This is a genomic window from Planctomycetota bacterium (assembly GCA_016872555.1).
Lineage (GTDB): Bacteria > Planctomycetota > Planctomycetia > Pirellulales > UBA1268 > F1-20-MAGs016.
Window position 1 is genome coordinate 1 of record VGZO01000018.1, and the last position, 57,671, is coordinate 57,671.

At 73.2% G+C, this 57,671-nt stretch carries 41 protein-coding genes and 2 pseudogenes (1 of these 43 running past the window's edge); 19 read left to right on the top strand and 24 right to left on the bottom strand.

Features of this window, described 5'->3' with window-relative positions; translation table 11 throughout:
• Positions 1-2 precede the first annotated feature (2 nt).
• From FJ309_07975 to FJ309_07985, 3 genes are all read left to right on the top strand, one after another.
• Positions 3-641, top strand: a complete 639-nt coding sequence (locus tag FJ309_07975; GenBank protein ID MBM3954537.1) for a sulfite exporter TauE/SafE family protein — start codon at positions 3-5, stop codon at positions 639-641.
• A gap of 109 nt (positions 642-750) precedes the next feature.
• Positions 751-1,887, top strand: a complete 1,137-nt coding sequence (locus tag FJ309_07980; GenBank protein ID MBM3954538.1) for a DUF1559 domain-containing protein — start codon at positions 751-753, stop codon at positions 1,885-1,887.
• Positions 1,888-1,896: 9 nt separating this feature from the next.
• Positions 1,897-3,522 (top strand): hypothetical protein, encoded by a 1,626-nt coding sequence (locus FJ309_07985; GenBank protein ID MBM3954539.1) that lies wholly within the window; start codon positions 1,897-1,899, stop codon positions 3,520-3,522.
• A gap of 28 nt (positions 3,523-3,550) precedes the next feature.
• Here the strand turns inward: FJ309_07985 and FJ309_07990 are convergent, their stop codons facing one another.
• The 4 genes from FJ309_07990 to FJ309_08005 all read right to left on the bottom strand — a co-directional run bounded on the left by FJ309_07990 (position 3,551) and on the right by FJ309_08005 (position 10,198).
• A complete protein-coding gene (locus tag FJ309_07990) occupies positions 3,551-4,855 on the bottom strand; it encodes a tetratricopeptide repeat protein (GenBank protein ID MBM3954540.1) in 1,305 nt (434 codons plus the stop codon).
• Positions 4,852-6,780, bottom strand: a complete 1,929-nt coding sequence (locus FJ309_07995; GenBank protein MBM3954541.1) for a CRTAC1 family protein — start codon at positions 6,778-6,780, stop codon at positions 4,852-4,854. The genes FJ309_07990 and FJ309_07995 overlap by 4 nt, the downstream gene beginning before the upstream one ends.
• Positions 6,777-8,585, bottom strand: a complete 1,809-nt coding sequence (locus FJ309_08000; GenBank protein ID MBM3954542.1) for a CRTAC1 family protein — start codon at positions 8,583-8,585, stop codon at positions 6,777-6,779. Before FJ309_08000 ends, FJ309_07995 begins: the two co-directional genes overlap by 4 nt.
• A gap of 212 nt (positions 8,586-8,797) precedes the next feature.
• A complete protein-coding gene (locus FJ309_08005) occupies positions 8,798-10,198 on the bottom strand; it encodes a Gfo/Idh/MocA family oxidoreductase (GenBank protein MBM3954543.1) in 1,401 nt (466 codons plus the stop codon).
• 121 nt (positions 10,199-10,319) lie between these two features.
• Here FJ309_08005 and FJ309_08010 point away from each other — a divergent pair, with 121 nt between their 5' ends.
• Positions 10,320-11,774, top strand: a complete 1,455-nt coding sequence (locus FJ309_08010; protein MBM3954544.1) for an RtcB family protein — start codon at positions 10,320-10,322, stop codon at positions 11,772-11,774.
• Between the two features lie 22 nt (positions 11,775-11,796).
• On the opposite strand, the gene FJ309_08015 is transcribed toward FJ309_08010, so the two are convergent.
• Positions 11,797-12,162 carry a VOC family protein gene (locus FJ309_08015; protein MBM3954545.1) on the bottom strand — a complete coding sequence of 122 codons (366 nt, stop codon included), beginning with the start codon at positions 12,160-12,162 and terminating at the stop codon, positions 11,797-11,799.
• A gap of 155 nt (positions 12,163-12,317) precedes the next feature.
• Here FJ309_08015 and FJ309_08020 point away from each other — a divergent pair, with 155 nt between their 5' ends.
• The 3 genes and pseudogenes from FJ309_08020 (at position 12,318) to FJ309_08030 (ending at position 15,139) form a co-directional block, all read left to right on the top strand.
• Positions 12,318-13,163, top strand: coding sequence for a phytanoyl-CoA dioxygenase family protein (locus tag FJ309_08020; protein MBM3954546.1), 846 nt, complete (start codon positions 12,318-12,320; stop codon positions 13,161-13,163).
• 14 nt (positions 13,164-13,177) lie between these two features.
• A pseudogene (locus tag FJ309_08025) lies at positions 13,178-14,245 on the top strand (Gfo/Idh/MocA family oxidoreductase).
• 69 nt (positions 14,246-14,314) lie between these two features.
• Positions 14,315-15,139 carry a sugar phosphate isomerase/epimerase gene (locus tag FJ309_08030; protein MBM3954547.1) on the top strand — a complete coding sequence of 275 codons (825 nt, stop codon included), beginning with the start codon at positions 14,315-14,317 and terminating at the stop codon, positions 15,137-15,139.
• A gap of 11 nt (positions 15,140-15,150) precedes the next feature.
• Here FJ309_08030 and FJ309_08035 read toward each other — a convergent pair whose 3' ends face one another.
• Positions 15,151-15,384 carry a hypothetical protein gene (locus FJ309_08035; protein MBM3954548.1) on the bottom strand — a complete coding sequence of 78 codons (234 nt, stop codon included), beginning with the start codon at positions 15,382-15,384 and terminating at the stop codon, positions 15,151-15,153.
• 113 nt (positions 15,385-15,497) lie between these two features.
• Here FJ309_08035 and rbsK point away from each other — a divergent pair, with 113 nt between their 5' ends.
• A complete protein-coding gene (gene rbsK / locus FJ309_08040) occupies positions 15,498-16,463 on the top strand; it encodes a ribokinase (protein MBM3954549.1) in 966 nt (321 codons plus the stop codon).
• Positions 16,464-16,702: 239 nt separating this feature from the next.
• On the opposite strand, the gene FJ309_08045 is transcribed toward rbsK, so the two are convergent.
• From FJ309_08045 to FJ309_08055, 3 genes are all read right to left on the bottom strand, one after another.
• Entirely contained in the window at positions 16,703-17,398 is a 696-nt protein-coding gene (locus FJ309_08045; GenBank protein ID MBM3954550.1) for a penicillin-binding protein activator LpoB, read from the bottom strand.
• 103 nt (positions 17,399-17,501) lie between these two features.
• On the bottom strand, positions 17,502-18,830 hold the full coding sequence (gene solA, locus FJ309_08050; protein ID MBM3954551.1) for an N-methyl-L-tryptophan oxidase: 1,329 nt from the start codon (positions 18,828-18,830) through the stop codon (positions 17,502-17,504).
• The gene (locus FJ309_08055) at positions 18,700-20,880 is read right to left on the bottom strand and encodes a ThuA domain-containing protein (protein MBM3954552.1); all 2,181 of its coding nucleotides are present in this window, start codon (positions 20,878-20,880) and stop codon (positions 18,700-18,702) included. The genes solA and FJ309_08055 overlap by 131 nt, the downstream gene beginning before the upstream one ends.
• Before the next feature lie 202 nt (positions 20,881-21,082).
• Here FJ309_08055 and FJ309_08060 point away from each other — a divergent pair, with 202 nt between their 5' ends.
• Entirely contained in the window at positions 21,083-22,447 is a 1,365-nt protein-coding gene (locus tag FJ309_08060) for a Gfo/Idh/MocA family oxidoreductase (GenBank protein ID MBM3954553.1), read from the top strand.
• Between the two features lie 20 nt (positions 22,448-22,467).
• On the opposite strand, the gene FJ309_08065 is transcribed toward FJ309_08060, so the two are convergent.
• From FJ309_08065 to FJ309_08090, 6 genes are all read right to left on the bottom strand, one after another.
• Positions 22,468-23,388, bottom strand: a complete 921-nt coding sequence (locus tag FJ309_08065) for a dihydrodipicolinate synthase family protein (GenBank protein MBM3954554.1) — start codon at positions 23,386-23,388, stop codon at positions 22,468-22,470.
• A gap of 103 nt (positions 23,389-23,491) precedes the next feature.
• Positions 23,492-25,234: a dihydroxy-acid dehydratase gene (locus FJ309_08070; protein MBM3954555.1), complete on the bottom strand. Its 1,743-nt coding sequence runs from the start codon at positions 25,232-25,234 to the stop codon at positions 23,492-23,494.
• An 88-nt stretch (positions 25,235-25,322) separates the two neighbouring features.
• Positions 25,323-26,708: a DUF1501 domain-containing protein gene (locus tag FJ309_08075; protein ID MBM3954556.1), complete on the bottom strand. Its 1,386-nt coding sequence runs from the start codon at positions 26,706-26,708 to the stop codon at positions 25,323-25,325.
• Between the two features lie 78 nt (positions 26,709-26,786).
• Positions 26,787-29,462: a DUF1549 domain-containing protein gene (locus FJ309_08080; GenBank protein ID MBM3954557.1), complete on the bottom strand. Its 2,676-nt coding sequence runs from the start codon at positions 29,460-29,462 to the stop codon at positions 26,787-26,789.
• 21 nt (positions 29,463-29,483) lie between these two features.
• Complete coding sequence (locus tag FJ309_08085) at positions 29,484-30,752, bottom strand: DUF1501 domain-containing protein (GenBank protein ID MBM3954558.1); 1,269 nt, start codon at positions 30,750-30,752, stop codon at positions 29,484-29,486.
• Between the two features lie 34 nt (positions 30,753-30,786).
• Positions 30,787-32,442: a DUF1549 domain-containing protein gene (locus FJ309_08090; protein MBM3954559.1), complete on the bottom strand. Its 1,656-nt coding sequence runs from the start codon at positions 32,440-32,442 to the stop codon at positions 30,787-30,789.
• Positions 32,443-32,646: 204 nt separating this feature from the next.
• On the opposite strand from FJ309_08090, the gene FJ309_08095 reads away from it, so the two are divergent.
• Positions 32,647-33,846 (top strand): hypothetical protein, encoded by a 1,200-nt coding sequence (locus FJ309_08095; protein MBM3954560.1) that lies wholly within the window; start codon positions 32,647-32,649, stop codon positions 33,844-33,846.
• 57 nt (positions 33,847-33,903) lie between these two features.
• On the opposite strand, the gene FJ309_08100 is transcribed toward FJ309_08095, so the two are convergent.
• Genes FJ309_08100 through FJ309_08115 form a run of 4 tightly spaced genes read right to left on the bottom strand, consistent with a single transcriptional unit; the run spans position 33,904 to position 40,562 of the window.
• Entirely contained in the window at positions 33,904-36,102 is a 2,199-nt protein-coding gene (locus FJ309_08100) for a terpene cyclase/mutase family protein (protein ID MBM3954561.1), read from the bottom strand.
• 10 nt (positions 36,103-36,112) lie between these two features.
• Positions 36,113-36,544 (bottom strand): biopolymer transporter ExbD, encoded by a 432-nt coding sequence (locus FJ309_08105; protein ID MBM3954562.1) that lies wholly within the window; start codon positions 36,542-36,544, stop codon positions 36,113-36,115.
• Positions 36,541-37,248, bottom strand: coding sequence for a MotA/TolQ/ExbB proton channel family protein (locus FJ309_08110; protein ID MBM3954563.1), 708 nt, complete (start codon positions 37,246-37,248; stop codon positions 36,541-36,543). The genes FJ309_08105 and FJ309_08110 overlap by 4 nt, the downstream gene beginning before the upstream one ends.
• The gene (locus tag FJ309_08115; protein MBM3954564.1) at positions 37,245-40,562 is read right to left on the bottom strand and encodes a tetratricopeptide repeat protein; all 3,318 of its coding nucleotides are present in this window, start codon (positions 40,560-40,562) and stop codon (positions 37,245-37,247) included. The genes FJ309_08110 and FJ309_08115 overlap by 4 nt, the downstream gene beginning before the upstream one ends.
• Between FJ309_08115 and FJ309_08120 the strand changes: the two genes are divergently transcribed.
• The 8 genes from FJ309_08120 to FJ309_08155 all read left to right on the top strand — a co-directional run bounded on the left by FJ309_08120 (position 40,403) and on the right by FJ309_08155 (position 50,212).
• Positions 40,403-42,601 carry a gluconolactonase gene (locus FJ309_08120; GenBank protein ID MBM3954565.1) on the top strand — a complete coding sequence of 733 codons (2,199 nt, stop codon included), beginning with the start codon at positions 40,403-40,405 and terminating at the stop codon, positions 42,599-42,601. The genes FJ309_08115 and FJ309_08120 overlap by 160 nt on opposite strands.
• Positions 42,602-42,623: 22 nt before the next feature.
• On the top strand, positions 42,624-45,170 hold the full coding sequence (hrpB, locus tag FJ309_08125) for an ATP-dependent helicase HrpB (GenBank protein MBM3954566.1): 2,547 nt from the start codon (positions 42,624-42,626) through the stop codon (positions 45,168-45,170).
• Between the two features lie 269 nt (positions 45,171-45,439).
• Positions 45,440-45,622 (top strand): hypothetical protein, encoded by a 183-nt coding sequence (locus FJ309_08130; protein ID MBM3954567.1) that lies wholly within the window; start codon positions 45,440-45,442, stop codon positions 45,620-45,622.
• Positions 45,623-45,662: 40 nt separating this feature from the next.
• Complete coding sequence (locus FJ309_08135; GenBank protein MBM3954568.1) at positions 45,663-46,256, top strand: hypothetical protein; 594 nt, start codon at positions 45,663-45,665, stop codon at positions 46,254-46,256.
• A gap of 118 nt (positions 46,257-46,374) precedes the next feature.
• A complete protein-coding gene (locus FJ309_08140; GenBank protein ID MBM3954569.1) occupies positions 46,375-47,361 on the top strand; it encodes a 3-phosphoglycerate dehydrogenase in 987 nt (328 codons plus the stop codon).
• A gap of 38 nt (positions 47,362-47,399) precedes the next feature.
• On the top strand, positions 47,400-48,497 hold the full coding sequence (locus FJ309_08145) for an Ldh family oxidoreductase (GenBank protein ID MBM3954570.1): 1,098 nt from the start codon (positions 47,400-47,402) through the stop codon (positions 48,495-48,497).
• A gap of 33 nt (positions 48,498-48,530) precedes the next feature.
• On the top strand, positions 48,531-49,628 hold the full coding sequence (locus FJ309_08150) for a sugar kinase (protein ID MBM3954571.1): 1,098 nt from the start codon (positions 48,531-48,533) through the stop codon (positions 49,626-49,628).
• Between the two features lie 38 nt (positions 49,629-49,666).
• The gene (locus tag FJ309_08155) at positions 49,667-50,212 is read left to right on the top strand and encodes a hypothetical protein (GenBank protein ID MBM3954572.1); all 546 of its coding nucleotides are present in this window, start codon (positions 49,667-49,669) and stop codon (positions 50,210-50,212) included.
• 34 nt (positions 50,213-50,246) lie between these two features.
• On the opposite strand, the gene FJ309_08160 is transcribed toward FJ309_08155, so the two are convergent.
• From FJ309_08160 to glgX, 3 genes and pseudogenes are all read right to left on the bottom strand, one after another.
• The gene (locus FJ309_08160) at positions 50,247-50,840 is read right to left on the bottom strand and encodes a hypothetical protein (protein ID MBM3954573.1); all 594 of its coding nucleotides are present in this window, start codon (positions 50,838-50,840) and stop codon (positions 50,247-50,249) included.
• Between the two features lie 340 nt (positions 50,841-51,180).
• Positions 51,181-51,258: pseudogene (gene znuC, locus FJ309_08165) on the bottom strand (zinc ABC transporter ATP-binding protein ZnuC).
• 212 nt (positions 51,259-51,470) lie between these two features.
• Positions 51,471-53,660, bottom strand: coding sequence for a glycogen debranching protein GlgX (glgX, locus tag FJ309_08170; protein ID MBM3954574.1), 2,190 nt, complete (start codon positions 53,658-53,660; stop codon positions 51,471-51,473).
• Between the two features lie 74 nt (positions 53,661-53,734).
• Here glgX and FJ309_08175 point away from each other — a divergent pair, with 74 nt between their 5' ends.
• On the top strand, positions 53,735-54,805 hold the full coding sequence (locus tag FJ309_08175) for a phosphoribosylformylglycinamidine cyclo-ligase (GenBank protein MBM3954575.1): 1,071 nt from the start codon (positions 53,735-53,737) through the stop codon (positions 54,803-54,805).
• Positions 54,806-54,813: 8 nt separating this feature from the next.
• Here FJ309_08175 and FJ309_08180 read toward each other — a convergent pair whose 3' ends face one another.
• Both FJ309_08180 and FJ309_08185 read right to left on the bottom strand, forming a co-directional pair.
• Positions 54,814-57,513, bottom strand: coding sequence for a hypothetical protein (locus FJ309_08180; protein MBM3954576.1), 2,700 nt, complete (start codon positions 57,511-57,513; stop codon positions 54,814-54,816).
• A gap of 33 nt (positions 57,514-57,546) precedes the next feature.
• On the bottom strand, positions 57,547-57,671 hold the final stretch of the coding sequence (locus tag FJ309_08185) for a hypothetical protein (protein MBM3954577.1). It continues 1,063 nt past the right edge of the window; 125 of the gene's 1,188 nt are visible here — the last part of the coding sequence; its start codon lies beyond the right edge, outside the window; its stop codon occupies positions 57,547-57,549.

The following is a 57,671-nucleotide window of genomic DNA, read 5'->3' on the forward strand; positions in this document are numbered from 1 at the left end:
ACGTGGTCGTCGCCGCGATCGCGACGGTTCAGTTTGCCCGGGCCGGCCACCTGCGGCTCGGATTCCTCGTGCCGCTGGCGCTGGCGAGCGCTCCTTGCGCGTGGCTCGGTGGGCGAACGACGCTCCCGGTCCACTGGCTCGAGGCGCTGCTCGGGGCGGTGCTGGCCTGGTCGGCAGTGCAGCAGGCGATCGCCAGTGTCCCGAAACCCAGCGCGCCGGCCGCCCCGCCGCTTCCGAGGGCGTTGCCGACATGGCAACTGACATTCCTCGGGGGAGCGATCGGGCTGCTCTCCGGCCTGACCGGCGTGGGCGGGGGTATTTTCCTGACGCCAGCCCTGTTGGCGGCACGGGCGGCACCCCTCAAGACGGTCGCCGGGGTCACGGCGCCCTTCATCCTGGTCAATTCGATCGCGGGCCTCGTGGCGCTCGGTATGTCGGCGTCGACCCCACAGATCGCCGGGAAAACCGTGGTCGCAGCCGCTGCGATCGGCGGCTTGCTCGGCTCCCAGGCGGGGGCCTTTCAGCTCCCGGTCCGGTCGCTGCGCGTGCTCCTGGCGATCGTCTTGGCGATCGCCAGTCTCAAAATGCTCGGCGCGAGCATCGGGCCACTCCTGGCCACACCCCTCGCAGGAGGTGCCTGACGGTCGACCTCGAACCGTTTCGCGACGGCAAAAAACCGCTGCAACCCCTTGCCAGGAATTGCCGATTGTGACGCCGATCGCTATCCTTCGCCAGAGTCGATTTAGGGGGATGGACGCTCGAGGCCGATTGATCCGTAGCGGATCGCTGGCGGTTGTTTCATTCATTTTTGCCACTTGGAGCCTTCTCATGAGTACCCAGGTCTACACCCGCAGTCGACGGGCATTCACGCTCGTCGAACTGCTCGTCGTCATCGCGATCATCGGCACGCTCGTCGGCCTGTTGCTGCCGGCCGTGCAGGCCGCCCGTGAAGCCGCACGGCGGTCGCAGTGCACCAACAACCTCAAGCAGATCCTGCTCGGCCTGCAAAATCATCACGACGCCAAGAAGCAGTTCCCGCTGACCGTCGGCTGGGGCGACAACTGGGGCGGCGCGTACTACTTCTCCGACAAGGTCTACCTCCTGCCTTACATCGAGCAGGCGACCACCTGGAACGCCCTCTCGGGTGCGAAGGACGGCGGCAGCTATTACGAAGGTTGGAGCGGCAACAACCAGGTCGCTCTCAACACGAAGATCTCCGTGTTCAACTGCCCGTCGAATCCCAATCGGATCGGCAACAACAACGCCAACCACACCTACTCGATCAACATGGGCACGGCGTTCGACCCGCCGCATGCGACGATAGGTGCCCGGCAGGCCAACGACGGTCGTCATAACGGCCTGATGGCGGGGGGCCACGCCAGCCCGCAAACCTGGAACGATCCGCCGCGGACGTTCGCGAGCATCCCCGACGGCTCGAGCAAGACTGCCGCCTACTCGGAATTCGTGATCGAGAGCTGGGCCGGCAACATCACCAATGACCCGTCCCTCCACCGGCAGCAGGTCTACAACTGGGCGAATGGCAACTCGACGGCGGAGGTCCGCAACAGCTGCCTCTCGCTCACGAGCCTCAACGACGCCGGCGGTGGCCGCGTGATGCGTGGCGGCAGCTGGTCGTGGGGCATGGCGGCGGTCGGTGCTGCCTACTCCCACACGATGATGCCCAACGAGAAGAGTTGCCACTCGTGGAACGACGCCGGCGACTGGGGTGGTTCAAACGCCCTTGCCGCGACGAGCGAGCACTCCGGCCTCGTCAACGTCGGCATGGTGGACGGGTCGGTCCGTTCCGTCTCCAACAACGTCGCCAACGACGTGTGGTGGGCGATGGGCACGCGGGCCGGTCGCGAAAACACCGCAAATTCGGAGTGATCTCCGAGCATGCCAAAGAGCCATGTCGTGGGCCGCGGGGTTTCCGGTCGCTACCGGGGCCTCGCGGCCCTCGTCGTTTGTGGACTCGTGGCGGGAGCCGTCGGCCTCGCCGCATGGTGTCAGGCCGGCCTGTCGATGGCCCAGGGCCTGGCCAAGCACGGCCTGTGGTCCGACGTCCACGCGCCGCTCGAGCGCTACCTCAGGCTCCACCCGCGCGATCCCTCGGCCAACATGCTGCGGGCCGAGGCGTTGGTGAAAGACGATGGCCTGCCGCTCCTGCAGCGGATCACCGAGTCGATCGAGCGACTCGAGCAGATCCCCGACGACGCCCCCGAAGCCGCGGCCGCACGGATCGCCGCGGCGCGTGTCCACCTCTTCCTGCGCTACGAGCCGGTCGCCGCGTGGCGGAGCCTCGAGCGCGCGATGAAGCTCGATCCGGAGTCGCTCGAGGCCCATCTGCTCGCCTGGCGGCTGTTCGAGTTGATCGGACGGATCGACGACGTCGAGGAGCTGTTTTGGAAGGCGTACGAACTGAGCCCGGAAGCCGAGCGGCCCCTGCGCCTGCGCGAGTGGTATGCCAGCCAGTTCTTTCCGCAGACCACGCTGGCCGAATTCGACACGCTGATGGGGTTTCGGCAGGCGATCTCCGACCCGGTCGATATCGTCGAGGGTCGGCGCCTGCAGCGGTTCGTCCGCGCCGAGCCGACCGAGCCCTGGGGCCATGCGGCGCTGGCCCGATGGTTCCTGTCGCGCGGTGAACCGGAGGTCGCCGTCGAGGTTCTCGATCGTGCGGCGACGGTGGTGCCGCCCGAGGGGCGCGGCGATCCCTATTGGCTGTCGACCGAAATCGACGTCCTGTGCGACGTCGGGGAAGCGGAGAAGGCCGCCGAGGCATTCGCCCGCTGGCCCGCCTCGGACCGTAGCCGCCGGTATGCCTTGGCACGCGGCCGGGTGCTGGCCGATGCGGACGGGGACGCGGCCGGCGCCGTGACCGCCTACGATGAAGCGCTGGCAATCTGGCCCGGACCTGTCGATTGGCAGACCGTCAATCGTTCGGCGACGTGCCTCGCCCGGGCCGGCGACGAGCAGGGGGCCAACGCCCGGCGCGAGGAAGCGCGGCGGATCGAACGGCTCATGAAGGAAGAGGTCCATCAGCGGCTCTTCAAGCGGCTGGCCGACCTGTCGGACCCGGCGCTCCTCGCGGAGATGGAGGCGTTTTATCGCGACCTGAATCGCCCCCGGGAGGCGGCTGGCTGGGCGGCGGCCCGCGCGGCGCTCGCGTCCCCGGTCAGTGCGGCTCCCGGACGCGTGGCGTGGGAGATCAACGCCCGGTTCGGCGGCTGCCCTTTGCCCGACGGGCGGGAATCGATGACAATACGACAGGTGGTGGGGGGTGACGAGCGCGTCCACGCGGACGCGGCACCTCGCAAGGCGTGCGACGGAGACGTGGCGATGACACGCGGACTGGTTGCCGTGGCGATGGTGGCGGCGGTGATGGCGGCGAGTGGCTGCACGAAGGCGCCTCCGCCGGAGAAGCCCTCGACGGTCGACACGGGAATCAGCCCCCGCGAGCGCGCGATGCAGAACATGCCCGCCAACATGCAGCCCAAGTACCAGCAGCAGCAGAACAAGTGAGCCGGTCGGACGGCGGGCGTCTCGATGCTCAATGGGCCTCGATCGGTACGCCTTCCAGCGATGGCAGCTTTCCGCGCGACCGGATCGCCGCGCGCAGGTCGCGGATGAAGGGCTCGTCGTCATAGGTCCCGGTGACGGCGAGCAGGAGGTCCTGCGCCTCGGCCCAGTTGCCCGCCGACGCGAAGCGGTGGGCGCGGAGGGCGATCGCCCAGGGGGACGCCGGAGTCGAGACCATCAGGCTCTCGAGCGACTGGATCCGCCGGCCGTGACTCCGCAATCGGTCGGCCAGGGCTTTCCAGCGCTCGAATGCCTCGGTGTCGCGGCGGGCGGCGGCGAGCCGCTGGAACAGATACGCCGTCTCCGTCCGTTCAGCCGCGACGGCCTCGAGCGGCGCGAGCCACTCGGCCGCCTCGTCGATCCGTCCGGCGGTGAGTGATTCCTCGGCGAGCGCCTCGCGCGGCGACACGCCGCGCGGGTCGAGCTCGACGGCCTGCTTCCACGCCGCGACGGCTGCGGCGGCTTCGCCGGTTTGGTTCTTCGCCCGCCCCAGCTCGTAGAGCGTGGCTGCCGACGGGCGGATCGCCTGGCTCTTCTCCAACCAGCCGATGGCCGCCGGCGCGTCGCCCTCGGCGAGGAGCAGGCTGCCGTACAGGAACCAGACCTCCGCCGGCGGTAGCTGGAGCCCCTCGGCCGTGGGCGCCATCTCGGTCACACGCGAAAATGCCGCGAGGGCGGCGTCGTCGTCCTGGATGTCGTGGTGAAGGATCGCCTGAAGGAGCGTGCCGCGGGCTTCCTGACCCGGGCAGGCGGTGTAGCGGCCGGCAGCGGCCAGGGCGTCTTCGAACAGCCCGATCCGCGCCTCGCTCATCGCCAATTCGTACAGGGCGTCGGGGTCGTCGGGACGCAGCCGCAGGTACTGCTTGAGGAACTGGACCCCCCGGGACCACGACTCCTGCACCAGATAGGCCCGCGCCCAGGCGTGCATGTCGTCGGGAGTCGCCGCCCCGACACGGTCATAGAGCCCGGCCGCCGCGCGGGCATCCTCGACGGCCCCGCGGGTGTCGCCTTGGCCCACGCGGGCCTCGCCGCGGGCCATCAGCGACCGCGCCTTGAGGGCCGACGCCTCGCCATGGTCGGGGTGGGCGTCGAGGAAGTAGTCGGTCAGCGCCACCGCCCGCGCCGCGTCGCCGGCGGCCAGCGCCGTCCGCGCCTTGCGGAGCGGCCACTCCTGCCACCACTCGGCACCGAGCGCGACTGCCAGCGCCCCGGCGACCGACACGACGACGAGCGCCACCAGCCGACCGAACCGGTACCACGACGAGGGACGGCTCATGACCGGCCTCCGCTCGGGCGCCCCGAGTCGTCGAGCGGGACCGGCTCCTGCCCCTCGGTCACGCGCCAATGGCGGTCGCCGCCGAGCGAGACCCGATCGACGCGCCCCGACGGCCAGTGGATCGTGACGGCGGCCGGTTCGCTTCCCGGCGGCAGCGTGAACAGGAGCCGCGGGTCGTGGCTGGCCATGTAGCTGCCCCCGGCGACGACCGGCCGCACCATCCGGATCGGCCCGCACACCATCTCGACGCGGCCGCCGACCGGCGGGACTCGGCCGGCCGTCTCGAGCTCGAGGCCGAGGAACCGCCCCGGTGCCGCGGTGTCGTTGCGCAACAGCGCGAACGGGGAATCGTTGTGGGCGACGGCGATGTCGAGGTCGCCGTCGTTGTCATAGTCGCCCCCGGCGACGCCACGGCCGAGGTAGGTGCCGTGGAAGTAGTCACCGACGACGTCGGCGGAGACGTCGGCGAACCGCTCCTTGTCGATCCGCCGCAGGAGCTGCGGGGTCATCCGCTCGGGGATGTAGTTCGGGCCGAGGACGTGGCCGGTGGCGTTGAACATCTCGAGCTTTCCGTCGCGGTCCCAGTCGAGTGCGACGGTCCCGAAGCCGAGATTGTCGAAGCTCGTGGCAGCGATCCGCGTCCGCCGGCTCTCGTCGGCGAATTGGAGCCGGCCGAGGTTGTGGTAGAGCGTGTTCTTCGCCTTGTAGAAGTGGCACAGGAAGATGTCGGGGCGGGCGTCGTCGTTGAGGTCGTCGATCACGATCCCCATCGTGGCCTCGTTCTCCCCGCGGTCGCTCACCGCACAGCCGCGGTCGAACGCCACTTCCTCGTAGCGGACGCGCGGCACCGATCCGGTCGGCGTCGGCTCGGTGCTGGTGCCGGCGACATACAGGTAGTTCGGGGTCATGTCGTTGCCGACGTAGATCTCGGGCTTGAGGTCGTCGTCGAGATCGGCGACGGCGACACACAACCCCTTGCCCGCCCCCTCGCTCTCCACGAATCCCAGCTCGGCCGCCGCAGGGGCGAAGGTCCCGTCGCCGCGGCCGCGGTACACGGCGTCCTGCTCGCCGCGGTAATTGCCCGGACCGCAGTAGCCCTCGCGCGAGGCATATTCGGTCGCGCCGACGACTTCGGCGCCGACGAAGCAGGGGCGCGCGTTGGCCGGCACGTTGTCGAGGAAATTGGTGACGTAGATGTCGAGGATGCCGTCGAAGTCGAGGTCGGTGAACACGGCGCCGGTGCCCCAGTTGTCGTCGCCGACGCCGGCCGGGCCGGTCACGGCGGTGAACGTCCCGTCGCCGTTGTTGCGCAGCAGGGCGTTGGGGCCGTAGTTGGCCAGGTACAGGTCGGGGAACCCGTCGGCGTCGTAATCCCCGACCGCCACACCCTGGCTGTAGGTCGGATCGACGACCGCCGCCGGCGCGGTGACGTCGGTGAAGCTCACGCTGCCGTCGGCCCCACGGCCACGGCTGCGGAACAGCCGATCGGGCGCGTCGCGCTCGGGCCCCTTCGAATACTCGATCCGGCCACCGTTGGTGAGAAACAGGTCGAGCCAGCCGTCGCGGTCGAAGTCGATCCAGGCCACGCCCCCGCCCATGATCTCGACGACCAACCAGCGCCCGGGCACCGCGTCGCGGTCGAACGTGAAGTCGACCCCCGCGGCGCGGGCCACGTCGGTGAACACCGGCGTGACGGCGCCCCGTTGGCTGGCGGTGGAGCGGCCCGGCGACCGCTCGGGCGCCACGACCGGCTCGGCGGCCCGCGGCGCCGCCGCCGCGCCTGCGGCAGGCCGCGCTCCTGCCGCCGGGGCGGGCGGAGAACGGCTGCAGCCGCCGACAATCGCGAGCGCCGCCAAGCTCCCGACACCGACAATCGCCACCAGCCGCCACTGGCGCGTCGCGCAGGTTCGCTGGACCACGCTCATCGGACCTCCCCCAGGTCGACGACGGTCGGATCCCCGTCGGCGGTGGTCGGCTCGATCACGACATACTCGCGCCCAGCGGCGAGACCCGCGACCGACGAACGGCCGCCGTGGGGCCAGCGGATCTCGAGCCCTGCCGACGGCTCGGTCCGCAACACGGCGAACGCCAGGCGCGGATCACGCGACGACAGATAGCCCCCGCCTCCCTTGACGGGGCGGTGCTGCGTCGGCCCGGTGGAGCCGCGCAGGGTGACGCTCGAGCCGATCGCGTCGCGGTTGCCGCGCGTGCCCACGAGGCGGACGACGAGCGCCTGCGTCGCGGTCGCCGCCGAGGCGGCATCGTTGCGGAGCAGGGCGGCCGGCTCGTCGCGGTGGTTGAAGGCGAGGTCGGCGTCGCCGTCGCCGTCGAGATCGGCGGCGACCACCGCCCGCCCCTGGTGGAGATCGACGAATGGCGTGCCGAGCGTGGCGGCGGGCACGGGGGCGAACCGGGTGCCCCGATTGGCGAGCACGAGCAGCGGCTGCCGCAGGCTCTCGGCCCCGCGGACCTCGCGCCGTTCGTCCCCCACGTGGCCGTTGGCGATGACCACGTCCTCGCGGCCGTCGCCGTCGAAGTCGGCGAACTGCACCCCCCAGCCGACCAGCGGCAGCCCCGGGGGGCCGATCCCGCTGCGCTCGCTGGCATCGTGAAACGTGCCCCCGCCCGCGTTGGCGAAGAACAGGTCGTACTCCCCCTCGAAGTCCGTGACGATCAGGTCGCAGCGTCCCGACCCGGTGGTGTCGGCGGCGTCGACCCCCATGCTCGACTTCACGCGCCCCAGCGAATCGAACGCCGTGCCCGACAGGTCGCTGGCATCGCGGAACCGTCCGTCCGGACCGCCCAGAAACAATTGATTGGGATTGAGGTCGTTGGCGACGTACAGGTCGATCCATTCGTCGTCGTCGAGCCGCGTGGCCACCACGCCGAGCCCGCGCACCGGGCGGCCGTCGAGACCGGCATCGGCCGTGACGTCGCGGAAGCTCCCGTCGCCGTCGTTGTGCCACAGCGAATCGGCCTCCGGCTCGACCGTTATCGGACTGCAGAACACGCGCCGGCCACGGGCCCGGTCGCCGCAGAACGGGTTGTCCTCCGGGGTCCATTTGCCGTAGCGGCAGACGAACAGGTCGAGCAGGCCGTCGGCGTCGGCGTCAAAAAACACCCCCGTCGAGCTCCAGCGCGGGTCCTCGACGCCGGAAGTCACGACCGCGAAGGTCCCGTCACCGTTGTTGCGGTACAGCACGTCGGCCCCGTAACAGGCGAGGAACAGGTCGGGAAACCCGTCGGCATCGACATCACCGACGGCGATCCCGTGGGTGTACCCGCGGTGCCCCAGGCCGGTGGCGACGGTGACGTCGTCGAACCGCCACGCTCCCCGGTTGCGGTAGCAGCGATTGGCCTGCCGCGCCGTCGCCGGATCGACCGGAAACGGATTGCCGGCGGCGAACAGCAGGTCGGGGCGGCGGTCGAGGTCGAAGTCGAACGTCGCCAGCCCGCTGCCGTTGGCCGACGGAAACGGCTTCTCCGGTGAGTCGCCGGAGTGATGGACGAAATCCACTCCCGACTCGGCCGACATGTCGGTGAACCACGCCGGACCCGTCGGAGGCTGGGGAGCCGGCTGCGGCTGCGGGGACGCGGCCCGGGGCTCCGCCGCGATCGGCGGCACGGCCGGCGGGGGAGGCTCGACGGGCCGGGAAGACGACCGCAGCACGAGCCAGCCGCCCATCAGGGCGCCTGCCACGAGGAGGGGAATGACGATCGCCCGCCTCATGCTCGCACCCGCAGGCTCGCCGACGACTTACCGTAGTCCCGGCCGCCACGCGCCGATCGGGCCGTCACCGGGCTCGTTTCAGCATACGCAGCGGCACCCGCCGGGCGACGGTGCTCTCCCTCCGGCAGGATAAAACCGCCCTCCACCCCGCTCAAGCGGCCGGTCGGTGGCCGGCTGCCAGCCTCACTCGGTCTGCCAGCCCCACTCGGTTCTCACACCCAGGCCGGCTGCCAGCCATCGCGATACCCCTTGGTGACACAGGCGCTCGCTCCGGCATGGCCGGCAAGCGTCAGGGCCGCGGAGTCCCAGGTGAGCAGGGCCCCCGGGTGGCGGGCGGCGATCGTCCCGAGCAACACCGCCTCGGTGAGGGGTCCGGAGTAGGCAAAGGCGCTGGTCGTATGGTCGGTGCCCCGGATCGCGTCGATCCAACTCGTGTAGTGGTCGCGGGCCGCCTCGGGCTCAATCGTGACCTCGGTGAACTTCGCCACCGGCACGAAATAGGGCATCGCGAAGTGGGGCACGACGAGGCTCGCAGCCGTGCCGATGATCACCGAGCCCGAGCCGGGCAGTGCCCCCTCCGCGCCATCCTTTCCCGGCGGCAGGTCTCCGGCGACGAGGCCGAGGGTGTCGAGCGAAGGCTTGTGCCCCGGCCCGTCGTACCACGTCACGTCGACCGTCGGGCCGGCGGTGCGCGGCGTGCCGGGAAACGTCCAGCGGACGGCCGACTTGGTGTACCAGACCTCGTCGTTCATCGGCGTCGCCTCGGCGCGGACCGAGAGCGGCGCCGTCAGGCCCAGCGCCATGAACACCGGATCGAGGATGTGGCAGCCGAAGTCGCCGAGTTGGCCGTTGGAAAATGCCTGCCACCCGCGCCAATTGAACGGATGGTAGATCTCCGGCTGGAACGGGCGCTGCTCGGCGACCCCGAGCCATTCGTCCCAGTGCACTCCGGCCGGCACGTCGGCACCGCCCGCAGGGCGATCGTCGAGCTTCCGCCACGGCATCCCCCCCGACTGCCACGAATGGACCGCCGTGACCTTCCCCAGCTTGCCGTCGTGGACGAGTTTCACCGCGGTGCGGTACGAGGGGTGCGACTGGATCTGGTTGCCCATCTGGGTCACCAGGCCGAAGCGCTCCGCGGCCTGCCGCAATTGCCGGGCCTCGAACACGGTGTGGGTCAGCGGCTTCTGGCACTGGACGTGCTTCCCGAGGTGCATCGCCGCCAGCGCCGGCGCGGCGTGCATGTGGTCGGGGGTCGAGACGATCACGGCGTCGAGCGCGCCCGGGTCGTCGAGCAGCTTCCGCCAGTCGGTGTAGGTCTTGGCCATCGGGAACTTCTCGGCGGCGTTGCCGAGGTGGCCCTTCGACTCGTCGATGTCGCATAGCGCGACGACGTCGGCGTGGGGGCTCTTGGCGGTGTCGAGCAGGTCGGAGAAGCCCTTGCCGCCGCAGCCGATCGACGCGATCCGTACCCGCTCGTTGGCACCGTAGGCCCGCGCCCAGCCCCGGGCCGACAGACCGGCGGCGATTCCGCCGGCGAGCACCTTCCGGCGCGAAACGGCGTTGGCCGCCGGCCCCGATCGTGAAAACCCACGAGTCTTCCGCGCTGTCATCGGACCGCCTCCCGGGGGATTCGAAGCCTGGCACCGTGCCTGTCGGCCGGCATGGGCGACAGTGTGCCGTTCCCGGACCGCCGCCGGCAACAGCGACCGGCTCGCGCGGTAGGCTCCGGGCATGAACTCCAAGTCGCTCGTCCGGATGGGGATTCCCGCGTCGCTCGTCGACCGTGCCGGATGGCTCGTCGGCGAGGCCCGGCGCACGGGGATGGATCCGGGGGAGATCCGCCGGATCCTCGCCGGGCTCGTCGCCACGCCGCAGGAATTCGTCGCCGATCCGCTGTTCGGCCCCCTCGCGGCGGCGGTCGGCGGGCACCAGGCGGCCACGGCGGCCGACGCCGCGGCGTTCGCGCCGCGCGACGAACCGCTCGCCTGGCGTCAGTGGGGCGAGGGACTCGAGCCGGACGCGGTCGGCCAGATGAACGCGGCGATGCGCCTCCCGGTGGCGGCGGCCGGCGCGCTGATGGCCGACGCCCACGTCGGCTACGGCCTGCCGATCGGCGGCGTCCTCGCGACCGACGGCGCCGTCGTCCCCTACGCCGTCGGCGTCGACATCGCCTGCCGGATGAAGCTCTCGGTTCTCGACCTGCCGCCGGAGTGGCTCGACGAGCGCCCCGACCGGCTGACGACCGCGCTCGAGACCGAGACGCGGTTCGGCGTCGGTGCCGAGTTCGGCCGGCGCGGCGACCCGCAGCGCACGCGGCCGCGCGAGCACGCGGTCCTCGACGACGACTGGAGCGTGTCTCCGGTCACCGCCCGCCTCCGCGACAAGGCCCGGCTGCAACTGGGCACCAGCGGCAGCGGCAACCACTTCGTCGAATTCGGCACGTTCACCGTCGCGGGCGACGAGGCGGGGCGGCTCGGCCTCGCCTCGGGGGGGACGTTTCTGGCGCTCCTCTCCCACTCCGGATCGCGCGGCACCGGTGCGGCGGTCTGCGACCACTATTCGCGGCTGGCGATGAACCGCTGCCGTGACCTTCCCGGTGCGATGCGGCACCTCGGCTGGCTGGACCTCGACTCCGAGCCGGGGCAGGAGTACTGGGCGGCGATGAACCTGATGGGGCGCTACGCCGCCGCCAACCACGCCTGCATCCACCGGCACGTCGTCGAGCACCTCGGCGCGCGGGTGATCCTCGACGTCGAGAACCACCACAACTTCGCCTGGGAGGAGGACCACGAGATCGACGGCGTCCGCCGCCGCGTGATCGTCCACCGCAAGGGGGCGACGCCGGCGGGCGCGGGGGTCCTGGGGATCATCCCGGGATCGATGGCCGCCCCCGGCTTTCTCGTGCGCGGGCGCGGCGTGGCCTCGTCGCTCGCCTCGGCGAGCCACGGGGCCGGGCGGCGGATGAGCCGGACGAAAGCGCGGGAGACCTACCGCTGGAAGGAGATCAAGCCGCTCCTCGAACAGCGCGGCGTGCGCCTGCTCAGCGCCGGGATCGACGAGGTGCCCCACGCCTACAAGGACATCCACGCCGTGATGGCCGCCCAGGCCGACCTCGTCGAGACGGTTGCCCGGTTCGACCCGCGGCTGGTGAAGATGGCGCCGGAGGGGGAGAAACCCGAAGACTGACGGGCCCGCGGCCGTGCCCCCGTCAGGTCGCCGCGGCGGGCCGCTCGCGGCGCCGCGTGAGCATGAACTCGTTGCCCTCGGGATCGACGCACATCGCCAGGTGGGGCGGCTCGCCCTCCTCGGGCTCCGGCTCGCGCGCCAGCGCCCCGCCGGCGGCCGCCACTTCACCGGCGGCGGCGACGACGTCGGCCACCTGGAGATTGATGCCCGTCCAGGTGCGCTTGCCCTCGCCGCCGGAATGGATGCCGATCACCGCGCCGGCGATCTCGATCTCGGCGATGACGGGGTTGCGCTTCAGCAACCGGCCGCCGAACGTGTCGCACCAGAACCGGATGGCGCGGTCGAAATCGGCCGCCCAGATGACGTACTTCAGCCGCTCGACGTGCATGCGATCGCTCCGGGGAAGAGCCGCCCAGGATAGCCGGTGGCCAGCGCGCCGGGCGCGGGGCCGGACGAGCGCCGTCGCGGACAGGCCCCGACGACGGCCCGCCCCGAGGCTGGTAGGCTCTCGGAAAACGCTGCCGGGCCACCGCGTTTCGGAGGATCTCACCGATGCTCACCACCGACCAGATCGCCGAGTACCAGCGCGAGGGCTACTGCATCGCCCGCGGGTTCTTCGACCGCGACGAGATCGATCTCCTCCGCCGCGCCGCCAAGGAAGACCGCGAGCTCGACCGCCACTCGTTCGGCCGCGCCGACGGCGAAGGGGGCACGGTCCGGCTGTCGCTGTGGAACCATCCGGGCGACGGGATCTACGGGATGTTCGCCCGCTGCCAGCGCGTCGTCCGATCCGCCGAGGCGCTCCTCGGCGGCGAGGTCTACCACTACCACTCGAAGATGATCATGAAGGATCCGCGCGTCGGCGGAGCCTGGACCTGGCACCAGGACTACGGCTACTGGTATCGCAACGGCGTCCTCTGGCCGCTCCTCACCAGCGTCTCGATCGCCGTCGACGGCGCCACCAAGGCCAACGGCTGCCTCCAGGTGATTCCCCGGTCGCACGAGGTCGGGCGCATCGACCACGTCCAATCGGGTGAGCAGGCCGGTGCCGACATGGAGCGCGTCACCGCGCTGCTCGAGCGCCTGCCGCTGGTCCACTGCGAGATGGACCCCGGCGATGCGATCTTCTTCCACGCCAACCTCCTCCACCGCTCCGACATGAACCGCTCCGACGAGCCGCGCTGGTCGATGATCTGCTGCTACAACGCCGCCCGGAACGATCCCTACAAGGAGTCGCATCACCCGCGCTACACGCCGCTCGACGTCGTCCCCGACGCGCGCATCCGCGAGGTGGGGATCCGCCGGTTCGCCGATTCGTCGGCCGACGTCGCCTGGCTCGACGTCGCGCGCGACGCCTCGGCGCGCGGCGAAGGTGCAGGCCGCGCGTGACACCCGCCCCGCCGATGGCGTTTCCCGACCACCTTCCACCGTTGCCCCGCGACCGCAGCCCGGGGATCGGCTGCATCGGCGCCGGGTTCATCATGGCCGACTGCCACCTGCCGGCCTACCGGGCGGCGGGGTTCAACGTGGTCGCGATCGCGGCCCGGCGGCGCGAGGCGGTGGCCGACGTGGCGGCGCGATACGGCATCGCCACGGTCCACGACTCGGCCGAGCGGCTGCTCGACGACCCCGCCGTGGCGGTCGTCGACATCGCCGTGCCGCCGGACGTGCAGCCGGCGCTGATCCGTGCCGCCGCCGCGCGGCCGCACGTGCGCGGGATCCTCGCGCAGAAGCCGCTCGCCGGATCGCACGCCGAGGCCGCGGAGGCGGTCCGTGCCTGCGCCGCCACCGGCACGGCCCTGGTCGTCAACCAGAACATGCGCCACGACCACGCCGTCGCCACCTGCCGGCGGCTCCTCGAGCGCGGCGATCTCGGCGCCCCGGTGCTGGCGACGATCGAGATGCGCGCCATCCCCCACTGGATGCCGTGGCAGGAGCGCCAGGGTTGGATGACGCTGCGGATCATGTCGATCCACCACCTCGACTGCCTGCGGGGCTGGTTCGGCGACCCGCGGACGATCTTCACCGCCGTCCGGTCCGACCCGCGGACCGCCGCACGGTTCGCCCACGTCGACGGGATCTGCACGTCGGTGCTCCAGTACGACTCGGGGCTGGTGTGCACGTCGCTGGAAGATGTCTGGGCAGGGCCGGCCCGCGAGGGAGCGGAGGGGGACGCCTTCGTGCGGTTTCGCGTCGAGGGCACGCGCGGCACGGCGCTGGGCACGATCGGCTGGCCGCGGTGGCCGGACCACGCGCCCTCGACGCTCGACTGGACGACGACGGCCGGTGGCTGGCACCGCCCGCGCTGGCCCGAGGCCTGGTTTCCCGACGCCTTCGTGGGGCCGATGGCCGAACTGCTCCGCGACCTCGAGGGGACCGCACCGGCCACCTGCACTGGCGCCGACAACCTGATGACGATGGCGCTGGTCGACGCCGCCTACCGATCGGCCCGTGAGGGACGGGCGGTGGACCCGCGCGAGATCGTCGGCGAAGATGACGCCCGCGGGCACTCTCGCCCCGCGGCCACGAGGAGGAAAGCGATGCGACTGGGACTGATCAATTCGGCGTTCGCCCAGGCAGGGAAGGGGACCCGGTTCGGCCTCGAGCAGACGAAGCGGCTCGGCTTCGACTCGGTCGACCTGCTCGCCGATCCCCTGGTGATGTCGGCGGAGGAGCGCCGGCTGATCCCCGCCGTCTGCCGTGAGCTCGACCTGCCGATCGTCAGCCTGTGTTGCGTGTCGCTCGGGCTGATCGACTGGAATCCGCCGATCCGCGACTGCCATCTCGCGCGAACGAAAGCCCACGTCGATCTGTGCGCGGAGTACGGCTGCACCAACCTCCTGCTCGTCCTCGGCGAGTACGTCTGGCAGAAGGAGTGCGTGCCGCCGCAGGAGCAGTGGGACCTCGCCGTCGATGCCTGCCGCCGGCTCGGCGCCTACGCCGCGGACCGTGGCGTGCGGATCGCGATCGAGCTCGAGCCGTTCCATATGTCGCTGGTCAATTCGATCGACAGCATGCTCCGCCTCCTCGACGAGGTCGGCCTCCCCGACACCGTCCGTGCCAACTGCGACATCTCCCACCTCCACATCGTCCGCACCCCGCCGGCCGAGATCGCCCGGCTCGCCGGCCGGATCGAGCACGTCCATCTGTCCGACTGCGACGGCACGCGCCACGGCGACCTGCCGCCGGGGCGCGGCGTGACGCCGATCGCCGACTACCTGGCGGCGATCCGCGACACCGGCTACGACGGCACGGTGAGCGTCGAGCTGGAATTCGCCCCCGACCCGGCGGGGATCGTGGACTGGGTCGCCGAGGCCCACGACGCCACGGCGAAGATCATGGCCGACCTCGGCTGCCGCCGATGAGCCCTGCTCCGTCACGCGGCGGCGGGCGAGTCGATCGGCTCGATGGCCGTGACATGCAGCAATGCCACCGAGCGATAGCGGGTCGGCACACCCTGTCGCTCCGCGAGACCGATGAGCAGCTCGACGCGCGTCAGCAGCGCCATTTCCGCGTGGCGGATCTCGAACCTCTCCCCGGCGCTGGTAGCGACCTGAAACGGGGCGAAGGGCTGCTTGCGCAACCAGGCGTTGACCGAGTCGGCGTTCATGGTCGTCGCCCCACTGCGGGGGCAGCCCTGGCCGTCGCTCGAGAACGGATGTTCACTCCCGGAATTGTCGCCGTGAAAACCGGCTCCTGTCAACTCCGCCACACCTTCGAGCAATGACCCCACGCCGTCCCCGGATCGTCGTCGTCGGCAGTGCCAATACCGACCTCGTCGTTCGCTGCGGTCACATTCCGCGCCCCGGTGAGACGGTGCTCGGCGGCGAGCTGCTCCAGGCTCCGGGGGGCAAGGGGGCCAATCAGGCGGTCGCCGCCGCGCGGCTCGGTGCGGCGGTGACGTTCGTCGCCCGGCTCGGCGACGATCCCTTCGGCGCGGCTGCCCGAGCCGGCTACGCCCGCGACGGCATCGACACCACCCACTGCCTCGCCGATCCCTCCGCACCGTCGGGCGTGGCGCTGATCCTCGTCGACGGCGCCGGGGAAAACGCGATCGCCGTCGCCTCCGGTGCCAATGCCCGGCTGTCGGTCGCCGATGTCGACCGGGCCGCGGCGGCGATCCGTGGCGCCGATCTGCTCCTGCTCCAGCTCGAGGTGCCCCTGGCCACGGTCACGCACGCGGCGCGCATCGCCCGGGCCGCCGGCGTGCCGGTGCTCCTTGACCCGGCGCCAGTGCCTGACGGCGGCATTCCCGACGAGCTCGCCGCGCTGGTCACGGTCCTCAAGCCCAATGAGTCCGAAGCCGCCCGGCTCACCAGTGCCGCGACGGGCGACGTCACCTCGGCTGCCGGGGCAGCCCGTCAGCTGCTCGCCCGCGGCCCTCACCTCGTGGTGGTGACGCGCGGCGCCGCCGGCGCCGTCGTCGCCAACCGCGACGGGGTCGTCGCGCTGCCGGCGTTTTCGGTCACCGCGGTCGACACGACCGCCGCGGGCGATGCCTTCACTGCCGCCCTCGCGGTGGGGCTGGCCGAGCGGCTGCCCCCGGCCGAGGCCGCGCGCCGCGCCGCAGCCGCCGGCGCGCTGGCCGCGACCCGCCGCGGTGCCCAACCCTCGCTGCCGACGCGTGCCGAACAGGAGGCGTTTCTCGCCGCGCACGTCACGGCGCCCCGGCCAGCGGCCGACCGATGATCCCGGCATCGGTCGCGTGGACGACGACGTAGGTCGTGCGCCCATCGGCCACGGTCACCGGCAGCGGGCCGCGCGCACCGAACGGGTGCCCCGCGCCGTCCACGGCGGCGAGGTCGAGCCGGTGGCTCCCGGCCGGGAGCTCGAGGCGGGCGACCGGGATCGAATCGGGGAGCAGCCCCCAGCAGCGCGTGTCAGGCCGTTCGGTCGCCTGCCATGCCAGCCCGGCGACGCCGAGGCGATCACGGCCGGCTGCGGGGCCGGGTGGCCCACCACCGTGACAGCCGGCTGTGGTGGTAGCCCTTGGAAAGTTCGGCCGACTGCTTGTCGTAGGTGCCGGTGCGGACATCGACCAGTTCGAGCGTCAGCAGGTAGTCGCGCTGCTCATCGCGGTTGGATCGCGTGGTGCCGCTGGTGAGGCGGGCGTAGAGGAGGAAGTCGATCGGCTGCCCTTGGCTCTCCATCGTCGCGGCGAAGGCACGCATCCGCTCGGGGACGAGCAGCTCGTCGGGGCGCGAACGCGTCTCGCGGAGGGCGGCGTCGACCGCGCGGCGGTTGATCGACTCGAACGACTGGCTGTCGAGGATCCGCTGGTCGATGATCTCGAACACCTGCTCCTTGAAGTCGCCGATGTCCTCGGCGCTCGCGTTCTCGACGCCGACAAAGCAGATCCGGCGCCGCGGCGGCGGCACCACCTCGACGCCGTCGAACGACACCTGCCGGACCGGGTCGCCGCAGTGCCGGGCCAGGAGCTTGGCCACCGACTCGTTGACCAGCGGGCGAAACGTTTCCTGGCCGGCCTGGTGGCTTCCGGTCATCAGCCGGTCTCCCGGCTCGATGATCCGGGAGAACCGGGTCGCCCGGCAGCCGGCGGCCGAGGCGGCAGCGACCAGCGGAACGACCAGCGTCGAGACGAACGCGCGCCGTGGTGACGGCATGGGGTTGGGCTCCGGAGCGGGGGCGGGATCCTAGCGGGTCCCCTGCCGTGGCGGAGAGCCCATTTCCCCCCGGGATTTCCCCACGTCCGGTACGCGCCCGGCGTCAGAACCGCGTGGGCGACAGGAAGCCGATCGGCAGTGCCGTGGCGCCGGCGAGGGCGAGGTCGGCGAGCACCTCGCCGACGACGGCGGCGAACTTGAAGCCGTGGCCGGAGAAACCGGCGGCGATCGCCACCCGCGGATCGGCCGGATGGAGGCCGAGGAGGAAGTGGCCGTCGGGGGACATCGTGTAGAGGCAGGCCGCGGACCGGACCGGCGGCCCGTCCGCCGCGGGGACGTGCGCGGCGAGGAACCGACGGACCCGCGCCACTTCCTGTTCGTCGATCCCGCGGTCGACGGCCAGCGGATCGGCGATGGGCGTGCCGCCGGTGTGCTCGGCGACCTTGACGCCGCTTCCGTCGATCTCGGGGAACCCGTAGAAGAATCCCTCGGGCAGGTCGAAGGCGAAGCAGGGGAGCGTGCCAGGCGCGAACTCCGCCCGGCGCCGGGCGCGCGGGCGAAACCAGAACAGCCCCTTGCGAAGGACGCGGAACGTCACCTTCGGCAGCTGGAGAAGGTCGCCGGCCCACGGCCCCGGCGCGAGGACGACCCGGTCGGCGGCGTACGTCCCCCGGTCGGTGTCGATCACGATCTCGCGGCCGCCGCCGCGCCAGCCGTGGACGGTCACGCCCGTGTCGATCCGCGCGCCATGCCGAACCGCCCGATCGACGTGGGCGGCGACGCACTCCTCGACGCGCAGCCACCCGCCGCGGCGTTCGAGAAGGGCGACCCAGTCGTCGGGGAGGGAAAACAGCGGGCTTGCGGCGCGCGCGGCGGCGGTGTCGAGCCGCTCGAGGGGCAGGCCGTGGACCGCGGCGGCGTGGAGCGTGCCGCGGATCGCCTCCCCCGTGGGCGGACCGACGAGCAGCAGGCCCGACTCGGTGAGCAGCCCCCGCCCCGTCTCCTCCTCGAGCGCACGCCACCGCTCGTAGGCGCGACGGAGGAGCGGGACGTAGTCGGGATGCTCGAAGTAGGCCAGACGGATGAGGCGCGACTGCCCGTGCGAACTGCCCCGGTCGTGCGGCGGCGGGAAGCGGTCGAGGACGATCACGCTCCGGCCGCGCGCGGCGATCTCCGCCGCCGCGGCACTGCCCATGCCGCCACCGCCGACGACGACCACGTCGGCATGGGAGCCCGCGGGCGTCATCGCACCACCGCGAGCGGTGCAGATGCAGTCGCGGCTGCGCCACAGCGGCCGGTGATCATTCGAGCACCGTGACGGCGTCGGCCGGGCCGCCGAATTGGGCCGGCAACGGCATGTCGGGAAACCCGGCGCCACGGGCACCGCCGACGCGGATCTGCCAGCGGTCGAGCATGACGTGCGCGGCGGCATCACGCGCCACCAGCGTGGTCGTCGCGTCGACGTAGGCGCGCACGGCGCTGGCAGCGACTTCCACCGCCAGCACCCCGGGGCGGTGCCGCGTGAGGATCGAGGCCGGCAGCGTGAACACGGTCCCGCGGCCCTCGACGACTTCCGCCGCCAGTGGCCGGCCGTCGTACCAGGCCTCGAGCGCGCCGGCGGCAAAGCCGCCCCCATCCGCGGGCGCGACGACGAGCTCGAGCCCCCGTTCCGCGGCGGCGGCATCGGGCACGACCACCGTCCGCGCCCAGAGCGCCGACGCGCTCCCGGTATGGCGGACGACCAGATCGGCAGCCGCGGGGAATTCCGCCGTGGCGACTTTCCGCACGCTGACCCAGCGGAGCGCCGGATCGTGGGGATCGCGCTGGTCGAGCTCACGAGGTGGCTTCACACCGGCGGCCACATGGACGGCGTTGACGATCACCCGTTCCACCTCCGGCCGCGCGAGGTCGTCGGGATGGCCGACCGACGTATAGATCGAGAGGCCACCGTCGGGACGGCGGAGCTCGGTGAGGACCGGCTGCGGCGCCTCGCCCGGTATCGCCCCGGTGGCGAGCACGACCGTGGCCGGTGTCGCCGGTGCGATCCGGTACAGCGACCCGGTCTGGGGCAGCTCCCCCTCGGTGGGAACGCCCGAGAGGAGCGGGTGAACCGCCGCGGCGCGCTCGGCGCGGATCACCGAGGCCACGTCCTTGCCGAAGTGCCCCGTGTACTCGATCCCGAACACGTCGCGGTCGAACTCCGGCCAGGTCTCGCGGTCGGCCACCGGCGGCCGCGGTTCGAACGGGTGGCTCGCCGTGCGGATCCCGATCACGGGCTTGCCCGCGGCGAGAAACGCCCGCAGCGCCGTCATCTGCCCCGACGGCAACCCGCGGCGCCGCACGGCCAAGACGAGCACGTCGGCCTCGGCGATCCGCTCGAGCCCGGGGATCGAGTGGGGATCATCGGGGGCGACATGGTGCTCGACGACGCGAAACGCGCCCCCGAGCCGCCGCCGCGCCAGCGCCGGCAGCGTGCGGTGGCTGCCATATTCGTCTTCGGCGATGACCAGCGCCACCGTCGGCCGGGCGTCGCGCGGCGACCGGAACGGCCGCGCTCCTTCGCCGAGCAGCTCGTCGCTGCCGATCGTCGGGCAGACGTGCCGCTCGACATGGTCGATCATCCGCTCGGTGCCGGTGAAATGGTTGACCCACGGCCACTCGGCCGGGTCGTACATCGTGTCGGTGAGATCACGGACGAGCACCACGTCGCGTCCGGCCTCGGCCATCCGCCGCAGGCCGAATGGCCGGCCGAGGACGCACATGTTGAGGTGGACTCCGACGAGGATCACGTGCCGGATCCCGCGCGCGGCCAGCACCCGCGCCGTCTCCGCACCATCGTCGGTGATGAAGTCGCGCTCGGCGTCGATCGGCACGTCCGGCGACTGCCGCAGCCAGGGCATCCGTGGATTCCGCCCCAGCCGCTCGAGCTCCGCCGCCCAGGCCGCGTGCTCGGCCGGGTCGTCATCCTCGCCGCCGAGCGACTGGTCGAGGGGATACTCGGCGTCGGCCTCGGCCGCGAGCGTCGAGCACCAGCCGGCGCGGGCTGCCTCCGGAGGCACGAAACCGGCGGGAAGCCCGGCGGCGACGAGCTCGACGACGCGCTTCCGGGCCGGGTGGAGAGCGTAGGCCGGCATGCAGTCGCTCGGCGCGTGGATCACCGTGCCGCCGGTGGCCCGGATCCGGTCGCAGACCGCCGCGATCCGCGGGGCGAATTCGCCGAGCCGTTCGACCGCGCGCTTGCAGTGGTGCTGATCCCAGACGTCGCACACGATCACGGCCGTCGCCGGCGCCGGCCACTCGACCGGCGTCGCCACCGTGCGCCACCAGTCGCGGGCGGCATCGCCGGGCGTCTGCCGTCGCGCCTCGAGGCGCCAGGTGGCGGCACCGTCGGCGCACGACGAACGCGAGCCGACCCCGAGGAGGGCCGCGACCAGCACGATCAGACACCGCGCGCCGCACCGTCTGCCGTCGCTCGCTCCCATCGCTTCGCCTCCATGACCTCGATGACGTCCATGACCTCCATGCCGTCCTTGATCCGGCGCGACGGCGGAGGCCGTGCTCGCCGCGGTCACCGGCTTGCGGTCGCCACGGCGGAGACGATAGCGTACCGGGATCGGGGAACTGGCAACGAGCGGCACCGCGACGCGCCCCGCTGGTGAGCTTCCTTCTCAGGACACCCTACCGATGGCTGCCTCCGCTCCCCGCACCTCCGGCCCGCCCGAACCGGTCACCGGCAGCCCGGGGGCGCGCTCCATCGGCCGTCGCGACCTGCTGCGGGCCGCGGCGCTGGCCGCGCCGACGATCGTCTCGGCGCGGGCGCTGGGCCTCGAGCCGGGAGTGGCGGCGGCGAGCGAACGGATCACGCTGGGGGTGATCGGAATCGGGCCGCGCTGCCGCTACGTTCTCGGCGCGATGCTGCCGCTGCCCGACGTGCAGTGCCTGGCGATCGCCGACGTGCAGCGCACGCGGCGCGACGCCGGGAAGAAACTCGTCGACGACCACTACGGCACCACCGATTGTCGGGTGTTTCGTGACTTCCGCGAGCTCCTCGATCGCCCCGGCATCGACGCCGTCCTCGTCGCCACCGGCGACCGCTGGCACGGTCCGGCCTCGATGCTCGCCGCCGCGGCGGGGAAGGACGTGTACAGCGAGAAGCCGTGCGGGATCTCGATCGGGGTCTGCCAGCGGCTCGCCGACACATTCCGTCGTACCGGGCGGATCTTCCAGGCCGGCACGCAGCGCCGCAGTGTTCCCAACTTCATCGCCGCAGTCGAGCTTGCCCGGTCGGGAAAGCTCGGGGCGCTGCGCACGCTCCACGCCTCGGCCTACAAGCCGGTGCTCGCCAACGACTGGCTCCCCGCCCAGCCCACCCCCGACCGCGACGAGTGCGACTGGAACCTGTGGCTCGGCCCGGCGCCGTGGCGCCCGTTCAACCAGCAGTACGTCGACGGCAAGTGGCGCGGGTATCACGATTTCGACTCAGGCGCCAAGCTGCTCGACTGGGGTGCCCACACCGTCGACCTCTGCCAGTGGGCCGGTGGCTACGACGGCACGACGCCGGTCGAGTTCGATCCGCAGCCGACCGCGCTCGAGTGCCGCTACGCCGACGGCGTCAGGCTCGTGATCGACTTCCTCCCCGACCCGTTCGGCGACCGGGGCCCCAACTGGAACACCAAGCTCGGCACCTGCCCCGTGAAGTTCGTCGGCGACGACGGCTGGGTGGAGACGGGCGACGCCGGGGGAACCGATCTTTCCGACGAGGCGCTACGCCCGGCGATCGGCGCCGCCGCCAAGAAGATCGCCGGCACCGATGCGGCGCTCCACGCGCGCAACTTCTTCGACTGCGTCAAGTCGCGCCAGCCGACGGTCTGCAACGCCGACGTGATGCGCACCAGCCACGTCGCCTGCCACGCCGCGGCGCTGGCGTGGATCCTCGGCCGCCCGCTGCGCTTCGACCCGGTGCAGGAGGCTTTCCTCACCGCCGACGGCCGGCCCGACCACGAGGCCGACGGCCTCCGCTCGCGCCCGGAGCGCGACCCGTTTGCCTGATTGGTCCCGCCGGGCCCGGTTCAGACCGTGCGGTCGGCGGCGAGCAGCGTCCGCGCGGCGGCGGTGATCGGCGCCACGTGCTCCGGCTCCACCGTGGTGAGGAGCGGCAGCAACGGACCGGTGGCGGCGATCCCGGCGCTGGCAACCGCCTGGTGGAGGACGCGGATCGGATTGATGGCGTTGCGCAGATCCTCGAGCGGCCGGAACAGGTCGCGGATCCGCTCCGCTTGGGCGAAATCGCCGCGGCGCACCGCCGCCAGCAGCGCCTGGGAGAGCCGCGGCGCCACACAGACGCAGCCGCTGGTGAACCCACCGAGCCCGAAGCCGCGGAGATGCTCGATCGCCGGCTGTTCGCCGATCCCGCTGATGATCTTCCGCGGATCGACCAGCGCCACCAGCCGCCGCAGGTAGGGATCGACGGCCGGATCGGTGCGGACCGTCGCGTACTTGATCGCCGAGATCAGCCCGTCGCGGTCGAGGTCGGCGACGTCCTCGGGCTCGATGAACCCGTCGTGCTTGACGTACACCAGCGCCGGAACCCCGGCCGCATCGACGAACCGGCGGATCCCGTCGGCGACGCCCCGGCTGGTCGTGATTCCGTGCTGGGGCAGGACCATCACCGTCGGAAAGGCATGGCGCCGCACGACACGGGCCTGTTCCAGCAGCAGCCCGTAGGTCGGCCCCGCCGACGGGACCACGAGCGTCCGGGGTCCGGCCAGGCGCGACAGCAGCGCGAGCAACCCGTCGTACTCCGACAGCGGCAGGTGATACAGGTTGGCGTTGCCGCCGTAGAGGAGCAGTTCCACGCCGCCGTTCTCCAGATGGCGGATGATCCGCTCGTTCTCGGGCTCGCTGATCGCGCCGTCGGTGGACCGCGCCAGCGGGGGCACCGCCATCACGGAGCGGGCGAGATGGTCGGGGGACAGCGGTGCGGTGAGCATGGCATCCTCGTGACCGGCGGGGAGTCGTGAGGGGGGCAGGCTACCCGCGGCCGCGCGCGTCGTCCATTCCCGCGGGCGGGGGTCGGTCGGCTTCGCGCGGCGGTCAGAAGATGTCGGGCTCCGGCGTGTCGGGGCCGGCCTCGAGGAACCGGAAATCGCAGCCCTCGGGCGCCTGCGTCACCTCGTCGAGATACAGCCGGCCGTACCCGCGCTCCGCGCGCCGCGGCGGCGGGCTCCACGCGGCGCGGCGCCGGGCCAGCTCTGCCACATCGACGAAGAGGTCGAGCCGCCGGGCCGGCACGTCGAGGGCCACGAGGTCGCCGTCGCGGACCAGCGCGAGCGGCCCACCGATCGCCGATTCCGGCGCGACGTGGAGCACACACGTGCCGTAACTCGTCCCCGACATCCGCGCGTCGGAGACCCGCACCATGTCGCGCACCCCCGCGGCGAGCAGCTTTCTGGGGATCGGCAGCATGCCCCATTCGGGCATCCCGGGGGCGCCCACCGGGCCGGCGGAACGGAGGACGAGCACGCTGTCGGGGGTGACGGGCAGATCCGGGGCGTCGATCCGCGCCTTGAGGTCGGCGTAATCGGCGAACACCAGCGCCGGCCCGGTATGGACCAGCAGCCGCGGATCGGCGGCGGTCGGCTTGATCACCGCGCCGTCCGGGGCGAGGGTGCCGCGGAGCACGCACGTTCCCCCGGCGGTATCGAGCGGCCGATCGAGCGGGCGGATGACGTCGTCGGCGAGAACCTCGGCGCCGGCGATGTTCTCGCCGAGCGTCCGACCGGTGACGGTCGGGCAGTCGAGGGCGAGGTGGCCGCGGAGACGCGAGAGCAGCGCCGGCACCCCTCCGGCGTCGTGGAAATCCTCCATCAGGTAGGCGCCGGCGGGGCGGAGGTTGGCGATCACCGGCACTTGCCGCGAGATCCGGTCGAAGTCGTCGAGCGACAGCGCGACGCCGGCGCGCCGCGCCAGCGCGATGAGGTGGACGATGGCGTTGGTCGAACCGCACAGCGCCATGTCGGCGACGACGGCGTTGGCGAACGCCGCCGCCGACAGGATCCGCGCCGGCGTCAGCCGCTCCCAGACCATGTCCACGATCCGCCGGCCGCAGGCCGTGGCGAGGCGAGCGTGTGCCGAGTGGACGGCGGGGATCGTCGCCGATCCGGGAAGGGCCATCCCGAGCGTCTCGACCAGCGCCGCCATCGTCGAGGCGGTGCCCATCGTCATGCAGGTGCCGGGCGACCGCGCGATCCCGTCCTCGATCTGCCGCCAGGCGCAGTCCGAGAGGCAGCCGGCCTGGCGCTCCGCCCAATACTTCCAGACGTCGGTGCCGCTGCCGAGGCGTTGGTCGCGGTAGCGTCCGGCGAGCATCGGCCCGGCGGGGAGGAACAGCGCCGGCAGGCCGGCGGAGATCGCCCCGAGGAGCAGCCCCGGCACGGTCTTGTCGCAGCCTCCCATCAGCACGCAGCCGTCGATCGGCTGGCTGCGGAGGACCTCCTCGACCTCGAGGGCCAGCAGGTTGCGGTGGTACATCGCCGTCGGCTTGACGAACATCTCCGACAGCGACAGCACCGGGATCTCGACCGGGAATCCCCCCGCCTGCCAGACACCGCGCTTCACGTCGGCAACGCGATCACGGAAGTGCGTGTGGCACTGTGCCAGATCGCTCCACGTGTTGAGGATCGCGATCACCGGCTTGCCTTCGGCATCGTCGGCGGTGAGCCCCATCTGCCGGAGTCGGCTGCGGTGCCCGAAGCTGCGCAGGTCGTCGGGGCCGAACCAGCGCCACGAACGGAGGGAGCGCGGATCGCGATCGGGCACGGACGGACTGTTCGGCATGCGGAGGCCCCGGGGCAGGAGAGAGGACCGGGAAGTCTAGCTGTCCGTGGACGAAGCCATCCCTGGCCTTCGTCCACCAGCCACCGCGTCAGGCGAGGATCTCGCCGATCACCCGGCCATGGTCGATCTCGAGCCGCTTCCGTCCCGGGATCTCGAGGCTGCGGTTATCGAGCCCGAGGAGGTGGAGCACGGTGGCGTGGAGGTCGGTGACGTAGTGGCCGTCGCCGAGGGCGTTGTAGCCGAGCTCGTCGGTCGCGCCGTGGACGAACCCCTGCCTGACGCCCGCCCCGGCGAGCCAGACGGTGAACCCGTTGGGATGGTGGTCGCGGCCGTCGACCCCGCCGCCGCGCTGCTCGAGCCCCGGCGTCCGGCCGAACTCGGTGCAGAACACGACGAGCGTCTCGTCGAGCAGGCCGCGTGCGGCGAGGTCGTGGATCAGGCCGGCGACCGGCAGATCGACCATCGCGCACTGGGTGGCATGGTTCTGCTTGAGCTTCTGGTGGCTGTCCCAGACGCCGTATGGCGAGGGGAAGACCTGCACGAAGCGGACCCCGCGCTCCACCAGCCGCCGGGCCGCGAGCAGGCGCCCGCCGGCGAGCTTCGTCGGCTCGGCGTCGAGGCCGAAAAGCAACCGCGTGGCCGCGGTCTCGCCGGAGAAATCGACCGCTTCGGGCACGGCCGATTGCATCCGGAACGCCAGCTCGTAGGCGTGGATCCGAGCCCGGAGCTCGGCGTCGGCGGGATACTCGACCGCCGCCAGGCCGTTCAAGCGCTCGAGCAGGGCGAACTCCCGCGCCTGATCCTCCGCGGCGTGGCCGGGGCGGCGCCTGGCGAAGGGGAGCGGATCGGCCGGATCGAGCGACAGCGTGACGCCGGCATGCTCCGGACCGAGGTAGCAGGAATCGATCGACTGCCGCGTGTCGGAGCGCGTCGGGCCGCCGAGGACGACGTAGCGCGGAAGATCCTCGGTGAGGCTCCCGAGGCCGTACGAGGCCCAGCTCCCGATCGACGGCTGCGGCTCGTCGAGGCGGTGGCGGCCGGTGTGGATCTGGTTCTCGGCGGCGTGGTCGTTGTCGGTCGTCCACATGTTCCGCACGAAACACAGCCGGTCGACGCAGCCGGCGAGGTGCGGCCACCAGTCGGAGATCTCGATGCCGCTGGCGCCGCGCGGGGCGAAGCCGACCTGGAGTGGATAGATGATCGGATAGACGTCGCGGACGTTGATCTCCTCGGCCGGCACGGAACGGAAGCGGCGCCGATGGGCCGGCGAGTTGACCGGATTGTCGAACGGCGTGTTGTCGTAGGTCAGCCCCGCGTACCGGTCGAGCGCCGGCTTGGGATCGAACGTCTCGAGATGGCTGTAGCCCCCCGAGAGGAAGATCCAGATCACGCTCTTCGCCCGCGGCGGCGGCCCCTTGCCGGCCACGGGCGCACGGCCGATGCCGTCGTCGGCGAGGAGACTTCCCAGCGACATCCCGGCGCACCCGAGGCCGACGTCGGCGAGAAACGTCCGGCGTGGCGGATGAAAGCACGGCGGCACGACGGCCTCCTCTCAGCGGATGGCGACGAAGTCGTTGTGATTGAACAGCACGCGCACCAGCGCCGCCCGCGCCGCCGCGGCATCGGTCGCCGGCCCGGCGAGGAAGCCGCTGCAGGCCGCCGCTTCATCGGGCCGCGGCGGTCGGCCGAGGACGTGGGTGAAGGCGGCCGCGGCGAACGCGCCATGGTCGTCGCGCCGCGGCTCGGGGAGCGCCGCGGCGAGCGCGGCGGCGAGGGCTCCGGCCATGTCGTGGACCAGTTCGCTGTTGGATAGCGCGAGCGCCTGCTGCGGCTGGATCGTCCGCGCCCGGCGGTAGCAATCGGCCGGATCGGGGCCGTCGAACGGCGTGGCGAACGTGCTGCGGCCGTCGCTCTCCGGCTGGCAGCAGTAGTAAAGGCCGCGCCGGAACGTCGAGAACACCTGCGTGTTTTCCAGTTCGGGGCCGCCGCGCGTCGGGTCGAGCCGTCCGGCGAGATGGAGCAGGCTGTCGCGGACCACCTCGGCCTCCATCCGACCGACGTTCATCCGCGACAGGAGGCGGTTGTCGGGATCGGCCGCCGCGGCGGCGGCGTCGGAGACGTGCGATGCCCGGCGGTAGGCGCGGCTGGTCACGACGAGCCGGTGGATCGGCTTGAGCCGCCAGCCCCCGTCCATGAACTCGACCGCCAGCCAATCGAGCAGCTCCGGATGGGTCGGCGGGCTCCCGGCCCGGCCGAAGTCGAACACCGTCGCCACCAAGGGCGCGTGGAAGTGCCGCATCCAGACATGATTCATCGCCACCCGCGCCGTAAGCGGATTGCCGCGTGCCGTGATCCACCCGGCCAGCGCGCGCCGCCGGCCCGTGCTCCGGGCCGGGTAGACGCTCCCCAGCGCGGGATAGTCTTCGCCGGCGGGCGCGGCGGCGGCAGCGCGGGCGTCGTCGAGGCGCTTCCGCGCCGCGGCCAACCGCTTGCCCACCGCGTCGATCTCGCCGGCGCGGGCGGAGTCGGAAGCGGGCCGCGCGTGCGCCGCCGCCACGCCGACCTCCTCGCCGGCCAGCGCCGCCACGGCCGCCGCCACGTCGGCGGCCCGGTGGAGCTCCTGCGCGCTCCGGGCCAGCGTCACGGCCTCCGTCATGCTGCCGCCGCCGTAGCGCGCGAGGTCGGCCGCCTCGCGGGCGTCGATCGCCGCCAGGCGGGCCAGACGCTCGTCGAGCGCCGCCCGGGCGGCATCGCGGCGGAGGAGCGTGTCGGGGGCCCCTTCCTCGTCGAGGACGTTCGCCAGCGCCTGCCGTGCGGCGACCACGGCGGCCGCCGCCTCGTCGCGCACCGCGCGCCGGAGCGCCGGGTCGATCCCGGGGTAGAACGCCGCCGGCGGCAGATCGACCGGCCCGATCGCCGGCCCGCCGGCGGGCGCGAGGAAGCGCGGCAGGCCCGGCGCGATCGCCCCGCGCGCCGTGTCGCGGTTGCGTTCGTCGCCGCCGGCGTAGAACCAGGTCGGCGCGTCGGGGGACTTGTCGAACACCTGCACCGTCCCGAGGCGCTGCACCTTGCGGAGCGTGCTGTAGGCGTATTCCTGGAACGGGCCGGGATCGGCCTCGCCGGGGAGCCGGTCCTGGCGCAGGCCGAGCGGCTCGAAGAACGCCCGGAAACGGAAGTAGTCGTCCTGCGCGATCGGGTCGTATTTGTGGTCGTGGCAGTGGGCGCAGTGGAACGTGAGCCCGAGAAACGCCTTGCCGACGTGCTCGACGTTGGCCCGCATCCAGTCGTTGGGGTTGAGCGCGTACCAGTTGCGGACCAGGTAGCCGGTGGCGACGGCCGCGGCGCGATCGCCGGGGCGCAGCTCGTCGGCGGCGAGCATCTCGGCCACCATCCGGTCGTAGCCGACGTCGGCGTCGAGCGATGCGATGATCCAGTCGCGCCACCGGAAGATCTGCGGGGCGCTGTTCCAGACGTCGGGCACGTGGCGGCGGCCGTGCCAGTCGGCGTAGCGCCACACGTCCATCCAGTGGCGCGCCTGCCGCTCGGCGTGCTGCGGCGACGCGAGCAACCGATCGACGACGCGCTCGTAGGCATCGGGGGACTCGTCGGCGAGGAACGCCTCGACCTCGGCCGCCGTCGGCGGAAGACCGACCAGGTCGAGCGCGACGCGGCGCAGCAGCGTCGCCTTGTCGGCCGGCGGGCCCGGCGTGATCCCGGCGGCGGCGAGCCGGGCCTCGACGAAGGCGTCGATCGGGTTGGCCGTCCCGTCGGCCACGGCCGGAAGCGCCATCTTCTGCGGCGGACGGAAGGCCCAGTGGTCGCGGGGGTCGCTCTCCGGGACCTCGCCCTCGATCCCCGGCGCGCCGGCCGCGATCCAGGCTGCGAGCGTCGCGATCCGCGCTGCGCTCAGCGGCGGCCCCTCGGGGGGCATTCGCTGCGCCGGATCGGTCGACGCGACCCGGTCGAGAAGCGGGCTGGCGGCCGCGTCGCCGGGCACCACCGCCGGCCCCCCCGCACCGCCGACGACGATGCCGGCACGGGTGTCGAGGCGGAGGTCGGAACGCTGCGCCAGCGCCCCGTGGCAGGCGGTGCAGCGCTGGCGGAGCAGGGGGCGGATGTCGCGCGCGTAGTCGGCGGCGGGGGGCTCCTCGGCGCCGGCGGCAGCCCCGACCACGAGCACGATGACGAGGGCGGCGAGCGTTTGCGGTGGGATCGGAAGACGGAGCATCGCGCCCAAGCCACGGGACTCTCAGGACGGTTCGCGCAGCAATCGGCCAACCGGCCGGCCGGCACCGAGCTTCATCGGCCGGCCAATCGGCGTCGTCACTTCCTCGGCCGAGTCGACGCCGACGGCCGCCAGCACGGTGGCGGCGAAATCGGCGACGTCGATCGGATCGGACGGGGTCCTCGATTCACCCCGCGGATCGGTCGCACCGACGAGCTGCCCGCGGGCGAAGCCGGCCCCGGCGAGCAGGCAGGAGAAGCCGTGCGGCCAGTGGTCACGGCCGTCGAGCGGGTTGATCGCCGGCGTCCGCCCGAACTCGCCGACGACGACGACCGCCGTCGAATCGAGGAGGTCGCGCCCCTCGAGATCGGTGACCAGCGCCGCCAGCGCCGGGTCGAGAACCCGGGCCCGAGCGTTCTGCCCGGAGAAATTGTCGGCGTGCGTGTCGAACCCGGCGAGCGTGACGTCGACGCTCCGCACGCCCGCCTCGACCAGCCGGCGGGCGACGAGGCACCCGCGGCCGAAGACCGAGTCGCCGTAGGCGGTCCGGACCGCCTCCGGCTCGTCGGCGACCGAGAACGCCGCCAGCTGCTCGGACTCCATCAGCGTCAGCGCCTCGCGGCGCGTGTGGTCGTCGAGCGTCCGCTCGACGGTCGCCTCGCGCCCCGCGGCGAACGACCGCGACAGGGCATCGAGTGCCCCGAGGCGCCGCGCCTGGCGGTCGGCAGCCACGTGGGGAACCATGTTCTCCCCCGCCCGCCCCGGCACCGTCACCCGGTAGGGGTCGAGCGTCGCGCCGAGATAGCCCCCGCGCGACGGGAAGGGATCGTTGCCGAGGGCGACGAACGCCGGCAGTTCGAGCCCCGGCGACGGGACGGCACGGGCGACGATCGCGCCGAGCGCCGGATGGACCAGGTTCGGATCGGGACGGTAGCCGGTGCGGACCGCATGGCTGCCACGCTCGTGATCCCCCTCGCGCGACACGAGCGACCGCACGACCGTGAACCGGTCGAGGACGTCGGCGACGCGCGGATAGTCGGCGGCCACCAGCGCGCCCGGCAGCCGCGTGGCGATCGCCGCCGTCGGCCCGCCGATCGGCGTGCCGGGGTGGGGGTCGAACGACTCCAGCTGGCTCGGGCCGCCGGCCAGCCAGATCGAGACCAGCGCCCGTGGGCGCTCGCCGCCGCGCCTGGCGGCGGCCCGGGCGGGCAGTGCCGGCACGGCGAACGACAGCCCCAGCGGTGCCACGTGGCACCAGCGGCGGCGTGGGAGGAACAGCGACTTTCGGTGCATCGGTGGTCGACCGCCGTGCGGCCGCGTGACGGGATCAGTGGTTCCAGCCGAACTCGACGGAGTTGGTCAGTGCCCAGAACAGGTCCTGCATCCCGCCGCCGCGGTCGGGGGCGGCGGTGATCAGCGAACGCGTCGCGGAGCGTTCCTCTGGAGAAGGATGGCGCGTGAGGACGGTGAGGAACGCGAGGTCGAGGCGCTGCTCGTCGTCGGCGGCGAGGCCGGCGATCCGGCCCGGCGCGGTGAACGGGTTGGCCTCGACCAGCTCGCGGGCCAGCCGGCCATTCATGCGGACGAGCGTCTGCGGAATCGTGGCCGGCTGCCGGTCCCCGTTGGCATCCTCGGTGGGGCCGTAATCGCGGAGAAAATCGACTTCGCGGAAGAACCGGATCGTCCGTGTCAGCAGATGGGAATCGCGGTCGATCGTCCGCAGGCTCGTCGCCTGGACGAGGGCGGCGATCATCACGTCGGGGCCCAACGGCGTGACCGGAAACGCGCCCCAGGCGGCGTCGAGGCGCGTCGCGCCGTCGGGCTCGGCGCGGAGCGGATGACGGCTGGAGAGGTGGAACGGCCGCGCCCGGGCGAGGATCGAGAGCAACCGCCGGAGGTCGCAGCCGTGCTCCCGGAAGTCCTCGGCGAGCAGGTCGAGGGGATCGCGCGGGTCGGGGTCGGCGGGCGGATCGGGGAGGTCGTCGAGCGGCTCGTGGAGCCCGCGGCCGTAGACGATCGCCCACGCGCGGTTGACCACCGCGCGGTGGAAGCGGCGATTACGCGGGTCGACGAGCCAGGCGGCGAGGTTCTCGCGGTGCGTCCTGCGCTCCGCCTGCCAGTCGTCGCCGTAGGGGACGCGCGGCGGCACTTTCCGGCTCTTCGGCGCCATCGCGGCCGCGCCGCCGTCGGCCGGCGCGGGCAGGTCGATCGACAGCACGCGGGCAGGATCGTCCTCGACACCCAGGCCGGTGACCCGGACCTGGCCGAAACAGGCGGCGAGCCCCTCGTATTGCCGCTGCGTGATCGGTGCGAAGGGATGGTCGTGGCACTGGGCGCAGTCGATCCGCTGGCCGAGGAGGACCCGCGCCACGCGCCCCGCCAGCACGTTGGCGTCGAGGGTGCCGTCGGCCATCGCCTGTGTGACGAAGTTGACCTCGGGGGCCTCGGTCCACAGGCCACCGTGGGCGACCATCGCGGTCACCGTCCGGTCGAACGGGTCGTTGGCCAGCAGCCGCGCGGCGAGCCAGTCGGTGAACCGATCGCGGCGGAAGACGATGACCTGGCCGGCGGCATCGCCGACCAGCGCGTGGGCCAGGCGCCGCGCGAGGTGGTCGGCACTCCGCCGGTCGGCGAGGACCAGCGCGATCCAGCGCCCGAGGCGGCCGGGATCGCCATCGGCCTCGAACCGGCGGATCTCCTCGACCGAGGGGATCGTGCCCGCCAACCCGAGCCAGGCGCGCCGGAGCACCTCGAGATCGTCGGCGCGCCCTGCCGGCTCGATCCCCGCGGCCCGCCACCGCTCGGCCAGCGCGGCGTCGAGCCGGCTCACCGTCGCCTCCGACCCGTCGGGCGCGACGGCGGGCGGGGGGGCGAGCGCCGACGCGGGAAGCGGGTCGCGGGCCCCGGAGGCGAGGACGACCGCGACGGTCGTCAGGGCGACGGCCGGTAGCAGGGCGCGGAGGATCTGCCGGTGGGACGGCATCGCGGTGGCTCCCGGGAACAGACGGTCCGGATTCTACCCCACGGGCCGTCCGGCAGCCTCCCCGACCCGGTGGCCGCCTCCACCCGCCATGGCCGCCCGCGGCGCCGACACGGCACGGGCACCGACACCGGAAGATCGTCATCGCGGCCGGTCGCGACCGCCGGGAAACGACGGCGGCGCGGCGCCGAACCTATCATCAACCCCATGGCCACCGCGCTCCCGTCCGCGCTCTCCGCTGCGACCGCTCCCCCCCGCGTCGCCGGCGCGCCGGCGCAGCCGTTCGGCGAGCTCGCTCCCTGCCCACACCCGCTGCGGCATCCGCTCCGCGCGCTGGGCTGGCTGATCGCCGTCGGCGCGGGGCTGGCGAGCCTCGTCTGGCTCCTCTCGCTGCTGGCGGCGATCCCGCTGGTGAGCTTCCTGGCGCTCGGTTACATGCTCGAGGGGGAGGGGCGCGTGGTCCGCAGCGGGCGGCTCCGCGACGGCGTGCCGCTGCTCGGCGGTCTGCCGCGGTTGGGGGCGGTGGTGGTCGGCACCTGGTTCTGGGTGCTCGTCGTGCGGTTCGTGACGTCGGTGGCCGCCGACGCCGCGCTCGTGGCGCCGGGGAGTCCTTCAGCCGCACGCTGGGCCGTGGCCCGCACGCTCGTCGCGCTGGTGGTCGGCCTCCACGTCGCGCTGGCGTGGCGGGCCGGCGGCAGTCTGGCGTCGTTTTTCCGTCCGCTCCGCAACGTCCGTGCGGCGCGCCGCCAGTGGCGCGCCGGCACGCTGTGGAGCGGTGCGGCCGACGGTCTCGCCGCCGTGATCGGCGCGATCCGCCCGCTCCATCTGCTCCGTCTCGGCGTCGGTGGCTTCGCCGGTGCGCTGGCGTGGCTGCTGCTCCCGACCCTGGCCTTTTCGGCGCTGCGCGACACCCAACACCCCGGAGCGGTGCTCGTGACCCTCGCCGGTGGGGTCGCCTTGGCGGTCGTCCTCGCCTGGGTCCCGTTGCTCCAGGCGACGTACGCGACCGAGGGGCGGCTGCGCGCGTTCACGGAGGTGGCTCGCGTCCGCGAGCTTCACCGCCGCGCGCCGGTGGTGCTGCTGGTCGCGCTGGCCGTCCTCTACGGCCTGTCGCTGCCGCTGTTCCTTCTCAAGGTGATCGCGGCGCCGCGCGACGCGGTGCTGCTGCTGACGCCGCTGTTCATCGTCACCATTTACCCCGCGCGGCTGCTCGTCGGCTGGGCGACGGCCTTCGCACGCCGCCGGCCGCAGCGGCGCTGGCTCGTGGTCCGGTTCGGTGCCGGGGCCGCGCTGGTGGCAGCGCTGGGCCTGTATCTGTTCCTGCTGTTCTTCACCCCGGCGATCGGCGCCCTCGGCCGCCGGGTCCTCCTCGACCACCACGCGCTGCTCCTCCCGACGCCGTTCTGATCACGGCCGACGCCGGGGCGCGGAGAGGGAGGGTACGACGACCGGCCAGCGGGCCGGTCACCGGCCGGCCGGCGCTGCGCCGCTGCCGGGGGGCGCGAGATCGTAAGTCGGCAGGCGGCGCGACGGGACCTCGAGCGCCAACAGGTGGAGCGCGGTCACGTACACCCGCCCCCCGTAGCCGCCCCAGCGATCGGGGATCCCACCGAGCGGATCCCAACTCCCCTCCACCGCCCCCGACCGCTCCTGCCGCGCTTCGAGCAGCCGGCACAGCGCCTTGTACCACCGCTCCCAGTCGCTGCCGCCGGTGTGGACGAGGACCTGCGAGGCGTAGTACCAGAGGTAGGCGTCGCGGCGCCGCACCTGCCGCGTGCCGTACGACGGCTCGAACGCCGCCAGCGCCGCGGCGGCGTCGCGGACGGCCGGGTCGTCGACGGGCGTGCCGGTGTGGAGCCGCATCAGCGTCCCCAGCGCCGTCATGCAGGCGATCGACAAGTCGCTCGGGCGCTGCTGCGGATTGCCGACGTTGTACACGTAGCGGCGCGCCGCGATCCCGGTGCCCGCGTCCGCTCCCGCCGACGACGCCTCGACGAACGTTCGCACGTGCGCGATGGCCGCGGGGTCGATGGCGATCCCGGCCAGCTGACCGGCACGGAGCGCGACGAGCATCCAGCCGCTCACCGACAGGTCGGCATCGGAGCGGGGCGTGTAGCGCCAGCCGCCGCGCTCGGGGTGCTGGCTGGCGGCGATGAACGCGCAGGCCTTCTCCGCGGCGGGGCGGAGCAGGGGATCACCCGTCATCCCGACCGCCTCGCACAGCGCCATCGTGCCGATGGCGTGGCTGTAGAGCCATGCGCAGCTGTCGGAGAGGGGGTCGGACGCGACGTACAGGTCGCCGTCGGGCTTCTGGGTGCGCGCGAGCCATTCCAGACCACGGCGCACCGCGTCGTGGTGCGGACCGTCGAAATGGTCGTAGCCGGCGCCGAGGAAAGCCAGCAGCGCCAGGCCGGTGGCAGCGGTGTCGCTGCGGAGCTTCGTGACCTGCCGTGCCGCCGGGTCGGCGCTGCCGTCGAGCGACCAGCTCCCGTCAGGGCGTTGGCCCCGCGCCAGGAAGGCGAGGCCGCGCTCGATCATCCGATCGGCGGGCCCGTCGGCGAGGCGCCCCGACGAGCGGCCCGCGTAGGGCCGGGCGATCGAGCGCACGCGCCCCTCGGAGGGGAGGACGACCGCCGCGGCGCGCGGCAGCGTGACGGCGGCCACGGCGCCTGGGACCTGTCCCCGGCTCGGCGCTGCCGCCGCGCGGCGCGGCTGCGCGAGCGGCGGCAGCGATTCGGCCGACAGCGCCTCCTCGTCGCCGCCGCGCGGTGCCGTGACCGCGCCCCCCGCTGCCGCGGCCGTCGGCCGCCGCGCTGCCGGGCGGACGCCCAACTCCGCCAGCGAGCCCGTCGCGCCGCGTGGCCCGCCCGGCGCGGCCATCGCGGGAGCCGGAGGGAGCGCCGCGACCCGCCCCGCGCCCGCGTCGACCGCAATCGGCTCGCGCCGGTTGACACCGTCGGGCGCGGGGACGACGGCGCTCGGCCGGGGACGCCTCGAGACGCTCGGCGCCAGTGCGGCCGACAGCCCTACGCCGTCGCGCTCGGCCGCCAGCGGCGGCGGCGCTGCCGCGACGGGCTCGGCCAGCGCCGCAGCGCCGCCCCGCGTCGCCGGCCGCAGCTCGATCGCGCCATCGGCCAGCGCAGCGGGTGCGGGGAGCTCGGGCGTTACATCCGCGGCCGTCAGGTCCGGCTCGGCGGCGATCCGCGCAAGCGCCGCCGGTGCGGGCATGGCGTCGTCGGCTGCCGACTCGGGGCGCGCGACGTCCGCAGCCGCCGGCACGAACGCCTCCGCGGCCGCCGGAGCGCCGGGATCGGTCGCGGTCGGCAGCGCATCCCGGACCGTGCCATCGGCAGCGAGCGCCGCGTCGAGGAGCGGCTCGAGCGGCCGCTCGTGGGCCGACTCCGCCCGGGGATCGTCCGCGACCGAGAGCGTGAACTCGCGGGGCACCGGCCGGGATCGCTCGCGCTCGGGGACGGGGGCCGGGGCGTCGGTCGCCAGCCGCAGCGGCGTCCGCGCCAGGCCCCCAGCGAGCCAGGCATGGGCGGCAAGGCTCGCCAGCAACGCGAGGCCGAGACGGAACCGATTGCGCCACACGGCGGCGCGGAGGCCGCGCGACCCGCTGGCGGGGGAAACGGTGCCGACGGCTGGCGCGAGACGCTCCATCGCGGTCATCTCACGGCGGGGGCGGCCGGTCGTCGCTGACCGACTGCACGTGGTAGTCCTCGATTCCCGCCAGCACGCAGGCGTTCATCGCGCCGACGACGAACTTGTGGGGAACCTCCTCGTCGGCGCGGAGGATCACCCGTTGGCCGGCGGGCTGGTCGGCGGCCGCCTGGCGGAGGAGCCGCTCCAGTTCGTCGAGCTCCACCGGCCGCGCGCCGGCGTGGTAGGCGCCGGACCGGTCGATGTTGATCACGAACTCGGGCACGCGCGTCGTCAGCGGGCGGGCAGCGCTGCCCTGGGGGAGGACGACGTCGATCACGCGATCGGCCTCCTCGAGCCGGCTGGCGACGAGAAAGAAGATCATCAGCAGGAACACGACGTCGATCAGCGGCGTCATCTCGAGCCCCGCGCCGAGGCGCCCCTTGTCGATGCGGACGCTCATGGCGCGCTCCCCACGCGGCCACCGGCGCCGGCCGGTTCGCCACGCCCGGCAAGCGCCGTGCGGGGCCGAGGCTCCGCCCCCTCGAGCGCCGCGACGAGCGGCCCGACACACGCGTCGACACGGCGGAAGCCACCCATGATCCGCCCCTCGAGGAGGTGGGCGATGACCGCCGCCGGAATCGCCACGCACAGTCCGGCAAACGTCGTGATCAGCGCCACGTAGATCCCCGAGGCGAGCTCGGCGGCGCGGTTGGCACCGGCCTCGAGCTGGGCGGTGGTGTAGAAGGCGAGGATCATCCCCTGCACGGTGCCGAGCAGACCGAGGAGCGGCGCCACCTGGACCGCCAGGGCGATCGGGCGGATGTTGGCATACAAGGCCGCCGCCTCGCGCTCCTTGGCGACCTCACCGGTCCGCTCGATCTCGGCCGCGGGGCGTTCGGCCCGGGCGACGACCGCGCGGACGACGTTGGCAGCGACGCTCGGGCGCCGGGCGCACAGGTCGAGCAGGGCGTGGGTGTCGACCGGGCGGGAGCCCGCCAGCCGGTCGACCTCGTCGGCGAACCGCCAGGGCACGAACCGCCCCGGGCGCAGCGCCAGGATCCGCTCGAGCGTGAAGGCGACGACGATCACCGACAAGGCGGCGATCGGCCACATCAACGGCCCCCCGGCGAGGAACATCTGCCAGAGGTTGGTGACGTCGTTCATCGTTTCTCCTCGTCGCGCCCCGGCGCCGCGGTCGCGGCGCCGAGCGCGGCCAGCCGCTTCCGAGCCGCCGCCAGCTGCGGTGAATCGGGATGTTTTTCGACCAGTTCGCCGTACAGCTTCCGCGCCTGATCGGGCTGCCTGAGGACCTCGAAGCACCGCGCCGCCTCGAACAGCGCCTGCCCCTGCCAGGGGCGGTAGTCGGCCCCCTCGGCCGTCCCGTAGGCGACCTTGAAGAAGCTCCGGATCGCCTCGTCGTGGCGTCCCTCCTCGAACAGCACCTCGCCTTCCATCAGCCGGGCCCGCGCGGCCAACGGCGTCGTGGCCGCGTCGGCCAGCGCCCGGAAGCCCTCGCGCGCGGCGGCGAGCTGGCCGAGTTGCTGGCGTGCCGCCGCTGCGGCATACGCGGCCTGCGCGGCCGTGCCACCGGCCGCCTCGGCGTCGGGAAGCGCCGCGCGGGCGCGCTCGGCGAGGTCGAGGCTGTCCTGCCAGGCGTCCTGGCGGGCCGCGGCCTCGGCGGCGCGGAGCAACGTCACCGCGCGGAGGCCGTCGCTCGAGATCCGCTCCGGCTCGGCGAGCGCCTCGGCGAGCGCCTTGCGCGCCTCGTCGACGCGTCCGAGGGCGAACAGCGACTGGCCGAGCAGTGCCCGGCCGTCCACCGCCCACGGCCCCTGCGGTGCCGCGGCGATCTGCCGGGTGAATTGCGCGGCTGCCGCGGCATGGTCGCCACGCAGGGTGTGGACCCAGCCGAGCTTGTGGCGGGCCTGCTCGGCGATCGCCGCACCCGCCGGCGGCGCCGCGGCGAGTGCTTTCTCGTAGGCGGCGGCAGCGGCATCGGGGCGGTCGTCGAGGAAGGCGATCTCGCCGCGCTCGAGCCACGCGGCCGCCACCAGCGGGCTACGCGGGAAGGTATCGACGAGCCTCGTGAACGATTCCTCGGCCGCCGTCGGATCCCCAGCCGCGAGCGCCGCCAGGCCCCGTTCCCAGCAGACGCGATCACCGGCGGGAAAACCCGGGTCGTCGCCGACGAGCCGGTCGAGCAGCGCCAGCGCCTCTCCCGCGCGGCCGACCGCGGTCAGGCAGGTGGCGGCCACCAGCCGCGCTTCGCCGAGCGCGCGCGGATCGAGCGGCCTGCTGCCGTCGCCATGGGCTGCCAGCAGGCGCTCGGCGTCGGCGAGCCCGGCGGCCGGATCACCCGAGCGGGCCCGGGCGTCGGACCGGGCCAGCAACGCCGACGTCGCCGCTGACGAAGCAGGATAGCGCTCGATCGCAGCCGTCCACGCGGCGATCGCCTCCGGGAGCCGACTGGCGCGCTCGTGGCACCAGCCCGACGCGGTCAGGCTCGGCGCCGCCCGCGGGCCCTGCGGCGCGAGGCGCAGCACCTCGGCGAACGCTTCGAGCGCCTCCTCGGCGCGGCCGGCCGCCATCCGCGCCTGGCCGAGTCGGAACGCCACCTGCTCGCGCGAGCCCTCCGGCACGCGGCCCGCCGCGAGCCGCTCGGCGAGCTCGAGCCCCCCCGCCGCATCGCCCCCGTCGAGCCGGGCGCGGATCGCGAGCAGGTCGCGGTCGACGGCGCGCGTCCCCGGCGGAACGGCGCGGGCGAGCCGCTCGAGGATCACCAGGGCGTCGCGCGGCTGTCCGAGCTCGACCGCCGCGGTCGCCTCGAGCAACAGCGCTTCGGCACGGGCCTCGGGCCCGGGGCGGGTCTGGTCGAGAGCGGGCAGGGCGCGGGCGAGCTGGTCGCGGGCCGCCTTCCAGTCGCCGCCGGCGCCGAGCGCGGCGGCCTGGCGCACGAGCCAGGCGCCGGTGCGTGCGTCGGCGGGATGGTCCTCGGCGAGCCGTGCGAACGCGTTCACGGCCGCCGCCGTGTCGCCCGAGGCGAGCAGCGCCTCGGCGCGGATCGCGGCGACGTCGATCCGGAGCGGGTCGCCTGCCGGGGCGGCGGCGAGCAGCGCGTCGGTCTCCGAAATGGCCTCGGCCGTCCGCCCCGCCTCGAGCGCGGCGAGGGCGAGCACGGCCCGCGCACTGGCGGCGGCGCCGTCGCCGGGGTGGTCGCCGACCACCTTCCGGTAAGCGGCCTCGGCATCGGCACGGCGATCGGGGAGCTCCCATAGCGCGTCGGCCCTCGCCAAGTGGAGCGCGGCGACGCCAGCGGGTGCGGCCGACGGAACCCCTACGGCAAGCCCGAGACCGCGCTCGGCCGCGGCGAGCGCCTCGGCGGCGCGGCCCTCGGCCAATTCGACCCGCGACAGCTCGGCGGCCGCCTCCAATGCGATCGGGGCGCCGGACCCGACGAGCTTCATCAGCCGCGCCCGTGCCGCCCCCGTATCGCCGGCGGCGGTGAGCGCCCGCGCGGCGAGGAGCGCGCCACGGGCGGCGAGCGGCGAATCGGCGTGGCGATCGGCGAGGCGGCCATAGGCTTCCGCGGCCCCCTTCCAATCGGCCGCCTTCCATCGCGCCGCGCCGATCCGCTCGAGCGCGGCGTCGGCGCGCGGTCCGCTCGCCAATGGCAGGAGGAGCTTCTCGGCGGCGCGTGGATCGTCGGCGACGAGCAGATCGGCACGGCGGAGGGCCACGTCGGCGGCGAGCGGATGCGCCGGGAACAGCTTCGCGAACCGGCCGAGCGTCGCCAGCGCCGCACTCCCGTCGCCGGCCTCCGCTTCGGCCACGCCCAACGAATGGAGGACGTCGGCGAGACGGGGCGTGGCGGCGGCACGCGAGTCGGGGATCGGCGCGGCGGCCTCGCGCCACGCCGCCAGCGCACCCTCCCGATCACCGGCCTGCCAGCGGGCCTCGCCGAGGTACCAGCGGGCCTCGGTGTCGAGGCCCGGCGGGACTCCGGCGGCGACCGTCTCGCCGAGCAACGCGGCGGCCGCGCCGTAGTCGGCCGGCACCGCGGTCGCCTGGGCGGCGACGAGCGTGCCCTTGGCCCATTCGAAGCGGGCCAGCGCCACCGTCTCGGCGTCGGCACCGGCCTGGGTCACGACCCCGCGAAAGGCTTCGGCCGCCGCCGGCCAGTCGCCGAGCTTCGCGCGACAGATCCCGAGTTGGTACTGCGCCTTGGCGACGAGCGCGTCGGCGGGATGGTCGCGGAGCAGCGCCTGCCACTCCTGTGCCGCCAGATCCCAGGCACCCCGATTTTGCAGTGCGGCGGCCGATGCATAGGCCGCCCGCGCGGCGACGCTCGGCACCGGCTCCGCGGCGCCGGCACCGGCGGCGAGCACCAGCGCCAGGCAGGCTGCGGCACGGACCACGAGGCTGCGGCGGCCGGGACGACGACCCCCCACGCCCCGGGGCGGAACGGACACCACAGGCATCGCACTCACCGGAGCGCTCGAGGGGCTGGAAACGATCGCGACGCTGGGCGGGGACAGGCTCGTGCATGATACTGCCTCCCGGTCCGATCCGGACAGCGCCCGGCGGCGCGTCGACCGCGGCCGGCCACCGCCGCCATCGTCCCATCCCGGAGCCTGCAGCGATGTCTTTCCCCGTGCGTTCCCTGGCAGCGTCGTTCCCCCGGTCGCGGGTCTTCGCGCCGCGCCCCGCCACCGTCGCGCAGGCGACGGCGCGGCTGGCGGTGGGAGTCGCGCTGGCCGCCGCGGCAGCCTGCGGGCAGGCCGCGTTCGCCGACCCCCCGGCCGGCGAGGTGCTCCAGTTCTCGTTCGAGAACAGCCGGATTTTCCCCGGCACGTTCCGTGACTACTGGGTCTACGTCCCGCGGCAGTACGACGGCACGACGCCGGCCTGCGTCCATGTCAACCAGGACGGGATCCAGTTCGACGCCCCGAAGGTCTTCGACCGGCTGATCGACGAAAAGAAGATGCCGGTCACGATCGGCGTGTTCGTGATGCACGGCCGCGTCAGGGCGGCCCGGCCGGACGCCCTCGACCGGTTCAACCGCAGCTACGAATACGACGGCCTCGGCGGCGATTACGCCCGCTTCCTTCTCGACGAACTGCTCCCCGACGTCGAGAAACGCACGACCTCGGACGGGAGGAAGATCGTCCTCTCCAGGGCCGGCAACGACCGGGCGATCGCCGGCACCAGCAGCGGCGCGATCGCCGCCTTCACCGCCGCCTGGGAGCGCCCCGACGCCTTCACGCGCGTGTTCAGCGGGATCGGCACCTACGTCGGCCTCCGCGGTGGCCACGGCTATGCGACGCTCGTGCGCAAGACCGAGCCGAAACCGATCCGGATCTTCCTCCAGGGGGGATCGAACGACCTCAACATCTACGGCGGCGACTGGTGGATCGCCAACCAGGCGCTCGAGCGCTCGCTCTCCTTCGCCGGCTACGACGTGCGCCACGAGTGGGGCGATGGCGGCCACAACGGCAAACATGCCACAGAGCTGTTTCCCGCCGCCGTCGAGTGGCTGTGGCGTGACTGGCCGCAGCCGGTCGCACGCGGCGCGGGGAGCAGCCAACTGCAGGACATCGTCGCCGCCGGCGGGAGCGGATGGGAACGGGCGACGAGCCTCGCCGGGTTTGCCGCCACCGTCGATCCGACCGGTCGCCCGGCGCTCTTCCACCGGGAAACCAAGACGGTCGACGGCGTGGGGCGGGCCGAGACGACCTGGACGGAGATCGGACTCCCCGGCAGCACGCCGCGCGACGGCGGGCCGCTCGTCGCCACACCGCCCGGGATGGTCAGCTCGGCCCAGATCTGGCGTCCCGACGGGACGCTCGTCGTCGCCCAGGAGCCGGCCCCGGCGCCCGACGGGCGCCGGCAGGTGACGCTGGTGGTGTGCGAGCCCGGGCGGGCGCGGCCGCTGGCCCAGCTGCCACCGGGGCGCGTCGGCGCCCTCGCCGTGCGCGCCGACGGCAGCCTGTATGCGACGCTGGCGGGCACCGGCCCCGAAACACCCTCGCGCGTCGTCTTCATCCCGGCCGCGGAAGAGGCGCCGCGCGTCGTCGCCACGCTTCCCGGTCCGGCAGTCGCCACGGGCGTCTGTCTGTCGCCGGACCAGAACCTGCTGTATGTCGCCGACGGCGCGTCGCACTGGGTCCACAGCTTCGTCGTGGCCGCCGACGGCACGCTCGCCGACGGGCAGAAATACTTCCACCTCCACGTGCCCGACACGAGCGACGACGCCGGCGCCGACGGGCTCGCCGTCGACCGCGACGGGCGCCTCTGGGTGGCGACCGCCATGGGGCTGCAGGTCTGCGATCAGGCGGGGCGCGTGAACGTGATCCTGCCGCTGCCCGACGGCGCACGGCCGACGAGCGTGGCCTTCGGCGGACCGGAGTTCGACTCCGTCGTGGCGACCACCGACACCGGCGCGTTCACACGCCGGCTGAAGGTCCGCGGCGCGCCCGGCTGCCTGCCCCCGAGCCTGCCGGCGAAGCCGCGACTGTGACGCCTGACGAACGGCCGCCGTGATGAACCAGCCCCCGCCACGGGAACCGCTGCCGCCGTGGGCGGCCGACCTGCCCGTCCGCGCGGTGCTCGACGACGTCGTCGCCGCGTCGCGCGGCGGTGCGGCGGTGGTCGTCGCCCCGCCGGGATCGGGCAAGACGCTGCTGGTGCCGGCGGCGCTCGTCGACGACCTCGGGGGCGCCGCGGTGATCCTCGTCCAGCCGCGGCGCCTCGCGGCCCGGGCGGTGGCGGCACAGATCGCGCGGCTCCGCGGCGGCGCGCTCGGCGACGAGGTCGGCTACCAGGTGCGTTTCGACACCTGCACGTCGCGGGCCACGCGGCTGTTCGTCGAGACGACCGGGATCGTCCTCCGCCGGCTCCTCGACGACATCGCGCTGCCGGGCACCGGCGCCGTCGTCCTCGACGAGTTTCACGAGCGCTCGGTGGAGATGGACCTCGTGTTCGGTCTCCTGCGCCGCGTCCGCGAGTCGCTCAGGCCCGACCTGCGGGTCGTCGTCACCAGCGCCACGCTCGCGGCCGGCCCGGTGGCGGCTGCGCTCGGGGGCTGCCCGGTGATCGAGGCGGCCGGGAGGATGTTTCCGGTCGAGGTCGTCCACCACGGGCGCGGGCCGCGCCGCGAGCTGGTCGAGATGGTGCGGCCGGCCGTCGAAGAGGCACTCGGGCGCACGCCCGGGCACGTGATCGTCTTCCTGCCGGGAGTCGGTGAGATCGCCGCCTGCCAGCGCGATCTCGACGGACTCGCCGCGCGCGGCGGCCACGACCTCCTCCCGCTCCACGGCGACCTCCCCCCCGAGCGCCAGGACGCGGCGCTGGCCGAGACCGGCCGGCGAAAGATCATCCTCGCGACCAACGTCGCCGAAACGTCGCTGACGATTCCCGGCGTGACCGCGGTGGTCGACTCGGGTCTGGCACGGCAGCTGGTCGTCAATCCGGCGACCGGTCTGCCGCGCCTCGAGCTGGTGGGCATCTCGCGGGCCGCCGCCGACCAGCGCGCCGGCCGCGCGGGGCGCACGGGGCCGGGGCGAGCCGTGCGGCTGTGGACCGAGGCGGAGCACGCTGGCCGCCCCGCCGCCGAGACCCCCGAGATCCTCCGCAGCGACCTCGCCGGGCCGCTCCTCTGGCTCGAAACACTCGGCGAGGCGACCGACTTTCCCTGGCTCGATCGCCCCTCCGAGGAGGCCCTGGCGACCGCCCGCCGGGTGCTCGAGCGCCTCGGCGCGGTCGATGCCGACGGGCGCGTGACCGCACAGGGACGCGAGATGGTGCGGCTCCCGACCCATCCCCGGCTCGGCCGGATGCTGATCGAGGGGGCGGCGCGGGGCGTGCTCCGGGAAGCCTCGATCGCGGCGGCGCTCGTCTCCGACCGGGATCCGTTCCGCCGCGCCGCCCATGCCGGAGGGGGCCCGCGCGACAGGCGCCAGGTGCGCTCACGCTGCGACGTCGCCGACCGCGTCATCGCCCTCCAGGCGTTTCATGCCGGCGCTGCCGCCGACGATCCCGCCCTCGAGCCCCACCCGCCGGCGGCCCGGGCGGTCCTCCGCGCCGCCGAGCAGCTGTTCCGGATGGCACCCGGCCCGCTCGGCCCGCGGAGCGCCGACCCGCGCGAGGCGCTGGCACGCTGCCTGCTGGTGGCGTTTCCCGACCGGCTCGCGCGCCTCCGCGCCGGGTCGGGAGACAGGGGCACGCTCGTCGGCGGGCGCGGCGTGCGCCTCACCGAGCCGTCGCGCGTCAGCCACGAAGCGCTGTTCCTTGCCGTGGACATCGACGACGCGCGGGGCGAGGCGCGGACGCGGCTGGCAACCGCCGTCGAGCGCGCCTGGCTCGACGACCCGACCACGGCGGCCAATCTCCATTCCGCCGACGAGATCGTCTTCGACCCGGGCCGGCGCCGCGTCGCCGGACGGCGGCGGACGCGGTGGATCGATCTCGTACTCGACGAGGCGCCGCTGCCGGTCGGCGCCGGCCTTGCCGCCGAGGCGGCCGCGGTCCTTGCCGCCGAGGCGCTGGCCCAGGCACAGCGCTGTTTCCCGGCAGCCGATTCGGCGCCGGGGCGCTTCCGCGCCCGGGTCCGCTGGCTTGCCGGACTCGTTCCCGACCTCGGCCTCCCGCCGCTCGACGACGGGCAACTCGCCGGCCTGCTGCCCGACATCTGCCGGGGCCTCGAATCGCTCGACGACGTCGCCACCGCCGACTGGCGGCCGCGCCTCGAGGCCCTCGTCGGTCATGACCGGCTCCACCTCGTCGACCGGCTGGCACCCGACACGATCGCGCTGCCGGCGGGGCGGCGAACGCGCGTCGACTATCCCGCCGGCGGTCAGCCACAGGTCGCGGCCCGGATCCAGGACTTCTTCGGGCTCGCCGAATCCCCGCGGATCGCCGACGGACGCGTCGCGGTGGTCCTGCAGCTGCTCGGCCCCGATCAGAGGCCGCGCCAGGTGACTTCCGACCTGGCGGGATTCTGGCGGACCACCTATCCGGGACTGCGGCGCGAGCTGGCCCGGCGCTATCCGAAGCACGCCTGGCCCGAGGATCCCCTGGCGGCGCGGTGACGGCGGCCGGCCTGTGGCAACGGTTCTGCCGGGGGTGCTGGGGAATCCTCGGCTGGCGCTTCTGCGCCCGCTGGCGATCGTGCCTCGGGCACCGCGCCGCCGGTCGGCGCTTGAGTGGCGGCCGGCGCCGCGCCGATCCCTTCGGTCACGCGGTCGACAGCCTCCCCGCCCCCGGGGTGTCGGCGGGCTTCCCCCCAAAGGTGCCTCGCCCGCCGTCGCGCCGCCGGTCCGGTCGGTCCCCCCCAAAGCCTGTTCGAAGGAGTCTCCCCATGCGTCGGTTGCTCGTCCTGTCGACGATTGCCACGGTCCTTATCATGTTGGCGTCCGCCCCCCAGGCTCAGGCCCAGGGCACGCGTGCCGTCCGTGCCCAGCGCAACGGTCCGATCGCCAAGCTGATCGAGCTGGAGCGCCGCAAGAACGAGTGGCTGCGGCAGCGCTTCCTCGGCCGCTGAGCCCTGTGGGGGGCGGCCGCGCCGGAGCCGCCTGCCTCTCATGTTTCCCCTCACCCGGCAGTGGGCCGACGATCTGGCCCGCTTCGTTGACGACCATCGGGCTGCCCGGCCCGCGCGGGCAGTCCCGATGGTCGCTGCGGAGGCTGCCGCCCACGACGCGATCCTCGTGGACCATCTGCGGCGGTTCCTCGACCACGATCTCGCCGTGCTGCGCCGCCACCGCACGGCGCTGGCCGAGCGCACGGACGTCGATCCCGATCCGGTGGTCGTCGTCATGACCAACCCCTGGGGCCTGCCGGCGACGTCCCGGGCACTCCTCGCCGTCCCCCCCGGCAGCGTGATCGCCGTCACGGAGCTCGAGTTCCGCTATTTCTCGCGCTGGCGGCCCGACGAGGGCCACCGCCACCACGTCAACCACTGGAGCTGGATCAAGCGCGGGCTCCCGGAGCCGCGGCAGGCGGAGTTCGCCTGGCTCGGCGCGCCGACCGACGCGGTCCTCTGGCTGCACCGCAGCGGGACCACCGGCGCGGGTGCCGGAGACGGGCTGGTGTGCGCCGTCCACCACTGGGACGGCACGCGCGCCCGCCTGCTCACCGCCGACGCGGCGCGGCGCACCCCCGGGGGAGCGCCATGACCGGCCGGGCCGCGGTCGCAGCGGCCGCGCGCGGTTTGACGCTCGCCGGCGCGGTGCGGTATTACCATCCGCTCGTCAGCCGCTGCGGCCGCCGGCCAGCAACCCCGCCGAACACGCGATGAAGACGCCGCGGATCCTCCTCACGACGACCTCGTTCCAGGACACGCCGGGGGAGCATCACGCGGCGCTGGCCGCCACCGGCTGGGAGGTGGTCACCGCCCGTGGGCCGCTCTCCGAGGAGGCGACGCTCGCCGCCCTCGCCGACGCCGACGCCACGATCTGCGGCGACGACATGCTCACCCGCCGCGTCCTCGACGCGACGGCGCCGCGGCTGAAGGTGGTGAGCAAATACGGCATCGGCGTCGACAAGATCGACGTCGCCCGCTGCACCGAACTGGGGATCCCGGTCCTGTTCACCCCCGGGGTCAACCACACCACGGTCGCCGAGCATGCCTTCCTGCTGCTGCTGTCGCTCGAGAAGCACCTCCTGTTCCACGCCGATTCGACGCGGGCCGGGGGCTGGAAGCGGCAGACCGGCCGGGAACTGCTCGGCAAGACGATCGGAATCGTCGGCCTCGGCCGGATCGGCAAGGAGGTTGCGATCCGGGCCCGGGCGTTCGGGATGCCGGTGATCGCCCACGACGTGTTCTGGGACGACGACTTCGCCCGGGACCATGGCGTCGCCCGGTCCGCGACGCTCGCCGAGCTGCTCGCCGCCGCCGACTACGTCTCGCTGCACACCAACCTCACCCCCGAGACGCGGCACCTCGTCAACGCGGCGTCGATCGCGACGATGAAGCCGGGCGCGATCGTGATCAATTGCGCCCGCGGCGAGATCGTCGACACCGCGGCGGTCGTCGACGCGCTGCGCTCCGGCCGCCTCCGCGGCTACGGCACCGACGTCCTCGACGAGGAGCCGCCGCCGGCCGACCACCCGCTCCTGCGGCTGCCCAACTGCGTCGTCACGCCGCACGTCGGCTCGCGGACGCTCGAGAGCGTGCAGCGGCAGGCGATGGCGGCGGTCACCAACCTCGTCCGCGCGCTGCGCGGCGAAGCGCCGCTGGCCCAGGTCAACCCCCAGGTGCCCGTCCGCGCGTTCGGCTGAGGCGGGGCCCGCGCGGGGCAGGAGGAGGCAGCGCGATCATGGCAGAGACGTTCCACGTCGTCCCGGTGGAGGCCCACGAGGCGCTCGTCGCCGGCGCCTACCGGGCGCGTGGGTTCGACGCGGCGGAGGCCGCCGCCGCCGCGCGGCTCGCGACCGCGGCGACGACCCACGGGATCCGGACCCACAACGCGATCAAGGCGCTGCATCTCGACGAGATGTTCGGCTCGCGGCAGGGGGGCTGCGTGCCGGGAGCGGCGATCCGCCAGCTGCCGGGCCGGTTCGACGCCGCCGAAGTCTGGGACGCCGGCCGCAAGCTCGGCCAGGCCGTCGCCTGGGAGGCGATCGAGACCTGCATCCGCCTCGCCGACCGCCACGGCATCGGCATCGTCAGCGTCGACAACGCCTTCCATTACCTGTGGGGGGGCGGCTACGTCATGGAGGCCGCCCGGCGCGGCTACCTCGCCTACACCAACTGCACCGCGTCGCTGGCCGAGGTGGTGCCGTTCCAGGGGGCGTTCCCCACGCTCGGCACCAACCCGCACTCCTGGGGCTTCCCGACCACGGCCGCGGTCGGGTTTCCGGTGGTCGTCGACTGGGCGACCAGCGTGATCGCGATGGGGCGCGTGCAGCAGCTCAAGCGCGAAGGGAAACCGCTCCCTCCCGGCGCCGCGGTCGATGCCCAGGGACGCCCGACCACCGATCCCGACGCGGTGGCGGCGCTGGTGCCGTTCGGCGACCACAAGGGCTACGGCCTGTCGCTGATCAACGAGCTGGTCGCCGCGTTCATCGGTGGCTCGCTGCCGACGATCCGCAGCCGGCCGCGGGCCCCGGCCGCCCCGGGGGAGAAGCACTCCTGCTGCTTTTTCTTCCAGGTGATCCATCCCGATGCGGTCAGCGGCGGAGCGTTCGCCGCCGGCCGCGACCAGGCCGCCAACGTCGCGGCGGTCCTCGCCGACATCCGCGGCCATGGCAACGACCGGAGCCTCCTCCCCGGCGAGGTCGAGGCCCGGGCGGCGCGGCGTGCCGGCGCGGCCGGCGGGTTGCTGTTCTCGTCGGCCGAGGTCGAGGCCCTCAACGACATCGCCCGCGAGGCCGGCCTCCCGGCGCTCGACCCGGCGCCCCTGGCGACCGCCTGAACAATTTCCCCCGCGGCCCCCTGAGGAGTGCCCATGTCCCTCCCGCTCAAGCCCCGTGAACGCTGCGGCTTCGACCAGGTCTCACTCGGCGAGGTGATGCTCCGCCTCGACCCCGGCGAGGGGCGGATCCGCACGGCCCGGCAGTTCCACGCCTGGGAAGGGGGCGGGGAATACAACGTCGCCCGTGGACTGCGGAAGTGCTTCGGGCTCAAGACGGCGCTGGTCAGCGCCTTCGTCGACAACGAGGTCGGCCACCTGATCGAAGACTTCATCCTCCAGGGGGGCGTGAACACCGACTTCGTCCTCTGGCGTGCCGACGACGGCATCGGCCGCAGCGTCCGCAACGGGCTCAACTTCACCGAGCGCGGGTTCGGGATCCGCGGCGCCGTCGGCGTGCCCGACCGCGGCAACACCGCCGCCAGCCAGCTCAAGCCGGGCGACGTCGACTGGGACCGCCTGTTCGGCTCGATCGGGGTGCGCTGGTTCCACACCGGCGGGATTTTCGCCGCCCTCTCGGAGTCGACGGCGCGGCTCACGATCGAGGCCGTCGAGGCCGCCAAGCGCCACGGCACGATCGTCTCCTACGACCTCAACTACCGGCCGAGCCTGTGGAAGAGCATCGGCGGGCTGGCCAAGGCCCGCGAGGTCAACCGGGCGATCGCCCGCCACGTCGACGTGATGATCGGCAACGAGGAGGACTTCACCGCCTGCCTGGGGTTCGAGGTCAAGGGGGTCGATCACGGCCTGACGGCGATCGAGGCCGACGCGTTCAAGGCGATGATCGCCACGGCGGTCGAGGAGTATCCCAACTTCAAGGTCGCGGCCACGACGCTCCGCCGGGTGGTGTCGGCGACGAAGAACGACTGGTCGGCGATCCTCTGGCACGACGGCACGTTCCACGACAGCCGCAAATACCCGGAGATGGAGATCCTCGACCGCGTCGGCGGCGGCGACAGCTTCGCCAGCGGACTGATCTTCGGATTCCTCGAGTTCAACGACCCGCATCGGGCGGTCGAGTACGGAGCCGCCCACGGCGCCCTGGCCTCGACGACCCCCGGCGACACCTCGATGGCGACCCGGGCCGAGGTCGAGAAGCAGATCGCCGGCGGCGGCGCGCGGGTCGTCCGCTGACGCCGCGGAGCGGTCCGGCGCGGAGCACAACGGCGCTCATGGAGGGTGGCAGGAACTTCGTCGTCGTCCCCGAGGGGCTCGCCGCACGGCCGCGCGCCGATCGGCTGACCCGGCCGTCGTGGGTCTTCGAGACGGTACTCGAGCGCTGCCACGCGCTGGCTGGCGCCCACGACGAGGTGTATCTCGCCCCGGCCAACACCTTCGGCCAGGCCGAGACCGAGCAAGCCGTCGCCCACCGCTTCCTCGACGCGCTCGGGCCGGCGTACGGGATCACCTCGTTCGCCACCGCCACAACGCGGTACGTCGACACCCGCGGCAACGCGACGTTGTTGCGCGACTGGCTCACCGCGCACGCGCGGTGGCCGCTGCCGCGCTGCACGCTGGTCGTCAACGAGTGCCATCTGGCCCGGGCGCGGCTCGTATTCGAGCAGGAGGGATTCCGGTTCGAGCACTGCGAGGGGGTGCCGCGGGGTGCGCGGCGGCCGGAGCCGGTCGTGCCGCGGCTGTGGTACTACAACCACCCGATCACGCACCGGGCCTACGAGCAGGCTGCCTTACTGGCCAGCCGGCTGCGGTTGATCTGAGCCGTTGCGGGGGGACTCGGCCCGGGAAGCGCCGTCACTTCGCCGGGGCGGCGCGGACGTGGATCCCGTCGGCGGTCAGCTGGATCACCGGGATCGGCAGCTTCGGGTCGAACACCGCCTTGCCGGTGACGACGACGTCGGCCCCCTTGGCCACGCCGAACAGCTTCCGGGCGTCGAGCGGCAGCACTTTGCCGTCGTCGCCGAGGAACTGGACGGCGACCATCGGGGCGTTGGCGGACCGCTTCCTGCAGAACGGGCAGTTGTCGGCATCGTGACCGGGCTTCGCGCCATGGTCATCGGCCGGGATCTCGAGGAGGACGAACGACGCCTTGCCGTCGAGAAACGGCTCCATCCCCTTCGCCCCGATCCGGCCGGCGACGACGATCGGCTGCGGTGTGGTGGAGAGCTTCGCCTTGGCAGCCGAGGGGCTCACCGCGCCGGCAGGCTCGGCGGCCTTCACCAGCCGGCTGCGGGCCGCCGCTGGATCGACGTCGGCCCGCGCCACTGTCGGCAGGACCGCCACGAGCAGCGCGATCGCCACGAGCAGCGCGACCGCCACGCGCCGTGTGACGCGACCACCGGCCCCCCATCCTCCCGCACCGTCGTTCACGAATCCCGTGTCCGTCATGACAGACTCCTTTCCGTCAGGTTCCCTCGCCGAGCACGCCGATCGCCTTCTCGATCGCCTCCGCATGGGGCGCGAACTCCACCGGCTTGTCGGCAGCGCCGTGGATCGCCGTGTCGAGGGCGTCGAACGCGGCGAAGATCTCGCCGAGCGCCGTCTTCACCGCCGCTTCGCGCTCCGCCGGGAGCTTGGCCTTCGCCACCAGCCCCTCCATGTCCTCGAGCAGATGACCGACGGCATGCACCGGACCGTCGGCTTTGTCACGGTCGCCGGCGGCGAGGGCTTCCTTCACCTTGCCGACCAGCTCACGCAGTTCGGTGACCGCGGCGGCGAGGGTGGTGGGATGCGCGTGCTCGGCGGCACTGCCGGGCTTGGCATGGTCGTGGCCGTGATCGTGGTCATGTTCATGGTCATGGTCGTGGGCCGCCCCGGACTGCTTGACCGCGATCGGCGGCCCGACCGGCTTCGGGGGAGTGGCCTGATCGGTGCAGCCGGCGAAGAGGATGGCGGCACCCACGGCGGCCGCGGCAGCGGAGACGAATCGAGGCGACTGTGACAGACGAGGCATGATCGGTTCCCCGGTACTCGGCCGCAGCGGCGGCCCGTGACGGCAACTGGATTGCAGGATACCCCTCAGCCCGGTCGTCCCGCAACGAGAATCGGCATTTCCCACCCCGGATCAGCGACCAAACAGGCGAGGCTCCGCGGCGCGAGGTCGAGGGGCACGCTCGGGTCGACAAGCGGCCCACGGCCGTCGGCGTGGATGTCGCCGGGCGCCGGCCGGGAGGTGTCGATGAACAGCCGCCACGAGAGCCGCGGGATCGGGCCGCTCGAGGGCACGCGGAACTGGCGCGGACTCCCGCCGGCATTGGCGAACAGGAGCAGGTGCCGGGGCATCCCGGCCGACTCTCCCCCCGCCGCGCTCTCCGGCGCCTCCGGGGCCCCGAGGAAGCACGTCAGCGCGGCGTCGGCCGCGTACCAGTCGATCGGCCCGCCGTCGGCAGCGAACCACTCCACGTCGGGGAGGGCGCCGGAACTGCTCGCCCCCCCCTGGAGGAACGAGCGGCGGCGGAGTGTCGGGTTGCCGCGGCGGAAGGCCACCAGCTCGCGCACGAAACGGAGCAGGTCGGCGTTGCCGTCGACGAGCCGCCAGTCGAACCAGCTGACGTCGTTGTCCTGGCACCAGGCGTTGTTGTTGCCGCGCTGGGTGCGGCCCGCCTCGTCGCCGGCCAGCAGCATCGGCACGCCCTGGGAGAGGAGCAGCGTGGCGACGAGGTTCCGCTGCTGGCGGCGGCGGAGGGCGATCACGTCGGCCGCGTCGGTCGGTCCCTCGACCCCGTGGTTGTCGGAGAAGTTGTTGTTGTCGCCGTCGCGGTTCCCCTCGCCGTTGGCCTGGTTGTGCTTGTCGCGGTAGGCGACCAGATCGGCGAGCGTGTAGCCGTCGTGCGAGGTGACGAAGTTGATGCTGTGGCAGGGCTGGCGGCCGTCGTCGCCGTACAGGTCGCTCGACCCGGCGAGGCGCGTGGCGAAGTGCCCGGTCTGGCCATGGTCGCCGCGCCAGAAGCGCCGCACGTCGTCGCGGTAGCGGCCGTTCCACTCCGCCCACCGGAGGCTGGCGAACGACCCCACCTGGTAGGCCCCGGCGGCATCCCAGGCCTCGGCGATGACCTTCGTGTCGGCGAGCAACGGGTCTTCGGTGATCATCTCGACGACCGGCGGGTTGGGGAGCATCTCGCCGTTGCGGTCGCGCGAGAGGATGCTCGCCAGGTCGAACCGGAACCCGTCGACGTGGAAGTTGTGGACCCAGTGGCGGAGGCAGAGGAAGATCAGCTCGCGGACGATCGGGTGATTGCCGTTGACGGTGTTGCCGCAGCCGCTGTAGTTGCGGTACGACGCCCCCCCGTCGCCGAGCATGTAGTAGACGCGGTTCTCCAACCCCTTGAACGACAGCGTCGGCCCGGCCTCGTTGCCCTCGGCGGTGTGGTTGAAGACGACGTCGAGGATCACCTCGATGCCCGCCGCGTGGAGGGCGCGGACCATCTCCTTGAACTCGTGCACCTGGCAGCCCGGCGTGCTGCCGGCCGCGTAGCCGCGGTGCGGGGAGAAGAACGCCAGCGGATCGTAGCCCCAGTAGTTGCCGCGCTCGCCGGGCAGCCCGCGCATCGGTTCGTCGGGATACTCGTGGACCGGCATCAGCTCGACCGCCGTGACCCCGAGGCTCTTGAGGTAGGGGATCTTCTCGATCACGCCGAGGTAGGTGCCCGGCGCCGCCACGCCGCTGGTCGGGCTGCGGGTGAAGCCACCGACGTGGAGCTCGTAGATCACCGTGTCGGCAAGCTCACGGCGGAGGTGACGATCCCCCTGCCAATCGAAGGCGTCGTCGACGACCACGCACTTCGGCGGGCGCACGATCCCGTCGCCGTGGTGGAGGAACCGGCCGGCGAGGGCGCGGGCGTAGGGGTCGATCAGCCGCGCCGTGCCGTCGAAGCGCTGCCCGCGTGCCGGATCCCAGGGGCCGTCGGCCTGGAAATGGTACAGCTGCCCCGGGCCGAGCCCGGGGACGAACAGGCTCCAGATGTCACCCCACCGGTCACGCGCGGGGTCGAACTCGATCACCTCGGCCGGCTCGGCAGCGGCGACCGAGTCGTAGAGGAGGACGCGGAGGGCCGTCGCCGACCGGCTGTAGATGGCGAACTGCACCCCGGCGCGGCCGCCTGCGGCGCCGTCGTGGACCACCGCGCCGTACGGCAGCGGGTAGCTGAACTCGAGCACGGGAGTGTCGCGGGGACGCCGCGGGGGCGTCGGGCCAGAAGAGCGTCGCATCGGTTCGAGGATACCCTCGCCGCCGCGCCCACGCCGGGGCTTGCGGGCCGGGCCGGCGCGGCGATGATGCGGGGGTGAGCGGAGCCACCTATTCCAGCGCCGGCGTCGACCTCGAGGCCTACGCCGACGCGATGTCGCGCCTTCCCGCCCATCTGCGGCGGACGCAGTGCCCGCGCGTCGTCAGCCCCGAGGGGGGCTTCGCCGCCCTGTTCCACCTCGACCTGCCGGGGATCTTCGCCCGGGGCTACCGCGACCCGCTGCTCGTGTCGTGCACCGACGGCGTGGGCACCAAGCTCAAGGTCGCCGTCGCCGCCGGGATCCACCACACCGTCGGCATCGACCTGGTGGCGATGAGCGTCAACGACGCCCTCTGCACCGGCGCCGAGCCGCTGTTTTTCCTCGACTACATCGCCCTCGCCGCCGACGATCCGGCCCTCATCGAACGGATCGTGGCGGGGATCGCCGACGCCTGCGTGGCCTGCGACTGCGCCCTGGTCGGCGGCGAGACGGCGATCCTTCCCGACATGTACCACCCCGGCGAATACGATCTGGCCGGGTTTTGCGTCGGCGTCGTCGAGCGCCGCCGGCTCGTCGACGGCCGGCAGATCCAGCCTGGCGACGTCGTCCTCGGGCTGGCGTCGAGCGGCCTGCACTCCAACGGCTACAGCCTCGTGCGCCGCGCGGTCTTCGACCTCGGCGGGCTGTCGTGCGGCGACCGGGTCGCCGAGTGCGGCGGTGCGACGGTCGCCGAGGTGCTGCTGACCCCGACGCGCCTCTACGCCCGCCCGCTCCGCGCCGTGCTCTCCCACTACCGCCTCAAGCAGCCGGTCCACGGGATCGCCCACGTCACCGGCGGCGGGCTGGTCGAGAACCTCGCCCGCATCGTCCCGCACGAAGTGGAGATCGTCCTCGAGCGCGGGTCGTGGACCGTGCCGCCGGTGTTCGGCTGGGTGCAACGCTGTGGCACGATCGCCGACGCCGAGATGGAGCGCGTGTTCAACATGGGGATCGGGATGGTGACGGTCGTCGCCGCGCGGTTTGCCGACAGCATCCGCGATCAGCTGGCCGATCACGGCGTCGAGAGCTGGGTGATCGGCGGCGTGCGGGCCGCGACGGGCGCGGGCGAGCGCGTCCGCTTCGCCTGACGCGCGCGTCAGCGGCCCGGTGCGGCACGCGGCGCGGCGGCGGCGCGGACCTCGGGTCCCGACGACCGACTCGGCCCCGCCGCCTCGAGGGCGGCGAGCACGTCGCGCTCGGTGATCAGGTCGCGGAGCACGATCGGCTCGGGCAGCGGCTCCCCGGGACGGGCGCCGGGGAAGATCGCGAGGACCGGGATCGAGCGGCTCTGGAGGCTGGCGAGCATCTGCTTGATCTCGTCGGAGCCGTCGGTGTAGTCGGCGAGCAACGGTGCGACGCGGTTGCGCTTGATCGCCTCGCTGACTTTCCGCGTCTCGATCGCGTTGGCGAGGTTCATCTTGCAGGTCAGGCACCAGTCGGCGGTGAAGTCGACCATCACCGTCTGCCCCGACTCGCGGAGTGCCGCCAGCCGCGCCCGGCTGAACGGCCGCTCCCACTCGATCTCCGACGACGACGGCGCGAGCCCGAGGAGGGCCGCGCCCCCGACGGCGGCGCCGAGAGCCGCCGCCTGGACCCAGCGGCCGAAGCCGGCCACACCACGCGATTCCTGCTCACGGCCGACCCACCAGCAGGCCATCCAGATCCCGATCAGGAGGACGAACGTCGGCACGAACCAGTCGCGCGCCAGAAAGCTGAAGAAGAACGCGACCGTCCCGAGCATCACGAACCCCAGCAGTTCCTTGAACGTCGCCATCCAGGCGCCGGGCCTGGGGAGGAAACGGACGAGGCCGGGGAACAGCCCGACGACGATGTACGGCAGCGCCATGCCGGTGGCGATCGCCCCGAACACGGCGTAGGTCACGCCGGTCGACTGCGTGAGCGTGAATCCGAACACCGGCCCGAGGAACGGCCCGCTGCAGGGGGTGGCGAGGACCGTCGACAGTACCCCCTTGAGAAACGCCCCGACCGGCCCCTCGCGCGACTGCACGTGCCCGGCCTGCTCGCCGATGAACCCCGGGATCGGCAGCTCCCAGATCCCGAGGAACGCCAGGGCGAAGGCGAACACGATCCCGATCATCACGATGTTGAACGTCGTCGAGGTGAACTGCTCGCCCCAGGCGAGGTTGGCGCTTCCCAGGCCGAGATTGGCGGCGACGCTGGCCGTCGCCAGCGCGAAAAACACCGCATACACCCCGAGGCAGTACCAGAGATTCATCTGGAACACCTCGCGCCGGGCCCGCCCCGACTGCTGGGCGAACGACATCAGCTTGAGGCCGAGGACCGGCAGGACGCAGGGCATGAGGTTGAGGATCAGCCCGCCGAACAGACCAAAGAGGAGCGCCGAGGGGAGCGATAGCGACGACGGCGGAGCGACGAGCGCCGGCGCCGCAGCGGGACCGGTACCGATCTCGGGACCGGCGGAACGCGGCGCCGCGGCCGCCGTCGGCTCCGGGGTCCCCGCCGCCGGCTCGACCGGCTCAGCGGCGGCCTCGGCGACGACCGGCACCGCGCCGCGGGCGGCCTCGCCGTAGCGCAGCGCGGCAAACTCGATCCCCGGCGACGAGCCCGACGGAGGCAGCGTCGCCGACAGGCGCACCCCCTGGGGTGGATCGCAGCTGGTGTCGGCACAGGTCTGGAACCCGAGCCGCAGTTCGAAAGCCGCGCCGGGCGCGGGCGGGGCATCGGCGACGAGCACCGCCTCGAGCTCGATCGGCCCTTCGACGGCGCCCGCCGCCGCCAGTTCGGCCGATCCGGCAGCGCGCACGCCACGGGCCCGCACTTCCGCGAGACGAACGCCCTCGGGCAGCGTCGCCGACACGACCGTCGGCTTCCCCTGGCCGACCGCCGTCGTGGCGGAGGCGGCGGGGGCGTAGAGATGCCAGCCATCTTCGGGGAGGAGTCGGACGGTGAGCCGGTAGGGCGGCTCGGTCGTCGTGAACACCGCCTCGACGGCTGAATGGCCCGTTTTCGGCACGTGCGTCGCCAGCAGTTGGGCCGCGGGTGCGCCGGCGGGAGGGCCAGCCGGCAGGGCCGCGGGCCGCGTCGCGACGGCGGCCGCTGCGGCGGCAGTGAACTCGTGTGATTCAGGCGGAATGCAGGCATTGTCGCGGCAGAGCTGCACCGTCACGCTCCCGCGCGGCGCCCCGGCGTCGGCCCGGGTCGGGGTGATCGGCGCCCGCCACGTGGTCCGCCCCGAATGCTCACGGATCGTGAGGCCTTTCCAGGGCGACCCCTCGCCTATCGTCTGCGCCGTGGCCGGCACCTCGGGCACGAACGGCCCGGCGACCGTCCAGCCGCTTTCGCCGTCGACCTCGATCCGCGTCGCCAGCGGCCCGCCGCGGGGCTGGTCGACCGCATACAGGTGCCACCCCTCGGCGAGGTCGGCCGTGACGACCAACACGCTCGGCTGTCCGGGGGCCGCCGGGGGCTCGACGGCGGCAGTCACGGCGAGCGGCGCGGCAGCGCCCTCGACCCCCAGACCGGGAGCGAACACTCCCAGATCGATCGCGCCAGCCCCCTTCGCCGCCGGCTGACGATCGGCCGCGGGGGCCACGCCGCTCCCCACCGAGAGGGCCAGCGCGAGTGCCCCGAGGGCGAGCAACAACCCGCCGAACAGGGTTTCCCCCACCTGCCGGACGACGAAGCGGCGAACGGCCGCAGCGGAAGTTCGCCGCGAGGAGCGCTCGGAGGTGGTCGCAAAAAGCATGGCGGGAACCGGCGACAGGGCGAACGGACCTGCCGATGCTTTTCGGTTGAACAACGGACCTGGACGCATCCAAAAAATTCTAAGGGCCCCGTTTTTCGAGGGTCAAACCGATTCGCCCCGTGCGTGCGAGCGGGGAGGCGGGAGCGTCTCGACCAGGTCCAGCGCCTCGGGAAGGAGCGTGAGCAGCCGATCGATCCGGGCCTCGACGAGCCCGCTGGCGGCGAATG

What these genes read in the sequence shown, in the direction of transcription:
- FJ309_08010 (MBM3954544.1), top strand. Translation starts at nt 10,320, where the DNA reads ATGAACTCCAAGTCGCTCGTCCGGATGGGGATTCCCGCGTCGCTCGTC.
- FJ309_08140 (MBM3954569.1), top strand. Translation starts at nt 46,375, where the DNA reads ATGAAGACGCCGCGGATCCTCCTCACGACGACCTCGTTCCAGGACACG.
- rbsK (MBM3954549.1), top strand. Translation starts at nt 15,498, where the DNA reads ATGACCCCACGCCGTCCCCGGATCGTCGTCGTCGGCAGTGCCAATACC.
- FJ309_08070 (MBM3954555.1), bottom strand. Translation starts at nt 25,234, where the DNA reads ATGCCGAACAGTCCGTCCGTGCCCGATCGCGATCCGCGCTCCCTCCGT.
- FJ309_08075 (MBM3954556.1), bottom strand. Translation starts at nt 26,708, where the DNA reads ATGTCGCTGGGAAGTCTCCTCGCCGACGACGGCATCGGCCGTGCGCCC.
- FJ309_08095 (MBM3954560.1), top strand. Translation starts at nt 32,647, where the DNA reads ATGGCCACCGCGCTCCCGTCCGCGCTCTCCGCTGCGACCGCTCCCCCC.
- FJ309_08065 (MBM3954554.1), bottom strand. Translation starts at nt 23,388, where the DNA reads ATGCTCACCGCACCGCTGTCCCCCGACCATCTCGCCCGCTCCGTGATG.
- FJ309_08045 (MBM3954550.1), bottom strand. Translation starts at nt 17,398, where the DNA reads ATGCCGTCACCACGGCGCGCGTTCGTCTCGACGCTGGTCGTTCCGCTG.
- FJ309_08150 (MBM3954571.1), top strand. Translation starts at nt 48,531, where the DNA reads ATGTCCCTCCCGCTCAAGCCCCGTGAACGCTGCGGCTTCGACCAGGTC.
- FJ309_08055 (MBM3954552.1), bottom strand. Translation starts at nt 20,880, where the DNA reads ATGGGAGCGAGCGACGGCAGACGGTGCGGCGCGCGGTGTCTGATCGTG.
- FJ309_08100 (MBM3954561.1), bottom strand. Translation starts at nt 36,102, where the DNA reads ATGGAGCGTCTCGCGCCAGCCGTCGGCACCGTTTCCCCCGCCAGCGGG.
- FJ309_08115 (MBM3954564.1), bottom strand. Translation starts at nt 40,562, where the DNA reads ATGCCTGTGGTGTCCGTTCCGCCCCGGGGCGTGGGGGGTCGTCGTCCC.
- FJ309_08085 (MBM3954558.1), bottom strand. Translation starts at nt 30,752, where the DNA reads ATGCACCGAAAGTCGCTGTTCCTCCCACGCCGCCGCTGGTGCCACGTG.
- FJ309_08110 (MBM3954563.1), bottom strand. Translation starts at nt 37,248, where the DNA reads ATGAACGACGTCACCAACCTCTGGCAGATGTTCCTCGCCGGGGGGCCG.
- FJ309_08080 (MBM3954557.1), bottom strand. Translation starts at nt 29,462, where the DNA reads ATGCTCCGTCTTCCGATCCCACCGCAAACGCTCGCCGCCCTCGTCATC.
- FJ309_08060 (MBM3954553.1), top strand. Translation starts at nt 21,083, where the DNA reads ATGGCTGCCTCCGCTCCCCGCACCTCCGGCCCGCCCGAACCGGTCACC.
- FJ309_08030 (MBM3954547.1), top strand. Translation starts at nt 14,315, where the DNA reads ATGCGACTGGGACTGATCAATTCGGCGTTCGCCCAGGCAGGGAAGGGG.
- FJ309_08105 (MBM3954562.1), bottom strand. Translation starts at nt 36,544, where the DNA reads ATGAGCGTCCGCATCGACAAGGGGCGCCTCGGCGCGGGGCTCGAGATG.
- solA (MBM3954551.1), bottom strand. Translation starts at nt 18,830, where the DNA reads ATGCCGCCGCGCACGTCATGCTCGACCGCTGGCAGATCCGCGTCGGCG.
- glgX (MBM3954574.1), bottom strand. Translation starts at nt 53,660, where the DNA reads ATGCGACGCTCTTCTGGCCCGACGCCCCCGCGGCGTCCCCGCGACACT.
- hrpB (MBM3954566.1), top strand. Translation starts at nt 42,624, where the DNA reads ATGAACCAGCCCCCGCCACGGGAACCGCTGCCGCCGTGGGCGGCCGAC.
- FJ309_07990 (MBM3954540.1), bottom strand. Translation starts at nt 4,855, where the DNA reads ATGAGCCGTCCCTCGTCGTGGTACCGGTTCGGTCGGCTGGTGGCGCTC.
- FJ309_08015 (MBM3954545.1), bottom strand. Translation starts at nt 12,162, where the DNA reads ATGCACGTCGAGCGGCTGAAGTACGTCATCTGGGCGGCCGATTTCGAC.
- FJ309_08180 (MBM3954576.1), bottom strand. Translation starts at nt 57,513, where the DNA reads ATGCGTCCAGGTCCGTTGTTCAACCGAAAAGCATCGGCAGGTCCGTTC.
- FJ309_07995 (MBM3954541.1), bottom strand. Translation starts at nt 6,780, where the DNA reads ATGAGCGTGGTCCAGCGAACCTGCGCGACGCGCCAGTGGCGGCTGGTG.
- FJ309_08000 (MBM3954542.1), bottom strand. Translation starts at nt 8,585, where the DNA reads ATGAGGCGGGCGATCGTCATTCCCCTCCTCGTGGCAGGCGCCCTGATG.
- FJ309_08145 (MBM3954570.1), top strand. Translation starts at nt 47,400, where the DNA reads ATGGCAGAGACGTTCCACGTCGTCCCGGTGGAGGCCCACGAGGCGCTC.
- FJ309_08120 (MBM3954565.1), top strand. Translation starts at nt 40,403, where the DNA reads ATGCATAGGCCGCCCGCGCGGCGACGCTCGGCACCGGCTCCGCGGCGC.
- FJ309_08090 (MBM3954559.1), bottom strand. Translation starts at nt 32,442, where the DNA reads ATGCCGTCCCACCGGCAGATCCTCCGCGCCCTGCTACCGGCCGTCGCC.
- FJ309_08130 (MBM3954567.1), top strand. Translation starts at nt 45,440, where the DNA reads ATGCGTCGGTTGCTCGTCCTGTCGACGATTGCCACGGTCCTTATCATG.
- FJ309_08005 (MBM3954543.1), bottom strand. Translation starts at nt 10,198, where the DNA reads ATGACAGCGCGGAAGACTCGTGGGTTTTCACGATCGGGGCCGGCGGCC.
- FJ309_08160 (MBM3954573.1), bottom strand. Translation starts at nt 50,840, where the DNA reads ATGACGGACACGGGATTCGTGAACGACGGTGCGGGAGGATGGGGGGCC.
- FJ309_07985 (MBM3954539.1), top strand. Translation starts at nt 1,897, where the DNA reads ATGCCAAAGAGCCATGTCGTGGGCCGCGGGGTTTCCGGTCGCTACCGG.
- FJ309_08155 (MBM3954572.1), top strand. Translation starts at nt 49,667, where the DNA reads ATGGAGGGTGGCAGGAACTTCGTCGTCGTCCCCGAGGGGCTCGCCGCA.
- FJ309_08135 (MBM3954568.1), top strand. Translation starts at nt 45,663, where the DNA reads ATGTTTCCCCTCACCCGGCAGTGGGCCGACGATCTGGCCCGCTTCGTT.
- FJ309_08035 (MBM3954548.1), bottom strand. Translation starts at nt 15,384, where the DNA reads ATGAACGCCGACTCGGTCAACGCCTGGTTGCGCAAGCAGCCCTTCGCC.
- FJ309_07980 (MBM3954538.1), top strand. Translation starts at nt 751, where the DNA reads ATGGACGCTCGAGGCCGATTGATCCGTAGCGGATCGCTGGCGGTTGTT.